This is a genomic window from Staphylococcus sp. URHA0057, assembly GCF_000620265.1.
Lineage (GTDB): Bacteria > Bacillota > Bacilli > Staphylococcales > Staphylococcaceae > Staphylococcus > Staphylococcus pasteuri.
The window spans coordinates 234652-290165 of sequence record NZ_KK211096.1 but is presented as its reverse complement, the minus strand read 5'-3'; the positions used below and the strand labels follow the sequence as shown (position 1 = coordinate 290165).

The 55514-nt window shown below is 31.4% G+C and carries 73 protein-coding genes (2 of these 73 only partly in view); 19 read left to right on the top strand and 54 right to left on the bottom strand.

Annotation, left to right across the window (positions count from 1 at the left end):
* The 15 genes in view from N524_RS0110970 to N524_RS0110900 are tightly spaced (at most 36 nt apart) and all read right to left on the bottom strand, a layout consistent with a single transcriptional unit that may run on beyond the window.
* Positions 1 to 194, bottom strand: the 5' portion of a protein-coding gene (locus N524_RS0110970) for a hypothetical protein (protein WP_017636908.1). 64 nt of this gene lie to the left of the window's left edge; the window shows 194 of its 258 coding nt (coding positions 1-194); its start codon is at positions 192 to 194; its stop codon lies off the left edge, out of view.
* A gap of 36 nt (positions 195 to 230) precedes the next feature.
* Positions 231 to 542 (bottom strand): MazG-like family protein, encoded by a 312-nt coding sequence (locus tag N524_RS0110965; RefSeq protein ID WP_029056516.1) that lies wholly within the window; start codon positions 540 to 542, stop codon positions 231 to 233.
* Between the two features lie 21 nt (positions 543 to 563).
* The gene (locus N524_RS0110960; protein ID WP_017636910.1) at positions 564 to 920 is read right to left on the bottom strand and encodes a thermonuclease family protein; all 357 of its coding nucleotides are present in this window, start codon (positions 918 to 920) and stop codon (positions 564 to 566) included.
* Positions 917 to 1117, bottom strand: a complete 201-nt coding sequence (locus N524_RS0110955; RefSeq protein ID WP_017636911.1) for a hypothetical protein — start codon at positions 1115 to 1117, stop codon at positions 917 to 919. Before N524_RS0110955 ends, N524_RS0110960 begins: the two co-directional genes overlap by 4 nt.
* Positions 1114 to 1794: a hypothetical protein gene (locus N524_RS0110950; protein WP_029056515.1), complete on the bottom strand. Its 681-nt coding sequence runs from the start codon at positions 1792 to 1794 to the stop codon at positions 1114 to 1116. Before N524_RS0110950 ends, N524_RS0110955 begins: the two co-directional genes overlap by 4 nt.
* A gap of 6 nt (positions 1795 to 1800) precedes the next feature.
* Positions 1801 to 2235 carry a DUF3310 domain-containing protein gene (locus N524_RS0110945; protein WP_017636913.1) on the bottom strand — a complete coding sequence of 145 codons (435 nt, stop codon included), beginning with the start codon at positions 2233 to 2235 and terminating at the stop codon, positions 1801 to 1803.
* Between the two features lie 4 nt (positions 2236 to 2239).
* A complete protein-coding gene (locus tag N524_RS0110940) occupies positions 2240 to 2497 on the bottom strand; it encodes a hypothetical protein (protein ID WP_029056514.1) in 258 nt (85 codons plus the stop codon).
* A 1-nt stretch (position 2498) separates the two neighbouring features.
* Entirely contained in the window at positions 2499 to 2849 is a 351-nt protein-coding gene (locus N524_RS0110935; RefSeq protein WP_029056513.1) for a helix-turn-helix domain-containing protein, read from the bottom strand.
* Positions 2850 to 2860: 11 nt separating this feature from the next.
* Positions 2861 to 3019, bottom strand: a complete 159-nt coding sequence (locus N524_RS13600) for a hypothetical protein (protein WP_183998738.1) — start codon at positions 3017 to 3019, stop codon at positions 2861 to 2863.
* Positions 3020 to 3427: a RusA family crossover junction endodeoxyribonuclease gene (locus tag N524_RS0110925; protein ID WP_017636917.1), complete on the bottom strand. Its 408-nt coding sequence runs from the start codon at positions 3425 to 3427 to the stop codon at positions 3020 to 3022. It abuts the gene before it with no gap.
* A 9-nt stretch (positions 3428 to 3436) separates the two neighbouring features.
* Positions 3437 to 3664 carry a DUF3269 family protein gene (locus tag N524_RS0110920; RefSeq protein WP_029056512.1) on the bottom strand — a complete coding sequence of 76 codons (228 nt, stop codon included), beginning with the start codon at positions 3662 to 3664 and terminating at the stop codon, positions 3437 to 3439.
* Positions 3633 to 3863, bottom strand: coding sequence for a hypothetical protein (locus N524_RS0110915; protein ID WP_029056511.1), 231 nt, complete (start codon positions 3861 to 3863; stop codon positions 3633 to 3635). Before N524_RS0110915 ends, N524_RS0110920 begins: the two co-directional genes overlap by 32 nt.
* A complete protein-coding gene (locus N524_RS0110910; RefSeq protein WP_029056510.1) occupies positions 3860 to 5107 on the bottom strand; it encodes a DnaB helicase C-terminal domain-containing protein in 1248 nt (415 codons plus the stop codon). Before N524_RS0110910 ends, N524_RS0110915 begins: the two co-directional genes overlap by 4 nt.
* The gene (locus N524_RS0110905; protein ID WP_029056509.1) at positions 5097 to 5450 is read right to left on the bottom strand and encodes a hypothetical protein; all 354 of its coding nucleotides are present in this window, start codon (positions 5448 to 5450) and stop codon (positions 5097 to 5099) included. The genes N524_RS0110910 and N524_RS0110905 overlap by 11 nt, the downstream gene beginning before the upstream one ends.
* Before the next feature lie 5 nt (positions 5451 to 5455).
* Positions 5456 to 6202 (bottom strand): DnaD domain protein, encoded by a 747-nt coding sequence (locus N524_RS0110900; protein ID WP_026083463.1) that lies wholly within the window; start codon positions 6200 to 6202, stop codon positions 5456 to 5458.
* A 44-nt stretch (positions 6203 to 6246) separates the two neighbouring features.
* On the opposite strand from N524_RS0110900, the gene N524_RS0110895 reads away from it, so the two are divergent.
* Positions 6247 to 6729: a hypothetical protein gene (locus tag N524_RS0110895; protein WP_017636923.1), complete on the top strand. Its 483-nt coding sequence runs from the start codon at positions 6247 to 6249 to the stop codon at positions 6727 to 6729.
* Positions 6730 to 6752: 23 nt separating this feature from the next.
* Here the strand turns inward: N524_RS0110895 and N524_RS0110890 are convergent, their stop codons facing one another.
* The 6 genes from N524_RS0110890 to N524_RS13595 all read right to left on the bottom strand — a co-directional run bounded on the left by N524_RS0110890 (position 6753) and on the right by N524_RS13595 (position 9127).
* On the bottom strand, positions 6753 to 7418 hold the full coding sequence (locus tag N524_RS0110890) for a putative HNHc nuclease (protein WP_029056508.1): 666 nt from the start codon (positions 7416 to 7418) through the stop codon (positions 6753 to 6755).
* Between the two features lie 13 nt (positions 7419 to 7431).
* A complete protein-coding gene (locus tag N524_RS0110885) occupies positions 7432 to 7845 on the bottom strand; it encodes a single-stranded DNA-binding protein (RefSeq protein WP_029056507.1) in 414 nt (137 codons plus the stop codon).
* Positions 7845 to 8468, bottom strand: a complete 624-nt coding sequence (locus N524_RS0110880) for a Sak single strand annealing protein (protein ID WP_017636926.1) — start codon at positions 8466 to 8468, stop codon at positions 7845 to 7847. Before N524_RS0110880 ends, N524_RS0110885 begins: the two co-directional genes overlap by 1 nt.
* A complete protein-coding gene (locus N524_RS0110875) occupies positions 8461 to 8688 on the bottom strand; it encodes a DUF2483 family protein (RefSeq protein ID WP_017636927.1) in 228 nt (75 codons plus the stop codon). Before N524_RS0110875 ends, N524_RS0110880 begins: the two co-directional genes overlap by 8 nt.
* Positions 8660 to 8878: a hypothetical protein gene (locus tag N524_RS0110870; RefSeq protein WP_017636928.1), complete on the bottom strand. Its 219-nt coding sequence runs from the start codon at positions 8876 to 8878 to the stop codon at positions 8660 to 8662. Before N524_RS0110870 ends, N524_RS0110875 begins: the two co-directional genes overlap by 29 nt.
* Positions 8879 to 8953: 75 nt before the next feature.
* Positions 8954 to 9127, bottom strand: coding sequence for a hypothetical protein (locus N524_RS13595; RefSeq protein WP_017636929.1), 174 nt, complete (start codon positions 9125 to 9127; stop codon positions 8954 to 8956).
* Between the two features lie 110 nt (positions 9128 to 9237).
* Here N524_RS13595 and N524_RS0110860 point away from each other — a divergent pair, with 110 nt between their 5' ends.
* Complete coding sequence (locus tag N524_RS0110860) at positions 9238 to 9552, top strand: hypothetical protein (RefSeq protein WP_017636930.1); 315 nt, start codon at positions 9238 to 9240, stop codon at positions 9550 to 9552.
* A gap of 126 nt (positions 9553 to 9678) precedes the next feature.
* Here the strand turns inward: N524_RS0110860 and N524_RS0110855 are convergent, their stop codons facing one another.
* Positions 9679 to 9996: a DUF771 domain-containing protein gene (locus N524_RS0110855; protein ID WP_029056506.1), complete on the bottom strand. Its 318-nt coding sequence runs from the start codon at positions 9994 to 9996 to the stop codon at positions 9679 to 9681.
* 58 nt (positions 9997 to 10054) lie between these two features.
* Between N524_RS0110855 and N524_RS13800 the strand changes: the two genes are divergently transcribed.
* Positions 10055 to 10177 carry a hypothetical protein gene (locus N524_RS13800; protein WP_017636933.1) on the top strand — a complete coding sequence of 41 codons (123 nt, stop codon included), beginning with the start codon at positions 10055 to 10057 and terminating at the stop codon, positions 10175 to 10177.
* Here N524_RS13800 and N524_RS0110845 read toward each other — a convergent pair.
* Positions 10167 to 10400 carry a hypothetical protein gene (locus N524_RS0110845; protein WP_017636934.1) on the bottom strand — a complete coding sequence of 78 codons (234 nt, stop codon included), beginning with the start codon at positions 10398 to 10400 and terminating at the stop codon, positions 10167 to 10169. The genes N524_RS13800 and N524_RS0110845 overlap by 11 nt on opposite strands.
* A gap of 297 nt (positions 10401 to 10697) precedes the next feature.
* Here N524_RS0110845 and N524_RS0110835 point away from each other — a divergent pair, with 297 nt between their 5' ends.
* A complete protein-coding gene (locus tag N524_RS0110835; RefSeq protein WP_029056505.1) occupies positions 10698 to 10877 on the top strand; it encodes a YegP family protein in 180 nt (59 codons plus the stop codon).
* Here the strand turns inward: N524_RS0110835 and N524_RS13500 are convergent.
* Both N524_RS13500 and N524_RS0110825 read right to left on the bottom strand, forming a co-directional pair.
* On the bottom strand, positions 10851 to 11018 hold the full coding sequence (locus tag N524_RS13500; protein WP_155979886.1) for a hypothetical protein: 168 nt from the start codon (positions 11016 to 11018) through the stop codon (positions 10851 to 10853). The two genes, N524_RS0110835 and N524_RS13500, sit on opposite strands and share 27 nt — an antisense overlap.
* 37 nt (positions 11019 to 11055) lie before the next feature.
* Positions 11056 to 11550, bottom strand: coding sequence for an ORF6C domain-containing protein (locus N524_RS0110825; RefSeq protein WP_029056504.1), 495 nt, complete (start codon positions 11548 to 11550; stop codon positions 11056 to 11058).
* Positions 11551 to 11609: 59 nt separating this feature from the next.
* Between N524_RS0110825 and N524_RS12905 the strand changes: the two genes are divergently transcribed.
* Positions 11610 to 11840: a hypothetical protein gene (locus tag N524_RS12905; RefSeq protein ID WP_051522842.1), complete on the top strand. Its 231-nt coding sequence runs from the start codon at positions 11610 to 11612 to the stop codon at positions 11838 to 11840.
* Here the strand turns inward: N524_RS12905 and N524_RS13590 are convergent.
* The 3 genes from N524_RS13590 to N524_RS0110805 are packed head-to-tail and all read right to left on the bottom strand — an operon-like array spanning position 11837 to position 13122.
* Positions 11837 to 11983, bottom strand: coding sequence for a hypothetical protein (locus tag N524_RS13590; RefSeq protein WP_183998736.1), 147 nt, complete (start codon positions 11981 to 11983; stop codon positions 11837 to 11839). The two genes, N524_RS12905 and N524_RS13590, sit on opposite strands and share 4 nt — an antisense overlap.
* A gap of 12 nt (positions 11984 to 11995) precedes the next feature.
* Complete coding sequence (locus N524_RS0110810) at positions 11996 to 12880, bottom strand: DUF3102 domain-containing protein (RefSeq protein WP_029056503.1); 885 nt, start codon at positions 12878 to 12880, stop codon at positions 11996 to 11998.
* A 50-nt stretch (positions 12881 to 12930) separates the two neighbouring features.
* Complete coding sequence (locus tag N524_RS0110805; protein WP_029056502.1) at positions 12931 to 13122, bottom strand: helix-turn-helix transcriptional regulator; 192 nt, start codon at positions 13120 to 13122, stop codon at positions 12931 to 12933.
* 160 nt (positions 13123 to 13282) lie between these two features.
* Between N524_RS0110805 and N524_RS0110800 the strand changes: the two genes are divergently transcribed.
* The 6 genes from N524_RS0110800 (at position 13283) to N524_RS0110765 (ending at position 17711) form a co-directional block, all read left to right on the top strand.
* A complete protein-coding gene (locus N524_RS0110800) occupies positions 13283 to 13615 on the top strand; it encodes a helix-turn-helix domain-containing protein (protein WP_029056501.1) in 333 nt (110 codons plus the stop codon).
* A gap of 12 nt (positions 13616 to 13627) precedes the next feature.
* Positions 13628 to 14092: an ImmA/IrrE family metallo-endopeptidase gene (locus N524_RS0110795; protein WP_029056500.1), complete on the top strand. Its 465-nt coding sequence runs from the start codon at positions 13628 to 13630 to the stop codon at positions 14090 to 14092.
* A gap of 223 nt (positions 14093 to 14315) precedes the next feature.
* Positions 14316 to 14717, top strand: coding sequence for a sporulation protein (locus N524_RS0110790; protein ID WP_029056499.1), 402 nt, complete (start codon positions 14316 to 14318; stop codon positions 14715 to 14717).
* Positions 14692 to 15177, top strand: a complete 486-nt coding sequence (locus tag N524_RS0110785; RefSeq protein ID WP_029056498.1) for a hypothetical protein — start codon at positions 14692 to 14694, stop codon at positions 15175 to 15177. Before N524_RS0110790 ends, N524_RS0110785 begins: the two co-directional genes overlap by 26 nt.
* 173 nt (positions 15178 to 15350) lie before the next feature.
* Positions 15351 to 15611 carry a transcriptional regulator gene (locus tag N524_RS0110780; protein WP_017636944.1) on the top strand — a complete coding sequence of 87 codons (261 nt, stop codon included), beginning with the start codon at positions 15351 to 15353 and terminating at the stop codon, positions 15609 to 15611.
* Positions 15612 to 16673: 1062 nt separating this feature from the next.
* Complete coding sequence (locus tag N524_RS0110765) at positions 16674 to 17711, top strand: tyrosine-type recombinase/integrase (RefSeq protein ID WP_029056497.1); 1038 nt, start codon at positions 16674 to 16676, stop codon at positions 17709 to 17711.
* Positions 17712 to 17845: 134 nt separating this feature from the next.
* Here N524_RS0110765 and whiA read toward each other — a convergent pair whose 3' ends face one another.
* The 19 genes from whiA to fakB1 form a co-directional block, all read right to left on the bottom strand.
* On the bottom strand, positions 17846 to 18790 hold the full coding sequence (whiA, locus tag N524_RS0110760) for a DNA-binding protein WhiA (protein WP_017636948.1): 945 nt from the start codon (positions 18788 to 18790) through the stop codon (positions 17846 to 17848).
* 152 nt (positions 18791 to 18942) lie between these two features.
* Positions 18943 to 19938 carry a YvcK family protein gene (locus N524_RS0110755; RefSeq protein WP_029056496.1) on the bottom strand — a complete coding sequence of 332 codons (996 nt, stop codon included), beginning with the start codon at positions 19936 to 19938 and terminating at the stop codon, positions 18943 to 18945.
* A complete protein-coding gene (gene rapZ, locus N524_RS0110750) occupies positions 19935 to 20846 on the bottom strand; it encodes an RNase adapter RapZ (RefSeq protein WP_029056495.1) in 912 nt (303 codons plus the stop codon). The genes N524_RS0110755 and rapZ overlap by 4 nt, the downstream gene beginning before the upstream one ends.
* 175 nt (positions 20847 to 21021) lie before the next feature.
* A complete protein-coding gene (gene trxB, locus N524_RS0110745; RefSeq protein WP_029056494.1) occupies positions 21022 to 21963 on the bottom strand; it encodes a thioredoxin-disulfide reductase in 942 nt (313 codons plus the stop codon).
* A 64-nt stretch (positions 21964 to 22027) separates the two neighbouring features.
* A complete protein-coding gene (locus tag N524_RS0110740; protein ID WP_029056493.1) occupies positions 22028 to 23467 on the bottom strand; it encodes a tetratricopeptide repeat protein in 1440 nt (479 codons plus the stop codon).
* 18 nt (positions 23468 to 23485) lie between these two features.
* Positions 23486 to 23968 (bottom strand): acyltransferase, encoded by a 483-nt coding sequence (locus N524_RS0110735; RefSeq protein ID WP_017638170.1) that lies wholly within the window; start codon positions 23966 to 23968, stop codon positions 23486 to 23488.
* A 7-nt stretch (positions 23969 to 23975) separates the two neighbouring features.
* A complete protein-coding gene (lgt, locus tag N524_RS0110730; RefSeq protein WP_029056492.1) occupies positions 23976 to 24812 on the bottom strand; it encodes a prolipoprotein diacylglyceryl transferase in 837 nt (278 codons plus the stop codon).
* Positions 24813 to 24819: 7 nt separating this feature from the next.
* Positions 24820 to 25752, bottom strand: a complete 933-nt coding sequence (hprK, locus tag N524_RS0110725) for an HPr(Ser) kinase/phosphatase (RefSeq protein ID WP_029056491.1) — start codon at positions 25750 to 25752, stop codon at positions 24820 to 24822.
* A 272-nt stretch (positions 25753 to 26024) separates the two neighbouring features.
* A complete protein-coding gene (uvrA, locus tag N524_RS0110720) occupies positions 26025 to 28865 on the bottom strand; it encodes an excinuclease ABC subunit UvrA (RefSeq protein WP_029056490.1) in 2841 nt (946 codons plus the stop codon).
* Positions 28866 to 28872: 7 nt separating this feature from the next.
* On the bottom strand, positions 28873 to 30858 hold the full coding sequence (uvrB, locus tag N524_RS0110715) for an excinuclease ABC subunit UvrB (RefSeq protein WP_029056489.1): 1986 nt from the start codon (positions 30856 to 30858) through the stop codon (positions 28873 to 28875).
* A 339-nt stretch (positions 30859 to 31197) separates the two neighbouring features.
* Positions 31198 to 31425, bottom strand: coding sequence for a CsbA family protein (locus N524_RS0110710; protein ID WP_017638175.1), 228 nt, complete (start codon positions 31423 to 31425; stop codon positions 31198 to 31200).
* 5 nt (positions 31426 to 31430) lie between these two features.
* A complete protein-coding gene (locus tag N524_RS0110705) occupies positions 31431 to 32072 on the bottom strand; it encodes a YfbR-like 5'-deoxynucleotidase (RefSeq protein ID WP_017638176.1) in 642 nt (213 codons plus the stop codon).
* 202 nt (positions 32073 to 32274) lie between these two features.
* Positions 32275 to 33072 (bottom strand): COG3942 and LysM peptidoglycan-binding domain-containing protein, encoded by a 798-nt coding sequence (locus N524_RS0110700; protein ID WP_029056488.1) that lies wholly within the window; start codon positions 33070 to 33072, stop codon positions 32275 to 32277.
* 402 nt (positions 33073 to 33474) lie between these two features.
* A protein-coding gene (gene prfB, locus N524_RS0110695; RefSeq protein ID WP_096807838.1) for a peptide chain release factor 2 occupies positions 33475 to 34582 on the bottom strand; the annotation gives its coding sequence in 2 pieces (ribosomal slippage) (positions 33475 to 34509 and positions 34511 to 34582; 1107 coding nt in all).
* A gap of 286 nt (positions 34583 to 34868) precedes the next feature.
* Positions 34869 to 37403, bottom strand: a complete 2535-nt coding sequence (gene secA / locus N524_RS0110690; RefSeq protein ID WP_029056486.1) for a preprotein translocase subunit SecA — start codon at positions 37401 to 37403, stop codon at positions 34869 to 34871.
* Positions 37404 to 37974: 571 nt separating this feature from the next.
* Positions 37975 to 38550, bottom strand: a complete 576-nt coding sequence (gene hpf, locus N524_RS0110685) for a ribosome hibernation-promoting factor, HPF/YfiA family (RefSeq protein ID WP_029056485.1) — start codon at positions 38548 to 38550, stop codon at positions 37975 to 37977.
* Between the two features lie 62 nt (positions 38551 to 38612).
* A complete protein-coding gene (locus N524_RS0110680) occupies positions 38613 to 39287 on the bottom strand; it encodes a ComF family protein (protein WP_029056484.1) in 675 nt (224 codons plus the stop codon).
* Positions 39288 to 40592, bottom strand: a complete 1305-nt coding sequence (locus N524_RS0110675; RefSeq protein WP_029056483.1) for a DEAD/DEAH box helicase family protein — start codon at positions 40590 to 40592, stop codon at positions 39288 to 39290.
* A 55-nt stretch (positions 40593 to 40647) separates the two neighbouring features.
* Positions 40648 to 41514, bottom strand: coding sequence for a fatty acid kinase binding subunit FakB1 (gene fakB1, locus N524_RS0110670; protein ID WP_017638184.1), 867 nt, complete (start codon positions 41512 to 41514; stop codon positions 40648 to 40650).
* 138 nt (positions 41515 to 41652) lie between these two features.
* On the opposite strand from fakB1, the gene N524_RS0110665 reads away from it, so the two are divergent.
* Positions 41653 to 42294, top strand: coding sequence for a YigZ family protein (locus N524_RS0110665; protein WP_017638185.1), 642 nt, complete (start codon positions 41653 to 41655; stop codon positions 42292 to 42294).
* A 77-nt stretch (positions 42295 to 42371) separates the two neighbouring features.
* Here the strand turns inward: N524_RS0110665 and N524_RS0110660 are convergent, their stop codons facing one another.
* Entirely contained in the window at positions 42372 to 43451 is a 1080-nt protein-coding gene (locus tag N524_RS0110660; protein WP_029056482.1) for a glycosyltransferase family 4 protein, read from the bottom strand.
* Positions 43452 to 43905: 454 nt separating this feature from the next.
* Here N524_RS0110660 and gdpS point away from each other — a divergent pair, with 454 nt between their 5' ends.
* The 4 genes from gdpS (at position 43906) to pepT (ending at position 47717) form a co-directional block, all read left to right on the top strand.
* Entirely contained in the window at positions 43906 to 44976 is a 1071-nt protein-coding gene (gene gdpS, locus N524_RS0110655; protein WP_029056481.1) for a GGDEF domain-containing protein GdpS, read from the top strand.
* A 226-nt stretch (positions 44977 to 45202) separates the two neighbouring features.
* A complete protein-coding gene (locus N524_RS0110650) occupies positions 45203 to 45964 on the top strand; it encodes a threonine/serine exporter family protein (RefSeq protein WP_017636809.1) in 762 nt (253 codons plus the stop codon).
* 15 nt (positions 45965 to 45979) lie between these two features.
* Positions 45980 to 46474, top strand: coding sequence for a threonine/serine exporter family protein (locus N524_RS0110645; RefSeq protein WP_017636808.1), 495 nt, complete (start codon positions 45980 to 45982; stop codon positions 46472 to 46474).
* A 13-nt stretch (positions 46475 to 46487) separates the two neighbouring features.
* Complete coding sequence (pepT, locus tag N524_RS0110640) at positions 46488 to 47717, top strand: peptidase T (RefSeq protein WP_029056480.1); 1230 nt, start codon at positions 46488 to 46490, stop codon at positions 47715 to 47717.
* Between the two features lie 68 nt (positions 47718 to 47785).
* Here pepT and N524_RS0110635 read toward each other — a convergent pair whose 3' ends face one another.
* The 3 genes from N524_RS0110635 to N524_RS0110625 form a co-directional block, all read right to left on the bottom strand.
* Positions 47786 to 48910: a glycerate kinase gene (locus N524_RS0110635; protein ID WP_029056479.1), complete on the bottom strand. Its 1125-nt coding sequence runs from the start codon at positions 48908 to 48910 to the stop codon at positions 47786 to 47788.
* Between the two features lie 368 nt (positions 48911 to 49278).
* On the bottom strand, positions 49279 to 49599 hold the full coding sequence (gene ytxJ, locus N524_RS0110630; RefSeq protein WP_017636805.1) for a bacillithiol system redox-active protein YtxJ: 321 nt from the start codon (positions 49597 to 49599) through the stop codon (positions 49279 to 49281).
* A 147-nt stretch (positions 49600 to 49746) separates the two neighbouring features.
* Entirely contained in the window at positions 49747 to 50637 is an 891-nt protein-coding gene (locus N524_RS0110625) for an EMYY motif lipoprotein (RefSeq protein ID WP_029056478.1), read from the bottom strand.
* A gap of 114 nt (positions 50638 to 50751) precedes the next feature.
* Between N524_RS0110625 and N524_RS0110620 the strand changes: the two genes are divergently transcribed.
* The 3 genes from N524_RS0110620 (at position 50752) to N524_RS0110610 (ending at position 52777) form a co-directional block, all read left to right on the top strand.
* Positions 50752 to 51279 carry a GrpB family protein gene (locus tag N524_RS0110620; protein WP_029056477.1) on the top strand — a complete coding sequence of 176 codons (528 nt, stop codon included), beginning with the start codon at positions 50752 to 50754 and terminating at the stop codon, positions 51277 to 51279.
* 233 nt (positions 51280 to 51512) lie between these two features.
* Positions 51513 to 52439, top strand: a complete 927-nt coding sequence (murB, locus tag N524_RS0110615) for a UDP-N-acetylmuramate dehydrogenase (protein ID WP_026083472.1) — start codon at positions 51513 to 51515, stop codon at positions 52437 to 52439.
* A gap of 23 nt (positions 52440 to 52462) precedes the next feature.
* Complete coding sequence (locus N524_RS0110610; protein ID WP_017637108.1) at positions 52463 to 52777, top strand: CHY zinc finger protein; 315 nt, start codon at positions 52463 to 52465, stop codon at positions 52775 to 52777.
* Positions 52778 to 52839: 62 nt separating this feature from the next.
* Here the strand turns inward: N524_RS0110610 and N524_RS0110605 are convergent, their stop codons facing one another.
* The 3 genes from N524_RS0110605 to N524_RS0110595 form a co-directional block, all read right to left on the bottom strand.
* Positions 52840 to 53874 carry a ferrated catecholamine ABC transporter substrate-binding lipoprotein SstD gene (locus tag N524_RS0110605; protein ID WP_029056476.1) on the bottom strand — a complete coding sequence of 345 codons (1035 nt, stop codon included), beginning with the start codon at positions 53872 to 53874 and terminating at the stop codon, positions 52840 to 52842.
* 114 nt (positions 53875 to 53988) lie between these two features.
* Complete coding sequence (locus N524_RS0110600) at positions 53989 to 54762, bottom strand: iron ABC transporter ATP-binding protein (protein WP_017637110.1); 774 nt, start codon at positions 54760 to 54762, stop codon at positions 53989 to 53991.
* A protein-coding gene (locus tag N524_RS0110595) for an iron chelate uptake ABC transporter family permease subunit (RefSeq protein WP_017637111.1) crosses the window boundary here: on the bottom strand, positions 54759 to 55514 show its 3' portion. It continues 204 nt past the right edge of the window; the window shows 756 of its 960 coding nt (coding positions 205-960); its start codon lies beyond the right edge, outside the window; the stop codon is at positions 54759 to 54761. The genes N524_RS0110600 and N524_RS0110595 overlap by 4 nt, the downstream gene beginning before the upstream one ends.

Here is a 55514-nt window from a genome sequence, read left to right as displayed (position 1 = left end):
TCTTTACGTTGTTCTTCCATTCTCTTATAAGCCATAGCTTCAAATTCACGGCGTTCTTTATTTACTTTATCTCTGAATTCTTCATACTCTTTTTTATTTTTGTTATATAACGCTAGAGCTACAATAATTGTTAATACATACAACACAGCGAATACACCTATCGCTAATAAACCTAATAAGAATAAGTCGTTCACTTCCCCAACACCTCCCGAATTTTAGTCAGAATATCTTTATCTTTCGATGTCTTCTGATTTGATGAAGCTCCCGTCTTTTGACATGACTCCTGTTCTGTCTTTAATCTCTCCATAAGCTTGTTCTAAACACTCCCGTAACGTCATATTATTTTGTTGGGCCAAAATCACTAAAGTAACAACAACGTCTCCTATACCGTCTCTGAGAGCGTCTGTGTTGTCTCTGCATAGTGCAGCAGCAACCTCACCCATTTCTTCGCTTGATTTAGCATACTGTGTAAAGCTATTACCTTTATCAAGTCCTTTATCGATACTCCACTCTTCTACTGCTTTTACTAATTGATTAGTCATTATCGTTGTCCTCCGAATTGATTATTTTGATTCATTCCATTTCGAATTAGGTTTAATTAATTGATTAATGTGCAGATCATCATTCAACGAACGTATCTCATCACCTGTATCATAAAAGACATTGGCTAAATATCTGCCGAAAGCATCATCTTTATACGTCTGAACATATATTTTCTTATTCTCTACACATTGCTTAGTAAAGTTAGTAGCTTTACTATAATTTTCTTGACCTCTCTCTGGCGTATCAACATTGAGTAACCTGACACGCCTTTTAGCAAATGTTTCAAACCCTAAATCTAAATCAATGTCTAACGTGTCCCCGTCAACAACATTGGTACATGTTGCTTTAAATGTGTATAGTTGTTTTTTGATGTTCATCTCATACACTCCCTATTACTTTTAATGTGTTCTTCTAATACTTTCATCGTGACTTTACTTCCAGCCACCTTAACCACAAAACCTTGTACGCCTTTTTTACGCAATTCACTTTGTATCTGAGTTGGTGTCTTGCCTGCTGTATCGTATTTATAACGTTGGTTGATCGTTGATGAGAGTTCTAATGTGTTAGTTGTCATTGTGCTGCCTCTTTGTAATCAGTTACCCACATGAACATTAATCCATCTTCAACGTGGTTTCTATTACATTTCCTTGATACATTCGTTCTATCTAAATTCATATGCTTACTAGCCTCTCTAGTGCTTGAATACTCTTCAACAATGTTGTTATTAGAATCGATTAGATATACCGCTTTAGAACAACCTTTATTTATTCTGTACAATCTATATTTCTTGAATGACGTTGCAAATAAATTATCTGCGGTGATGTCGTTGTAAATTCTATTTTTAGGATACGCGTGCATACCATTCTGAATACCTGCAATAAAAGTTTTAAATACTATGTCGCTAGCTCGATGATGTTTATTTTTGTAAATGATGTTCAATGAACCTTTGTTGTTATTAGCAAATTTAAATTGTCCGTCTAATGTCTTAAATCTACCTAGATTACTTACATACAATTGATAATGTTCATTGAACTTCCAAACTTCATCACTTACTTTTATAAGCTCATTGATTTCTTGTTTCTTTTTTATACGTGGTAGTTTGTCTGTAAAGAAACAATTTAGTTTATAGTTAAACTGACCTTTGTGTTTCTGTTGGTATATTGTCATTTCTGGAATACCAGTAATATAACTTAAATGCTTAACAGTTGTTTTAGTGATAGTATGTGCAAATGGTTCATACATATAGATCATGATTAATCACTCCATTTTTTCAAGTAATCTTCCTGCATAGTCATACGCTTTTTTGATATCTTCTTTTTCATTGTCTTTTCTGCCACTACGCACAGGGTATTTAATCATATTGCCCTTCATATAGCCTTTGAATTCTTCAAATGAAAGTTGTTGATATAAGAATTCAATCACGTCTATCCCGTCACTACCTTGATAATGTTTCGGTGTTCTATTAGATACGCCCACTACTTCATCTAGCTTTTGTGTAAACGGTAAGTCTACCACAACAAAATCATCATTATCAGTTAGTCTGTAGGTTTGTCCATTATGCATAATCAAGTCGGTAAAATCCTCACCAGTCACTAAATTTTTGCAACGTTGAGTATACTTACCATATTGCGACTGTCCATTATCTCCTATAAATTGCACCCAATCTCCAGCATTTAAATCTTTTATCCTCATCTCTCTATCCCCTTTGCACTCTGCCGTATGAATCAGTTTTGATTGTTGCGATTAAAATATTTCTTTCTAGATTTCTAAAATAACTACTATCAACTCTGTTCTTTTTCAATAATTCCAATGAACGTTTGGCTCTAGTTAATCTTTCTTCTCTACGTTTACGTTTTAATTCTTTTTCGTGTCTCATCTCTGCTCTTTGGATTTCGTACAATTGCTTTGAATTCAACCCATCGCCTTTATAGAATTCTGGAACTTGTTCAATCATCTTAATTAACCACCTTTAAATTTATTTTTTTGCCACTAATTAACAATTCTTTACTACCTGTTTCAACTAATTCAATTATTTCTTTCTTAGTTAAAATCAATTCTGGGATTTGTTTGTAACCATTAGATTTATTTATTTCGACTTGTTCGAATAAATCGTCAAACTCTACTTTCAAATAATTTTGTATATTTCGTCTTACATTATCCGAGATATATCTTTCTCCGTTTACTAATCTAGATAGATAGGTTTGATCAATGTATATTTCACTTGCGAACTGTGTATATGTCATATTTCTTTCATTTAAAATCCTATCTAATTCTTCTCGCTTTATTGCACATTTGATTACTTTCATTTACTCCACTCCTAAAATTCTTCTATAGATACCCCAGTTACTCTGTGATAGCCCTGAAATACATCTGACGGACTATCTTCAATATCTTTGATCAATTGTTCTTTGTTATTTGTTTCCTCTTGTATAATCACCTTGATTGTGACTTCCGCGTTTACTGTTTCTTCTGGCATTTAATCCACTTCCTTTATGACCATGACGATTTTCGATTCTTCGGCATACATCTTGTAACTATCTATATGCACTACTTGATTATCGTCTTGCCACACATGTTTATTTGCAGCGTCTAATACTGTCTTAATCAAGTTATCTACATCTGGCTTAGTACGTTTATATGTGCCTATTGCAATTAACTTTCGTTTCTTGGACCAACTTTTCGGTGGTTCAAAATAAAAGTACAACGACACTTTCAAATTCTTATCTGTTAATAATTTCGGCATTTGTCCCTGTATATACGTCTTGTGCTTTGTGTATGATGTTGGCATATAAGTTTGAACAAATTTACCTGCATTACGAAACCTTGGGCGAGGTGATCCAATAGGTGCTTTATATGTTTCATTAAATTTAATTTCTATTTCCATGTGCCACCTCTATAAAAATTCAAATAAGTTTGCTTGTAGTCCTAGTTCTTCTTCGTATTTAAGGTCATACACGCCCTTAAATCGTTTTAGCTCACTATCTGTCATAATTTTCTTTTCATCGCTAAAATGGGCGCCTGTGAGCGAATAAACCTCATTCACATCATCTTCATACTTGATGACCTTGATATCTTCTGTGCCGTCTTCTCTATATAGGTAGTACCTTTCGATAATTCCCATCTTTATCTCTCCATTTCGTTTCATTCATGATTAACTCCTGGACGTCTTCATATTCGTCAAACGGGGATATTGTTCCGTTTTCTAATAATCTTTTGACTGCCCAACCAGATTCAACTAAAGTTTTAGCTATAAGTGGGTCGTTTTGATAATCTTCGCGATACATAATGCCTAGTAATTTTTGATATTCGTATACTTTCATCCAATAAACCTCTGCGTTTTTTTATAAAATTCTATATGTGCCACGCCAGTTTCTCCGTCTTTATTTTTCGATATGATAAACTCAATATCAGACTTGCCAGTATCCACATCAACTTGATCTTTGTCGTAATAATCATCACGATAAAGAAAGAAAATCATGTTAGCGTCTTGTTCAATACCGCCTGCCTCTCGTAAATCAGACATCATAGGACGTTTATCATTACGAGATTCAACACCACGACTTAACTGTGATAATGCGATGATGATACAACCCGTTTCTTTAGCGATGATTTTTAAATCACGAGATATCTTTTCGACTTCTAACCTTCTATCTCTTTGAGGTACGTCTGATTGCATAAGTGTTAGGTAATCAATAAAGATGACATGAGGTTTATCTGACTTTTGCGACGCTACTTCCCTAACGTCTTGCGGTGTCATTTGTGCTTGATCTTCAATCTTTAATGACTTACATTTCTTAATTTGGTCAATAGCTTTCATAACATTTGACACTTCATTGTCATCAAGTCCGTTACCTTGTTTTATTTTGGTAAGTGGTATATTTGTAATAGACGCTACTAATCTCTCGACAATGTTGTTGCCACCTGTCTCTAAACTAAAAAATGTTGTTGGATAACCTCGTCTCGCAATATTCCACATCATCGTTAAAGCGAGTGCTGTTTTACCTAACGATGGTCTAGCACCTAAAACATTGAGTTGACCTGGTTCAAAACCAATAATTTTATTATCTATAGACGAAACGCCTGTTTTAATAAATTGTTTTGGTTCATCGGATAATATATTTTCAACAACCTCAGCTAAAAAACTGTCGGTAGCGTCTGCCTTTTTTATCGTCATTCCTTTTAATTTTTCTAATTCCTCGACCAAATAATTAAAATTGTTTTTAGTTGGCATTGATTGATACTCTGAGACCTTCTCACGAGCCTGTGACAAGACGTATTCTTGTAATAGGTTCAATTGGTCGTCCATAAAAAACACCTTGTCAGTTCCCTCTGAGTTGTATATACGACCTAGTCTCTCAGTAGATATAAATTCGTTGTCATCACGACTTTTAAAATAAATTTGATTAACGTCAACTTTGCCTTGTTCGAGTACATATTCAAGGAACCCTTTTAACTTCTCGTCAGTAAACATCTCTGGTTTTAATCTGAATTTGCCTAGTAACTCTGGGTTACGCATAAGATTAGAAATTATCGATTCTTCGGTGTTCAATACATCAATAGTCATCATCTAACCCCCAATCTTCTTTCATTTTTTGCCATTGTTGACGAAATTGTTGCCGTTTTTCTCTGAATTCTTTATCATGCTGCATTCTATATTTATCAGTTTGTTCTTCTGGTATCACTGCACTTTCCATTTCTGGTGGTTTACGATCAATAATTTGTGCAATTGTAGGTTTATAACGGCTTTCCCTAATGTATTTCTTAGTTTTGTGTAAGGTTCTGTCGTAGTCGCCATAATTCATGATTTGTTCTAACCACAAGTCAAACTTGGTATCATTAAACTTCATATCGTAGACATTATTAACTAGCTCTATGATTTCGAATGCTTCAGCCTTAGTCATTGGCATAATGTCTAACCTCCTAATATTTCTTGTTTCTTCCTAGCTAAGTAATCATCTTCTTTAGGTTGTTTAGGTGTAACCTTAGCTATTGCTTTTTCTTTAGTATCGACACCGTCTTTATTCCAGTTCTCTAATACTTTGATAAGGTAGTTAATACCTTTGTTGTTTTCTTTACAGTAATCAGTAGCTACAGTAACGATGTCTAGTTTGTTATCTTTAAAGTCATTTATAGTCTCTTCTAGTTGTTGTGCTTTTAATGGACTTTGTATAATTTCTAAATTATTACTAATGTATTGAAATACATGTGACACGACGTCCTTGTCTCTCTCTGAAGAAGTCTCTGTGTAGTCTCTGGTATTGGTCGGGTCATTTTGACCCATTCCATCGTGCCAATTTGACCTCATCGTCGGGTCATTTTGTCCCGATGGTCGTTCCACTAGTTTGTTTAACGTTTCATAATTAACTGAATACCATTTTGTACGGTCAAAGCCAGCTTTGTTATAGTTGCCAACATGTAATAAATTTTGTTTTTCTAAACTTCCAAATGTACGCTTGATAGTCCTTTCACTCCAAAACGTAAATTGCTTTTGCCATTCAGGGTAAGAATTGTAAATCCATTTTTTACCATTATGATGGTGCTTGCTGGTATTTAACCAGTAATGAATTTGTTGTAATATGATTGCCTCGTTAAGTCCTATCTCAGTTGCTAACTTAGGCAGTACGAGTATTGGATAATCGTCAATCAACAAGTTGTTCATCCACTCAACTCCTTTTTGATATAATATTTTTGAGGTGTTAAAAAATGAATTGGATTTCTTTAATTGCGTTAATAGTTTCAATAATTTCTTTATGTTTAACAGCTTATAAGTACTGGCATGACTACAAAGAAAATCAATTGAAAATTTCAGTAGATTTAAAAAATCATTTTGTCTCTTATGAAAGGAATGTATTTGAATTGAATGTAATAAATGAAACTAAAAATCCAGTTTCTATCACTAAAATAGTCTTAATAGATGAAGATAAAAGCTCAAAATTTGAATGTATTCAAAACAAAGTGTTATTAACTAAAACTAAACACATTAGAAATGAAAGCAGTTTGTTACCAATTAACCTAAATGCCTATGCTTCTCATAAGATATTTATTGTTTTTGATTTAGAAAAAATTTTGAATGCTTACAATTTTGAAATTTACACTAGTAAAGGTGTTTATATTACTAAATACAAAGAGAAACAATTGAAAGAACAATCGCTATTAAACTTAGGATCAGTATCGATAGATAAATGATATGATCACGTTTTTTCATACATTCACCTTCCTTTAAGCATTCTATTGAGTCGTTCATCTACGTCCACCCAACTGTCATGTAATTTGTATTTCTCATTAAAACTGTCCATGCCTATGTTGTGCTGTTCTCGATGATGACTTGAACACAAAGCTAATACTTTGTTGTCTATATGATTAATCTTGCGTCTGTTACGTCCTCGTCCTACTGCTTGATAATGTGCAAGTTCTGCATGTGGTTTGCCACATATGACACAGTTACGATTGACCGTCGACCAGTAAAGAAATGATCTATCATTTTTTAGTAGGTCGCTTGTTTTATAGTTAAGTGGTATATCGTTGTGGAATATCCAGTCCAACGTTACTTCTATAACTTGGCCTGCTTGTGTACGTGTACAGTCACTTAATGAAATACGGTTGTCGTAGCCGTAGTAAGTCCTTACGTATTCGATGAATAAATGCCTCATGTAATCCATTGGCGAGCCTGTATGAGCCTGTATGTCCTTTACAAGTGCAAATATCTTTCTACGTTGTTTACCAGTGATTTTGAACGGATCTACGACCTGCACATCGACCTCGACTTCTAAACCGTTATCGAGTAGTAACGTTTCTTTGTTTCCTAATTCAACACCAGAGATGACGACGGTTGTTGTGCCATCATCTTCAGTGATGTAATTTTTGATTAAAGCCATTTAATCAGTCCAATCAGAATGGTAAATCGTCATTATCTATATTTACGTTGTTGTCATTATTGAATGGATTATTACCACTTTGCTGTTGTGGTTGGTTGTTAGATTGATTGTTATTCTTTCGTTCAATAAAAGTTACGTTGTTAACTGCAACGTCTGTAGTGAACACTTTCTGACCCTGCTTATTCTCATAACTACCAGTTTGAATAGAACCAGTAACGCCGATTTTATTACCTTTTGTAAAGTTATTAGCGATAATTTCTGCAGTCTTACCAAACGCAACACAATTGATGAAGTCTGTTTCGTATTCATTCGTTTGTTTATTCTTAAATTGTCGTTGGACTGCAATTCTGAAATTAACCACATTACTGTTTTGACCTTTTAGTTCTGGATTAGCTACTATATTTCCGATTAGATTTACTTTGTTCATTATTCAGTCTCCTTTTTATCTAACTGTTTTAGTCCTGCATCTAATTTTTGATATACTTGTGCGATTTCTTTTTGATTCACTTTGTTTATGTTACTAATGCCTAGCCAACGCATTGTTTTATCTAATGTTGCGTCTCTACCTTTTTCTTGTGATAAAGTTACAAATTGATTTATTTTATCTTCTAACTCAGTAATTGCATTGTCGCTTGCACTTGGTACTTCTTCGCCGTTATAGATATAAAGACCTAATCCATGAAGTGCTGCAGCTTTCACGAAACAACGCTTTTGAGCTTTGTTTATATCAAATGTTGTTGCGTTACCTTTAGGTAGTGACTTATTTTTGAAGTCCAATACTGGTAACCACTCTGTTTCAGTCTGACCTTTAACAGTCACTGACACTTGTACAAAATAACCCTCTGGTGTAGCTAAATATGGTACAAAATAGTTTTCTAAAGGTATATCTGGGTGTGGGAATTCATGTGTTTTAACTGTGTAATTGCTATCTATTTTCTTTAGTTCTTGATGTGCATAAGACCACGCAAGATAAGTTAAACCGTTTTTCTTTTCTACATGTTCATTTACATCTTTACTGTTTAATTGATTGAATAATGTTTGTTCAGTCATACTCAACCTCCTCATATTCAGTTGTTTCTTTAACGATTTTTTTAATAGCTTTGTGTTTAGTCATGTCAATTACTGAGTTATCCATACCGTCGAAGTCTTTTGCGTCTCGTCTATTAGTTGAGTATTTGATATCTGGAAAGTTTTCACTAGGGCGATTAGTAATATATAATTCATCGTCAATGTCTTTACGTTTAATGAGATAAGTCACTGTTTCTTTCATCTGCACATTCTCCTTTTAAAATTTTGAATGCTCTTTTGTACATTTCTTTTTGTTCTTTATACATATTGATTTCTGATTGCATAATTCGTCGTTGACGCTCTAATTCTTCATCACGTTCAGCTAGTTGAGATTTAAGTCGCCATTCGTTCTGCCATGCGATTTTGAGTAATTCCAATAATTGCTCTTGCATAATACCTCTCCTAGTTTTATAATTTATTTGTGCCTTTTTTCTAAACTTTTACTTTTTTTACTGAATGCTATCCGACTAGCATTCAGTCTTTTTTTTGTTGTCGAAGTAGATGTATTCGAAGAATATAAACACTCCAATACTAATAACATTTGCAACTCCTACTGCAGTGATGAAGTTTATTCCTGCAAAAGTGAAGAACAGCGAGAACACTACCCATGCTAATAATGCGATTAAGAATGATTTGTTCATTGGTAACACTCCTTTCTGTTGTATACTTGTATATCTTTACTGCAATTAATTTTCGCTCCATATTTTCGTGCTATAATCCTTTTATCTAACGTGAAAGGATGGTGAGAAATATGGAGAACGAAGTAAAAATAGATTTAGTACGTCAATATCTATCGAATGCTTTAGATAACAATTTCAAAATGATGATTGTACTCGATGGTAATTTGGTTATTGGGAAACCTTATACTTCTGAAAATAAAGATGATAATTTTATAAGCCAACTCCAAAATTTAAGTGATGACGCACAAAATTATCATGATTTGGAAATTGGTTTTAACTTAAAAGAAGTAATGTTATATTCAGGTAATACTCAAATTAATTTGACTCATCTTTTTGTTTGTTACGAAAAGATTTCTGCGGTTAGTTTGGCACCCGAAGATCAATAACTCTTAATTTCGTTATTTCAGAATCTAAGTAATTTAATCTATTCTTAATTCTCTTAGCATTCCTAACTTCCTCTACCAAAATTGCTGTTAGGAGTGCTATTTTAATGAGTTGTAGTATCTTCATATTCATCTCCCCTTTCTGTGTATTTCTTCGAAATGTTCATCAATGAATTTATTCATCTTTCTTGCGTTGAATCTCCAACGATTTAAACTTTCATCTGGATAATGTGCGATTCCTTGTTGTTTAAGTAACTTTTCAAATTTAGGATTGAATAATAATCTGTCTTTGATAGTGTCATCAGATGACATTTTCAATTTGCGTTTTAACTCTTTTAAGTCCCAAACTGGATCAAGTGAGTAATTTAACAATTCATCGTATTCATCTTTTGCGATGAGTACATGTGTGTCGGGAATTGGGACGGTTACGCTAAGTGTTTGCATCATCTTAGGTGCTCCTTTCGTGTATAATGTTGTTATCCCTTTGTGAAGGGAGGTGTTGCCTATGGCTAAGGATCATATGACCATCGAGACATCTTGTCCTAATTGTGGTAAACGTATGAAAATTACAACCAAGAAGAAACACAATAAATGTCCAAGATGTAAACTCGATTTTGTTAGAAAGTAGTCTCGAATGGTATACCTTCATCAATTAATTCATCAATCGTGTTTTTAGATTTTTCTAATTCTCTAATAGCTTTGTTTATTTTTAATTTTTTAATTTCTAAATCTTTTCCGTTAATGTTTAATTGATGAATAAGTTTAGGTCTTTTTCTATCAAGCACCTTTTTAGTAACTATTGCAGTAGTTGCTATTAAGAGTGCTTTTTTGATTAGATTTAAATATTTCATTCCATTTCCTCCTTTAAATTGTTTGTTCGATTGTTTGGTATAATCACCGTTGGTAGAAAAGCTTTCTGGAAAACGACTTTTAAAGTCTTAATCCCTTCTATAACAGGAGTATTTGGAATGCTTCTAGCACTATTAAAATTATTAGTAAGTAATTAAAGAAATTTAGTTTCCTATTAATATCAACTATTTCCCAACCAGTAATCTTGATGTGGTCGTTGCTACATTGAGATTTTTTGTTTTGGTCATTCAATACTGCACACTCCTTTCTGCTATACTCCTTATGAGGAGGTGATAGTAATGAATTTTCTAATTTATAGGTCTTCAGACGCTCAATACTATTTCGTGGTTAAATCTCGTAATAGTGAAATTGTTGCTACTTCAGAGATGTACACTACAAAGCAATCAGCTAAAAATACTATAGAATCTATGAAAAATAATATTAATCCTAATTCAACCGTTATTGACATGGCTAAGTAATCTAGATGCATATTCCAACAAGTTATTAACGTTTGCATTGTTATAATCAGTAATTAAAGATGATGCTATTTCGATTAATTCATTTTCCTCATTCTGCTCACTGACATGAGTAGCTTGGGTTTTTTTATTTTGTTCAGTCATTTGATTTCCTCCTTTAAGTTGTTTGTTCGATTGTGGGTTATTCTTCTACTAAACCCGGAATATTCCAACTTGCCTTATCTTCTATTTCATGAGGCTTGAAATCTTTAAACGCAATCATCGTTAAAAACTGTTTTGTACGGTCGTAATCGACTTTTTGAATCGCTGTATAACGTGGCACATTGAAATATTCTTTTAAGCGTGTCCACATTGCACGAATGAATTGTCCTTTTTTCTTTTTGAATAATTCATTTTGATATTGGCTTTCAACATTGAATCCGTCTTTGTAATAATCTCTTGTGAATTGATTTGCTTTTAATTGAACGATAGATTGTAATTCTTTTTGTTGTTCATATGTGATAGGTACTTCTTTCTTGATTTCTTCAACCATTTCTTCAACATATGAAACTCTGTTTTCAACACGGTCTTCCATGTCTAACATTCTGTTAATGATTTGTTCTAACTGCTGTCCTTGTTCGTTTGTTTGCTTGATATGATTTTGTAAAAAGATTAGTTCATCTTTGCATTTTGCCATTTTTAATTCCTTCTTTCGTGTATAATGTTGTTATCCCTTTAAGAAGGGAGGTGCGTATTATGAATAGAAATTTGATTACTAGTTATTTAGATATTGAAAACATTGATTCTCTAACTCTAAAATTAGTAAACAACGAAAAAATATTAATCAGAAAATTGGCTACCGACCATACTGGAAATGATTATATTCACGTTTTAGAACCTAAGGACAGAGTTATTGATTTAAATAAAGTCATTTATTTCAATATCAATACAACTAATAACGTTGGAACTGATTTCTTTCCGAATTAATCAGTGACGTTTTTATACGCATTCACCAGATTCGCAGTTGCCTCAATCAACTGTGGGTCTGGATTTTTTTGAATTTGTTTTAATAAATAATCAATTGTTAAATACATTTCATTTGGATTAATTCTTAATAAGTTTTCTTGCATTTCCATTTCCTCCTAATTTACGATGATTCTTCCGTTTAACATTGCTTCTAAATTGCTAGTAAATTCTTTCAGCAATGCTACATTTTCTTGTAGTCTTTCTTTCGACTTTGGATTTGCTTTGATGACTGTATCTAATCTGTATGTTTCAACTGAATTCTCTTTAATGAAGTTTTGTATACTAATTGCTATCTTATGAGCGTTGATGCTCGATTCACGTTCTAACCTAGTCAATTCTTTTTCTTCATACGCTTGGTTAGGGTCGCTGAAACTGTTTCTGTATCGCTGCAATTCATCACGTAGTTCATTAGCATTATTACTTTCACGCTCAAATTTTTGTTTGAATTGTTCGAGTTGTTGTTTCACTTCATCGGGCACAACCTCTTTAACAACTTCTTTCTCAATCACTTCAGGCTCCCTATTCTCTGCGTGCTCTAGTTTCTTACGTGCAATTGACTCAGAACGTTGTGCTTGTTTCACTTGTGATTGGAGTTGGGCGTTTTGTTCGTCGCGTTGTTTGAGTTGTTTTTTTAATTCACGTAGTTCTCGAACTGTCATTTCATCAGGTGTTTTTGTTTCTTCACTTGATGTTGTGTGTTCTTTGGTGCGTTCAGGTTCAGGTAGTGTGGCAATTTCGTATAATGCTTGCATTCCTAAATTCGAGGACATCCTCGTTTTCAATTCTGGAGTATCGTAAATCTTAATCATCTGTTGTGCTACACGTTGGTTTAAATTCACTTTCTCAAGCCATTTGCCAAACTCACCATGTGCTAAGTCATTTTCTTTAACGTGTTTCAATCTACGACCAATCTCGAAAATAGATTGACCAGCGATGTTTTGATAACTTTTAATTTCTGTTTCTATTGTGGTTAAGTCATTACTAAGTTGTAATTCGTCCATATTTTCCTCCTTTTAAAAGTTATAAAAAGTTATACAAATAGCAAAATTTTTTACACTTTTATTTGGTCGACTTCTACATCATATAACTTTGCTAAAGCATAAACTGTAACATTGCTTAAATCAGTTTCTTCTTTTTCCCAATGACCGACAGTCTTAGAGTTCACCCCTAAAATATCTGCTACTTCTTGTTGTTTTAAATCTCTAATCAATCTCCATTTTCTTACAGTTAATTGTTCTGGCATGTCGTTCACCTCTCTTTCACACGTATAACTTTATATTACTTTAAATTACTTGTTAACGGATAAAGTTATATTTTTTCGGAAAAAGTTATAAAAAGTATTGTAAAGTAATGTTAGGTGTGGTAAGTTAATATTACATTAAGTAATATTAAAGGAGACAATTATGGAAAATAACAACGTTAGAAAAAAATTATCTGAAAGCCTACAAGAACTTATGAAAGAAAGAAATATAGACCAAAAAGAACTTGCTGAAGCTATTGGAGTAACTCAACCCACAGTCTCAAATTGGATTCAACAAACTAAATATCCACGTATAAAAAGAATCCAACAACTTGCAGATTACTTTAATGTACCTAAATCAAGAATTACAGAGGGAGAAAAAGAAATACAACAAGATACACTTGCCGCACATTTAGACGGTGATTTTACAGAAGAAGAATTAGCAGAAATTAGAAAATACGCTGAATTAGTAAGAAAAGCACATCGCAATAATTAAGGGGAGATTTTTGTGTCACTGTACGAAGATTTAGTTATTAAAAATAGGCATATTCCTATTGATGATGGTATTGCTTTAAAAGGAGATTTTGAAGGTTTTTATGATAACGGAGTTATACTTATTGATAAAAATCTACCCGAAACACGCAAAGCCGAAGTTCTATACGAAGAACTCGCACATCATAAACTTACATATGGAAACATATTAGATCAATCTCAGTTTAACAATCGCAAGTTTGAAAATTATGCAAGACGTCATGGGTACGAGTCAGCACTGCCTTTGCGAATTATCGTTGAGGCACATCACTACGGTGTAAGTAACTTATATGAACTAGCACAATATGTTCAATTAAGTGAAGAACACGTATTGGAAATATTAGAATACTATAAACAAAAACACGGCATTGGCACTCACTACGGCGATTACTCTATTACGTTTGAGCCGTTGAGAGTTTACAAATTACATAAGATTGATTAACAGCGTCTATAAGGAAGTGTTTTAATTGGGTTATCTTATTATTACATTATTTATAACAAGCTTCGTTTTATATATTTTCAGTTTCTTTTTATCGCAGACGGAAGGGCTTACCTATAAAAGGACTTGCAGGACTATAGCCTTAGCTTTTTTGTTATTAGGTTTCTTTTCTTTCATAGGTCACTTGGTTATTTTATTATCTGAATAGATTAAAGGAGGAAATATCATGTTCGAAAATTTATTAACTTCTATAGGTATTAATTCTCTTAAAGTAGACACTTTAGTCAAATCTGAATACATTTCACCTAACGATTCATTGTCAGGAATAATAAACTTATATGGTGGAAATACAACTCAAATTGTTAATAAAATTGAACTATCTTTAATAGAAAAGTATGACAACCCTGATGAACGCAGTCAGATACCTGTATTAGAAAACGAATTAGAAACCCTTATTTTACACAAAAACATAAATATTAATAAAGAGGAACAAAGAAGTGAAGAATTTAAATTCAATCTTCCTGAAGTTAGTTTTAAAAGAAATCAAGATTATTTAATTTTAAAAACACGAGTATACATTGCAAATTCTGTAGATGCTTACGATGAAGATAAGATATTTTTTAAATAAAGGTGATAATAAGAAGTCTGAAAGCAAATCAAACAAGAAACCTAATGATTCAAAGAAAGATAAAAAAGCAGATAGCAAAGAAAAATCAAACGACACTTTTAGCGACGATAAACAACAAGCTAGTTCAGATGATAGTTATAATGATACTGCTAACAATGAATCTGAAAGCACATCTAAAAACGACAATGGCAAAGCACAAGACAACAACGGTAATAATGAACGCACAGAAGGTAAACAAGCTCAAGTAACACAACAAAATAATCAGCAACAAAGTAACAACAATCAAAATCCACAAAACAATAAAGGTTATATGACACAAGCTGAAATTGATGAATGGAATAGAGCAAAACCTACTACGCATAACGAGTCACAAATGGAACAAGTGCCACAAAACCATTCTGGTGGTCACCCATCAGCGTTTGGTAAAAGTGATGTTCCAGTAGGTACACAAAAAAACTGATTCAAATGGAGATACTTATATAGACGCAACAGGCAAATAATTTATTGGGTACTTAGTACCCTTTTATTTTACTCTATTACGTTTGAGCCGTTAAGAGTATATGAACTACATCAAATTGATTAACAGCGTCCTAGCGGCGCTTTAATATAAATATAATAAAGGAGAAATATAAGATGAACACTTTATATAATTTACGTAAAAAGAATAATTTAGAAATCGATGAATTAACAAACAAACTCAATAAAATTTACGGTACTGATTATGAACCACATCATTTATGGGAGTGGGAAAATCATCAAAAAGACCCTAAAATGAAGGACGCACTAATTCTTGCTGATTTCTTTAATTCTTCATACGAAGAATTCTTAGATAGTAAAATGAGACAAAGATACAAAGAATTATATGATGTTGAAATAAGAGGGATTAATAAGTAAAGATAATGTAATGCTTCCAAAGGAAGTTGAGGGATGGAGAAAGAAAACTTGAAAGAGCGTTTATTACTTAAATGTCAAGAAGCATTTATCATGAGGATAGATAACATTAAAAAAGCAAATAAAAAAAGATAACCCCAGGGTCATAGGAATTCTCAGCTTACGCCTACCCCCATTCGGGGACCCAGAGCTAATCCTTCTCGATTTATCTTAAATATATTATAAGTTACATTGATTACTATTTCAAGAATAAATAACTGGGTAGTTCACCTACCCCTATTATTTATTCTGTATCTAGTGATGGTTTTATATATAAACAAAAGTAATTCAGTATAGCAGTATAGTTTCGAGGTGTAGAAATGACTCTAGTTATAAATTGGCTTTTTATTTTATGTGGTATATGTATACTATTATTTGTATACAATGCATATATGTTTATTAAAATAAAAATGGGAATTTTAAAAAGAACTTACGCTATATGGACTATATTATATGCATTGTGCATCTTTATTATTGCAATTATGCTTTATGACTTTTTGTACTAAATTAAGATTCTATTGGTAAGGAGACTAATTTTGAAAATTTTAAATTGTAAAATAAAATTAAGTGAAGTAATTTATGAAGTACAAACAAATAAAAATAAATATTTTAAATACGCTTTACCTAAAAATATTTCTAATTATAAAGTACGAAAAGTGCTTAAAAATGTCGAAAGTAAATTAGATCATAACTCAAATAATTGATACATTAAAGAGATGTAAATCACAACAACCACAAAATCAACAACAGCTAATATTTCTTATGTGAGAAAGGACTATTTCTTATTATGTTTTATTTCCTTTTTAGTACTATCATCATAATCGTTATGTTGTTTTTACATTCTTTTTATCTAATTCTACGTATTCAAGAAAAGAAAATGACAATAAAAGGGTATTTAATATACATATTAATTTATTTTGTAATTCTAATAATATTATTACTTATTTTTAAAGGTTTAATTTGAGAATATTTTAAAAGGGTAATATACTTACCCTTATTATTTTTACCTTTTTGAGGAGAGATAGTATGCAAACACGACGTTATGATGGTGAAAAGTGGCAATATGAGTTTAAATATGAAGGTAAACGATATCGCAAAAAAGGTTTTAGGACAATACGAGAGGCAAATTCTGCAGGAATGGATAAACTTAATGAGTTGCGAAATGGTTTTAATACAGACCACAATATTACATTAAAAGCATACTTTGAGAACTGGATTAAAACATATAAACAACCAGTTGTTAATGAAAACACTTATCGTCATTATCGTTTTACTTTAAAGCATATTCAGGATCATAAAATTGGTAACACGGAATTATCAAAAATTAACAAACAAGTCTATCAAAAGTTTATAAATGACTTTTCTAAAGAACACGCTAAAGAAACGATAAGAAAAACAAACGGTGCTATTCGTTCTGCTTTAGAAGACGCAGTTTATGATGGGTTAATACACAAAAATCCAACTTACAAAGTGAATTATAAAGCTGGCAATCCTACTAAGCCAGAAAAAGAAAAATATATATCTTTAAACGATTATGAAAAGTTAAAAGCATATTTAAAAACTATAAATAGTAGATCAGCATTAGCTTTATTTATCATGATTTGTACTGGTTGTCGAATCAGCGGTGTTAGATATATGAAGTTAGAATATATAAACCAGTTGAAAAATCAAATATACATTAACGAACATAAAACAGATACTTCTCCTAGATATGTAAGTGTAGCCAAATCAGATATGAAACATATTTCAGATATGATAAATAATTTAATCATCAGTTATGATGGTTACATTTTTAAAGATACTGGTAGTATTATTACTGTGAATGCAATAAACAAAACATTAAAAAAAGCATGTGAAGTAAATGAAATACCTATCATTACATCACATGCTATTAGACATACACATTGTTCATATTTATTAGCCAAAGGTATTTCTATTTACTATATTTCAAAACGGTTAGGTCATAAAAATATAGCAATTACTACATCTGTTTACTCACATTTATTAGAAGAAAAATACAGTGAAGAAGAAACAAAAACGACTAATATTTTAGAAAAGATGTAGTTTAGGGACTCTGTAGGGACTTCAAATGCTTTAATCACCATAGTTATAGCATTTATAAATCTCCTTCGAGGGGGCTAAAATAAGCAACTATTATATATTTACAAAAAAGAATCCCACGTTAATGGGGTTCTTTTTTACAATTCTATTTTCTCACCATTTCGAATTTTGTCAGCTAATTCATTTAATTTTCTTAAACGATGGTTCATACCTGATTTTGATATGGGGCCAGTTGATATCATTTCCCCTAATTCCTTTAAGGAAATTTCTTGGTGCTCAACTCTTAACTTGGCAACCTCTCTTAATCGATCTGGTAAATTATCTAAACCTATTTCTTGATCTATTAATTGAATGCTTTCAACCTGTTTCATTGCAGCGCTTACTGTTTTATTTAAATTTGCTGTTTCACAATTCACTAATCGGTTTACTGAATTTCTCATATCCCGGACGATTCTTACATCTTCAAATTTCAACAGTGCTTGGTAGCCACCAATTAAACTAAGGAAGTCGGAAATTTTTTCTGCTTCTTTTAAATAAACAATGCTACCTTTTTTACGCTCAAGATGTTTCGCATTTAATTCGTAACTATTCATCAACTTCGTTAAACCTTCAGAATGATTTTCAAATTGGGAAAATATTTCTAAATGGTATGATGATGTTTCCGGGTTATTGACTGATCCACCTGCTAAAAATGCGCCGCGTAAATAACTACGTCTCATTTCATCATCTTGAATCATGTCTGGGTCTATTTCATGTGTAAATACACCATTTTTTAAGATACCTAGCTCATCAAGAATTTCTCTTGCTCGCATTTTTGTACGACAAATATAAATATTATTTTTCTTTAATTTCATTTTTTTACGTACTAATATTTCTACTTCTACATTAAAAATACGTTTGATCAGGGAATATATCCTTCTTGCGGTAGTTGCATTCTCAGTTTGAACATTAATCACAAACTGTTGATTGGATAGACTTAATGCCCCATTCATACGAATTAATGCACTGAGCTCTGCTTTTGCATTAGCTTCATCTACATCTATACGAGTTAATTCATTTTTCATATCTGATGCAAAGCTCATAGAACATTCATTCCTTTCTAACATTACCCTTTAGATTTATAAGATAATAACTACATTTTTTAATTTTATTTCAAAATGGATTAAATATCTTCATCTCAATATTTTTTCTTTCAATAAAAAACAAGTTTCATCTGTATCCAATAACTAAAATATTATTTACGATTATCATTTGGATCAAATTGAATTGTACTAATAAGATCTAATGCTTTTTCATAAATTAATGTTGATAACACTTTTGTATTATGTCTTACAAAATGTTCATCAGATATTTCGACTAGATTTGAAGCCGTAATGACTTCTATTCCATCTTGCTTTAATTCTTCAACATTTACATCAACAGGATCAGAATTTTTCTCTTTATATTTTCTTAAAACATTCTCATTGAATTGATCGGTACAGCAAATAACATAATCTACAAATGATTGACCTGTTTGGCGATGCAATGCATTAATATGTTCTTTCACAGTATAGCCGCCTGTTTCACCAGGTTGAGTCATAACATTAGCTACATATAATTTAGGTGCAGATGAATTAATTAAGGCTTTAGAAATCCCTTTGACACAAAGATTAGAAATAACACTCGTGTATAGTGATCCAGGACCTAATACAATCAAGTCAGCTTCTTCTAACGCTTCAACCGCTTCTTCCATAGGTTCTACATCATCTGGCTCTAAAAAGACTTTTTCTATTTTTTCTTGTTTCTTCGGAATTTTTGATTCGCCATATACGATTTCACCATTTTCCATAATAGCATTTAACTGAACGCTTGTATTGGTAGATGGAATTACTTTACCTTTAATATTTAAAACTTTACTTAGTTCTCTAATAGCATGTCCAAAATCATTAGTAATATTTGTCATCCCCGCAATCAATAAATTTCCTAAAGAATGACCACTAATTTGATTTTCTTCAAATCTATATTGGAATAATTGAGTTAGTACAGACTCCGAGTCGCTCAGTGCAGCAATCACATTTCTTATATCACCAGGTGCTGGGATATCCATTTCATTACGAATTTTACCCGTACTTCCACCATCATCAGCAACAGTAACTATGGCAGTAATATCTATAGGAAACTCTCTTAGACCCCTTGCCAATACAGATAAACCAGTCCCTCCGCCAATTAAAACTACTTTCATTCTTCTCATCGTTGTTCTCCACTTTCAATATGTGCATCTCTATGATGAACATATACTTTATAATCGAAAACGTCGTTAAGATATTCTCCTAAACGTTTAGTTAATGCTACTGAGCGATGTTGACCTCCAGTACAGCCAATTGCTATGACTAACTGTGACTTGCCTTCTTTTTTATAACCAGGAATCATAAATTTCAATAAGTCAGTTAATTTATCAAAGAAGATTTCGGTTTCTTTCCATTTCATAACGTACGTATAAACTTCTTCATCCATGCCTGTTAATGGACGTAGTTCTTCAACATAGTATGGGTTTGGTAAAAATCGAACATCAAATACTAAATCTGCATCCATTTGTATACCGTGTTTAAAACCAAAGCTAGTGACGTTTATTGTAAATGTTTCAAAGTTTTCATCTTCATAGTAATTAACTACTCTAGCTTTTAATTCTTTAGGTTTAAGTTGACTTGTGTCTATGACATAATTTGCAATACTTCTAATTTGTGAAAGATGTTGACGTTCTTCATTAATAGCATCAATAAGTGAACGTTGTCCCTTTTCATTTAATGGATGTGCTCTTCTAGATTCTTTATATCTTGAAATTAATTTTTCAGTTGTTGCTTCTAAAAACATGACATCTACAATAACGTCATTTCTACTTTTAATTAAATCAATTTCCTTAACCAATGATTTAAAAAGTTCTTTACCTCTTAAGTCTATTGCAATAGCCACTTTTTGTAATGATGGATTACCTTGTTCCATCAATTCAACAAATTTAGGTAATAGTACGGGTGGTAAGTTATCTACACAAAAATAACCTATATCTTCCAGACTTTGAATCACTAAAGATTTACCTGCACCAGATAATCCAGTGACAACAAGTAATTCACTTTTCCCAATTTCTTTTTCAGAATTTACCATTTTATCGGTTCACCGCCAGTTCAGTTGATATTCATATATTAATAGGTTCATCATACCACACTCATTTTCAGAAAGGAATGTAATCAATACTTATAAAAAAGCTAGAACAACAAATGGATTATCATTGTTATAATCCTCCTATTGCTCTAGCTTTATTTCTTGTTATAAAAGATATTTAAGCTTCTAATTTATCTTTAATACTTTCAATATAATCAGCCGCACTTTGAGCAGCAATACTACCGTCACCTGTTGCTGTTACAATTTGACGTAAACCTTTATCTCTTACGTCGCCTGCAGCATAGATACCAGGTACATCTGTACTCATATCAGCTTGAGTTACAATATAACCATTTTCATTTGTAATACCTAAATCAGTGAATGGTGCAGTTAATGGTTTCATACCAATATAAATAAATACGCCATCTGCATCGTATGTTACTTCTGAACCATCTTTAGTTGACTCTAAAGTTACTGATCCTACTTTGCCATCTTTGTCATTTATTGTTTTTAATGTATGGCTCCAAATAAAATCAACTTTATCATTTTTAAATGCACGATCTTGTAAAATACTTTGTGCGCGTAATTCGTCTCTTCTGTGGACAATCGTCACTTTATCAGCAAATTTTGTTAAGAATGTACCTTCTTCAACTGCTGAGTCACCACCGCCGATAACAAATAAACGTTTATTTTTGAAGAATGCACCATCACATACTGCACAATAACTTACGCCACGTCCGCCTAATTCTTGTTCACCTGGTACGCCTATTTTTTTATATTCAGCACCAGTTGAAATAATAACTGCATGTGCAGTAATTTCTTTGTTTCCTAAATTAACTACTTTATAGTCGCCTTTATCTTCTATTGATTTAATATCACCATATTGATAAGTAGCGCCAAATTTTTTCGCATGTTCAAACATTTTTGTAGATAAATCTGGTCCAGTAATCATTTCAAATCCTGGAAAGTTTTCTACCTCTTCTGTATTTGCCATTTGGCCACCTGGCATACCACGTTCAATCATAACAGTGTTTAAATTTGCACGTGATGCATAAACTGCAGCCGTCATACCAGCAGGGCCTGCACCTATAATTGCTACATCAAAATCTACTTCAGTCATTTACTTGCCCTCCTACTTAATAATCATTAAACGCATTATATATCAAAATAAGTATTTCATAAATTTATATGCTCAGAATATAAGTTATCGTTTTATCAAGTTTATAATTACTTATATCAAACCATTCTTTTATTTGCTTTTTAGTCAATTTTTGGTTGGTATGTTGATAATACAAATATAAGAACGCACCTAAATATCTATCTAATTCTGTTAAATCAGCTTGATCTGCAATAATTGATTCAGCTTGATCTATCCATTGAACAAATAAAGATGTATCATTTCTAAATTCATCAAATTGATATAATTTGACCATGCCACGATGTATGAAATCTAATTTATTTAGTGTCAAACCTTGAACTAAATATGTTAAATATAGTTTCTCATAATCATTCATCGTTTCTAATACGGCCCAAATTTCTTCTGTAATCAATATTTCTTTACCATTCAATTGATTCAACAAGAATATACCATATAATCTATAATGACTATCGTCGTCCATTAATAAAGGTAAAATACGTTGATCAAATACATGTTTACTTTCTTCAATTACCCATGGTGGAAAACCTACATCAACTTTAGAAATTTGTAATAACTTGTTCCAAAATTGAATACTTTCATCTTTATTTCCTAGGTAATAATAATTGTAGCTTAAGGCATTAAACATTTGAATAGAAGCAAATTTCCCTTTTTTATATAAAGGAAGCAATAATTTTTGAGAAGCATGATATTGTTTCAAATAACTTAAGACAATACCTAATTTAAAACTTTCATCGTCATTCATTGGCATGACTTTGTTTAAAATATTTAAGTAACGCTTATATTTATCCATATCATTTGTATTGTAAAGTAGTAACGTATAATGACACAGTGCATGAACATCTGAATTATCTTCATTTAGTAACTCTTCAAACATGTCCTTTGCTATATCATATTCGCCTAAATATAAATAACACATCGCTAATAAATTTTTTATCACTCGATGATTTTGAATATCTTCATCTTGATTTAAAATATAAGTTCTCGCTTCTTCTAAACGTCCCTGTGAAAATAAAAATTGAAATAATAGTTGTACTGCAAATAGTTGTGCTTCGATTTCTATTTGATGTTCGTTTGAATACGACACATCGAATGTTTGTTCAAGCTCATCTCGGAAATCTTGATCATCTGTAATTAATACATAATTAATACCAAACAAGAATGCCTTGTTTGGTTCATTTAATTCAATGTTTAACTGACTCAACTCATAAAAACTATCTGCCTTACGTCTATCATTTATAATATTTTCATAAAATACCTTTTCAGCTTGGCTTCCAAAACCTAGTTTTACTAAACATTGAGCATAGTTTAATTGAATATCAAAATCCTCAGGTGACAATTCTAGCACTTTACCGTAATAATCGACTGCTTTTTTATAATCTTGTTGCTTCCACTTCTGATGAGCCATTTTACGATAAAACGGTTCATCAAAAGCCATTGAAATAATTTTATTGTTTTTATCTGCCAAAGATTGTCACCTCCATCTTTAATTTATTTTTATAGGATTACCAATCGCATATGCGCAATCTGGCACATCTTTTGAGACAACTGTTCCTGCACCAATGGTGACATGACTTCCAATAGTTACTCCAGGAAGTATTGTCACATTAGCACCTATTAATGTATTATGACCTATTTGAACTTTACCATATTTAAATTCATCCACTAAAATTTCGTGCGTTAATATTGTAGTATTATAACCAATCACACTATTGTTGCCAACAGTTATTAATTCGGGATAAAACAAATCTGGTACTACTTTATATGCGAATACAGTTTGTTTGCCAATATTCATTTTTAAATACTTACGATAGATAACATTTTTTAATTTTAAATTTGGCATTACTCGACAAATTTCAATTATTAATGTTTGTTTAAACACTTTTGGAAAACGTATTAGTCGATATATTTGCCATAATGGATTAATCGACGATTTTTGATATCTATCATGTGTTTGGAGTTTTCTCATTGAAAATCTACACCTTTTGCTTTGGCCAACTTAATGGACCAGCATTTTTATAAACAGGTGGTTGAAATTTATATCGTCTATAAATAATTAAAATAATACTAATAATGATAAGTATAACCGATACTAATTGTGCCACTCTTATATGACTTGTCAACATCAAGCTGTCTGTTCTAAGTCCTTCAACAAAGAAACGACCTATTGAATACCAAATTAGATATAAGAAGAATGTTTCTCCTAGTTTCAAATGCTTTCTAATCGAAATTAATAAGATAAATCCTAACACATCCCATACTGATTCGTATAAAAATGTTGGATGATAATAATGACCATCAATATACATATTATTAATAATAAATCGAGGTATATGAAGTTGTTCCAAGAATGTTTTAGATACTATACCGCCGTGTGCTTCATGGTTCATGAAATTGCCCCATCGTCCGATACCTTGAGCTAAAATAATACTCGGTGCGACAATGTCTCCAATTTGGAATGGGTTTAAATTTTTTAATTTACATACGATAACTCCTGTAATAAAGCCACCTATTAATCCTCCATGGATAGCTATACCGCCATGCCATATTTTAGGTATTTCTCCTGGATTTTGCATGTAATATGGCCATTGGAATATTACAAAATATATACGAGCTACAATAAAACCAAATATGGCACAATAAAAGATAACATCTACTAATGAGTCTTTATGTAGACCAATTCTCTTCAAAGCTTCTTGTGCTACAAAATACCCTATTAAGATACCACAAGCAATTATAATTCCATACCATCGTATTTGTAATGGACCTAGGTGAAATGCGACAGGATCAATATAACTCAAAGTTAAATCCATAAACTTATTACTCCTCACTTTTATGACTGTTACGAACAATTTCATCATTAAGTCGTTCGCTAAATTCTTCTGCTGTATTTATTCCCATAATATTTAAACGATAGTTCATAGCAGCAACTTCAATAATAACTGCAACGTTTCGTCCAGGTCTTACAGGAATTGTTTTTTTCGTGATTTCAGTATCTAAAATACGTAAAGTCTCTTCGTTTAAGCCGACTCTATCGTATAACTTTTCTTTATCCCAGTTTTCTAAATTAATATTTAAACGGATTTGTTTTTCAGTTAAAATTGAGCCCGCCCCAAATAATGTCATCACATTAATGATTCCTAAACCACGTATTTCTAATAAATGTTCTATTAATTTTGGTGGTTTACCTATTAATTCATCTTTAGTAATTTCTTTGATCTCAACATTGTCATCAGCAACTAATCTATGTCCTCTTTTAACTAATTCTAATGCTGTTTCACTTTTACCGATACCAGAGTCACCAGTTATGAGAACACCTACACCATAAACATCAACTAGTACGCCATGTAATGATGTTGTTTTTGCTAGTTCATGTTCTAAAAATGTTGTTAATCTACTCATTAAACTTGTCGTTGCATCTTTAGCAACAATAAGTGGTGTATTTAATTCTTTTGCTGCTTCAACTAATTCTTCAGGAGGCTCTAATCCTCTTGTTACTATAATTGCAGGTGTATCTGGTCGACATAATTTTCTCATTCTTCCTTGACGTTCATCATCTGGAAGTAAATTATAAAATGATAACTCAGTCGTACCTAATAATTGTATTCTGTCTGAAGCGTAATGTGAGAAGTAACCAGCCATTTCTAAACCAGGTCTAGAGATATCTGTGTTTTTAATAGGTTTATTTAATCCTTCTTCCCCAGCTATTAATTCTAATTTTAATAATTCAACTAATCTTTCAGTTGTTAACATGTGTTCACCTCTATTTGAAATGTTACTACAATTTCGCTTTCTTTAATCATATCAAAAATCAAACTACTTTCTATATCAAAAAGTTACGCTTATTTAATATTTAGAAAATACGCTCTATAAATTAAGCCTTATTGAATACTTTATTATGTATATTGTTTTTGAAAAATGTGTATTCTTTTTAATTTGGATGATAAATATCTACATTTAAAAAAGATGATTCCAGTATACTCTGAAATCACCTTAATATAAATTATAACATCATTCTTTTATGATTAATCTTTATTTCTATCTCTTTCTAATACAGTTTTTAAATATTGTCCTGTATAAGAGTTTTCTACATTCGCAATGTCTTCAGGCGTACCAGTAGCAACGATCGTTCCACCACCATCGCCACCTTCTGGGCCTAAATCAATAATATGATCTGCAGTTTTAATGACATCTAAGTTATGTTCAATAATCACAACAGTATCACCATTTTCAACAAGACGATTTAATACCTTTAATAATCTGCTAATATCATCTACATGTAAACCAGTTGTTGGTTCGTCTAAAATGTAAATGGAACGTCCTGTAGAGCGTTTATGCAATTCTGATGCGAGTTTAACACGTTGTGCTTCCCCACCAGATAAAGTTGTTGCTTGCTGTCCTAATGTGACATATCCTAAACCAACATCTACTAATGTCTGTAGTTTACGTTTAATCTTAGGTATATTTTCAAAGAAATGAGTTGCATCTTCAGCAGTCATTTCTAAAACATCAGCAATATTTTTACCTTTATATGTGACTTCAAGTGTTTCTCTATTATAGCGTTTACCGTCACATACCTCACAAGGAACATAAACATCTGGTAAGAAATGCATTTCTATTTTAATAATACCGTCACCTTTACAAGCTTCACAACGTCCGCCTTTAACATTAAAACTAAAACGACCTTTTTGATAGCCACGTATTTTAGCTTCATTGGTTTGAGCAAAAACATCTCTTATATCATCAAACACGCCTGTATAAGTTGCTGGATTTGAACGTGGTGTTCTACCAATCGGTGATTGATCAATATCGATAATTTTATCTAATTGATCTATGCCTTTAATAGAATCATATTCTCCAGGTTTCACCTTAGATTTATTAATTTTTTGTGCTAGTGATTTATATAACACTTCATTAACTAATGAACTTTTACCTGAGCCTGATACACCTGTCACTACAGTCATTACTGATAGAGGGAAATCAACATCTACATTTTTTAAGTTATTGCTTTTAGCACCTTTAATACTAATTTTCTTTTTCGTAACTTCCCGACGATATTCAGGTACATCAATTTTCTTCTTACCACTTAAATATTGTCCAGTTAATGAGTTTTTATCTTTCATCACTTGTTTTGGTGTACCTTGTGCAACAATTTCACCACCGTGACTACCAGCACCTGGACCTACATCCACTAAATAATCTGCAGAACGCATCGTATCATCATCATGTTCTACAACAATCAATGTATTGCCTAAATCCCGCATTTCTTTAAGTGTGTTAATTAGACGATCATTATCACGCTGATGTAAACCTATTGAAGGTTCGTCTAAAACATAAAGTACACCTGTTAAACGAGACCCAATTTGTGTTGCTAATCGAATTCGTTGTGCTTCACCACCAGATAATGTTCCAGAAGCACGGTTTAATGTAAGGTATTCAAGCCCAACATTATTTAAGAAAGCTAGACGTGAAATAATTTCCTTAAGAATTTGATTTGCTATTGCTTGGTCTTGTTCTGATAGTTCAATGTTTTGATAATATTTCAATGCTTCTTTAATCGAATCTTGAACAACTTCGCCTATATTATATCCACCAACATAAACAGACAATGCTTCTTTACTTAAACGCTTGCCATGACAAGTCTCACAAGGTAACTCGGTCATGTATCTACTCATCATTTCACGAGTATATTCTGATGGTGATTCATGATATCGACGATCAATATTATTAAGAACACCTTCAAAGACCATTTTTCTTTTACGTTTGCCGCCACCAAATCGTTGGTTAAATGTAAATTCAATTTCTTTATCGCCTGAGCCATGCATTAATATATTTTTCTGTCTATCGATAAGTTTTTTATAAGGTTTATCCATATTAATTTTATAAACTTCACAGACACGTTTTAGTAAAGTTGGATAAAAATCTGAACTTGTTGGCTCCCAAGGTTCAATGGCACCTTCGTTTAGTGTTTTGTTTGGGTCAGGTATAACTAAATCCATATCGACTGTTAATCTTTGACCTAACCCATCACAAGTAGGACAAGCACCAAATGGGCTGTTAAAACTAAACATTCGTGGTTCTAATTCGCCAATTGAGAATCCACAAATAGGACATGCATGATTTTCAGAGAACTTTAGGTCTTCTCCATCAATTACATCAACTGTTAAACTTCCTTCAGATAATTCAAGTGCTGTTTCTATAGAATCTGCTAGTCTTGTTTCAATTCCTTCTTTAATGACTAGTCTATCAACAACAACTTCTATAGTATGGTTTTTGTTTTTATCTAAATCTGGCACTTCATTAACATCAACAATTTCTCCGTCTACTCGTAAACGTACATAACCTTTTTTGCCAATATCTTCGATTAGCTTTTCATGACTTCCTTTACGATGTGAAACCACAGGAGCTAACAATTGAATTTTTGTTCGCGTTTCTAATTCTAATATTCTATCTACCATTTGTTGAACAGTCTGTGACTCTATTTCAATATTATGGTTTGGACAATAAGGTTTACCCACTCGAGCATATAATAATCTGATATAATCGTAAATTTCAGTTACGGTTGCAACTGTAGATCGTGGGTTCTTACTTGTTGTCTTTTGATCAATGGAAATAGCCGGTGATAATCCTTCAATAGTATCTACATCTGGTTTATCCATTTGACCTAAAAATTGTCGTGCGTATGCACTTAATGATTCTACATATCTTCTTTGGCCTTCTGCATAAATAGTGTCAAAGGCTAATGAAGACTTACCTGAACCTGAAATACCTGTCATTACAATTAATTTGTCTTTAGGTAATTCAATATCGACACCTTTTAAATTATGCGCTCTTGCACCTTTCACTACTATGGATGGTTCTCTCATTTAATTGTCACCCTTCTGATTTTAATTCAAATAACATATCTCTTAGTTCTGTTGCTTTTTCAAAGTCTAAATCTTTAGCTGCTTTTTTCATTTCTTTTTCTATATTTTCTATCGTTTTTTGTCGTTCTTTTTTAGTCATTTTCTTAGGTAGTTCAGTTTGTTTATTTTCATTTGTTTCGTCATTTTCAACAGTAGCACTAATAACGTCATGAATTTTCTTATTAATTGTTTTAGGCGTAATACCATATTTTTCGTTATGCGCTGTTTGTATTTCACGACGTCTTTGTGTTTCATCAATGGCGTATCTCATTGAATCTGTAATTTTATCAGCATACATGATTACTTCGCCTCGATCATTACGTGCTGCTCGTCCAATTGTTTGAATTAATGAGCGATTAGAACGTAAAAATCCTTCTTTATCCGCGTCTAAAATGACTACTAAAGAAACTTCAGGAATATCTATACCCTCTCTTAGTAAATTAATACCAACGATGGCATCATATGTACCCATTCTTAAATCTCGAATAATTTCTATTCTTTCAAGCGTTTTAATTTCTGAATGAAGATAATTTACTTTAATACCCGCTTCTTTCATATAGGTAGTTAAGTCCTCACTCATTTTTTTCGTCAACGTTGTAACAAGTACTCTTTCATTCTTATCAATTCTATCTTGAATTTCACTTAACAAATCATCAATTTGGTTTTCTGTTGGACGTACATCAATTTTCGGATCTAGTAATCCTGTAGGTCTAATAATTTGTTCGACCATTTCATCAGTATGTTCTAATTCGTATGGTCCTGGCGTTGCTGATACATATACTAATTGATTTGTTTTTTCTTCAAATTCTTCAAATTTTAGTGGTCTGTTATCTAAAGCACTTGGCAATCTGAAACCATGATCAACTAAAACTTGTTTACGCGCTCTGTCACCATTATACATCCCTCTAACCTGAGGCAATGTTACGTGAGATTCATCGATCATAATTAACCAATCATCACCAAAGTAATCTAATAATGTATAAGGTGTAGAACCTAATGGTCGTAATGTTAAATGAACTGAATAGTTTTCGATACCTGAACAGAAGCCCATTTCCCGCATCATTTCTAAATCATAATTTGTACGTTGTTCTAATCTTTGGGCTTCAAGTAGTTTATTTTCATCTCTTAATTCTTTTAATCGTTCTTCCAATTCTTTTTCAATACGTTCGATTGCTACTTTCATTTTTTCTTCACGAGTAACGAAGTGAGATGCTGGGAATATAGCAAAATGCTCACGTTCTCTAATAACTTCGCCAGTTAAATAGTTAACCTCTCTAATTCGATCTACTTCATCTCCGAAAAATTCCACTCGAATACACATTTCTTCTCTAGATGCTGGGAAAATTTCTACCACATCACCGCGGACTCTAAATGTACCCCTTTGGAAATCTATATCATTTCTAGTATATTGTACATCTACTAATTTTCTTAGTAATTCGCTGCGTTCCATTTCCATACCAACGCGGACGCTAACAACTAAATCTTTATATTCTTCTGGGTTACCTAAACCATAAATACAACTTACACTAGCAATGATGATAACATCGTCTCTCTCAAACAATGCACTTGTCGCAGAGTGTCTTAATTGATCAATTTCATCATTAATAGAAGCATCTTTTTCTATAAAGGTATCCGTAGATGGTACATATGCTTCAGGTTGATAGTAATCATAATAACTAACGAAATATTCCACTCTATTTTCAGGGAAAAATTCTTTGAATTCACTATATAATTGGCCAGCTAATGTTTTGTTATGTGCGATTATCAATGTAGGTTTACCCACTTGTTGAATCACATTACTCATTGTAAATGTTTTACCCGTACCAGTTGCACCAAGTAATGTTTGATGTCTTTTACCTTCTTCAACACCCTTTACAATTTTCTTTATAGCTTCAGGTTGGTCACCTTGTGGATCAAACTCTGAATTTAATTTGAATGGATAATGTTCGACCATTACGACATACGCCTCCTAAGTTGTTTGCATCTAAAATCTATTACTTATTATTAATTGAGTATCTTTGAAAGAGTGTTACTCCTACTATACGAATTTATTAATCTATTTCCCTTATTATTTATTAGTCATGCATCAGTCTGTTCTTATAAGTATACATGGGATTATTTATTCATAATTTATTATCTATTTTAACAAATTTTCACCACGAAATACAAACATTTGTTCGCTAAAATTTTTATATTATATGATAAACAAAAAACAAACATAGTTAACGAACTATGCTTGCTTTCTAAACTAATATTTATTTATCATGATGGTTAATTCAGTGTATTGTTTCTGTTATTCTTCTCTTTTGTGAAATTCTAATTGATCTATGATTAAATATCCGGCTAGCAATGATACAACATCTATAAAGATAATCCATTCATTGTGGAAAAAGCCTTTATAAATTGACGTAGCTATTAATATTAAAGTTACGGAAGTACCAATCCATTTATTTTTAGTAACTACACTAAAGAGAACGATTAATATACAAGGAAAAAATGCAGCACATGCATACCAAATCATTTATTTCACCTGTTTCTTTTATTAAGTATTGTCATTGTCGTTTCACGTAATTCTGTTCTTGGGATAAAGTTTTCAGTTAACATTTCAGGAATTACATTATCAATAAAATCTTGAACAGAAGCTAAATGATCGAATTGCATAATCGTTTCTAAACTCATTTCATATATTTCGAAAAATAATGGTTCGGGATTACGTTTTTGTATTTCTCCAAACGTTTCATAAAGTAAATCAATTTTATCTGCTACAGCTAGTATTTGACCTTCTATAGAGTCATCTTTACCTTCTTGTAGTCTCAATCTATAAATATCACGATATTGAGAAGGAATTTCCTCTTCGATAAAATTCTCTACCATTTCTTCTTCAACTTGAGAAAAAAGCATTTTCAACTCTCTACTAGCATATTTTACAGGGGTCTTGATATCTCCAGTAAACACTTCTGCAAAATCATGGTTCAAAGCTTTTTCATACAAACTTTTCCAGTCAATGACATTACCATTATATTCTTCTACAGTACCTAAATATTGTGCTATTTTAGTTACTTTAAATGAATGCGCAGCTACGTTATGTTCAAAATATTTAAATTTGCCAGGCAACCTAATAAGCTTTTCCAAATCAGATAATCTTTTATAATATTGATGAATGCCCATTGTGTGATGCCTCCTTTATATTTAATCATAGATGAAGACTTATTTTTTATTATACCAATCATCGTTATGATTAAAAGCAATATCCTAATATCGTTTTCAAAACCTTCACTTAGTACACAAAATATCGATAAAAAATGAGCAGCAATACAATAATTTTAAATCATTGTATTACTGCTATTTTAATCCTATTAAATGTTAAAGATTAGTGTATATAATTATAACTTCCTGGATTTGTGATTGTTCTATATGATTTAACATTAAATCCACCGTTCCAGTTCATTTCAGAAACTGTAAGTGTACCATTACTATTTACCTTTTCAACAACACCTACATGCCCATATCCTCCAGCACCATTAGTACCTGGATTAGATTGGAATACTGCTCCTGCAACTGGAGTATTGTTTACTGTGAAACCTGCATTTCTAGCGCTAGTAGCCCAGTCAGCAGCATTACCCCAAAGGCTACCAATTGGTTTGCCTAATTCAGCACGTCTATTAAATGCATAATAAGTACAATTACCAAATGCATATAAGTTCCCAGAATTACTTATTGAATGTAAACCATTTGAACCTTCATACGATGGTTCTGCTGTATATTGTACTTGAGGTGCTGATACTTGTGGCACATTATTATATTGTGTACTTGCTGATGGAATTGGTTCTTCAGCTTCGAATTGATTAGAGCTATATGATGTATTTTGAACTTGGTTTGCTAATCCTGTTGGCGATACTACAATAATATCTCCAGGGAAAATTAATGGTGTTACTCCAGGATTAAGTTTATACAATTCGTCTAAAGTAATATCATGATCTAAAGCGATTTGATACAACGTATCACCTGATTTGACGATATATTGGCTCGCACTGTCAGTTTCCACTGCTGCTACATTCTGAGATGCATTAACATTAGATATAGATGTTTGTTCTTGAGCGTCTGCAACATTACTTAATGCAATAAATGCAGCTGCTGATGATAATGATACTAAAAACGTCTTCTTCATTAATATGTCATTCCTTTGTTGTAAATTCTAATTTGATGAATTTAATATACCACAATATTATTTTAAAATGAGTAATGTTAAATTGATGTAATATAATATTTATACACAATAATATAAACTTGCCATATATATTTCATTACAAATTCATTAGTATCAGTCATCCCATTAATTTTTTAGGCTATTTTTACACCTAGCCAAAATATTACTGAGTAATATTACAAACTACTAATTGCATAGAGTTATTTAGTTATAGGCTTTTTCAAATATACGTATTTGCGTTATTAAAATGGATTTCAAAACATTTAACTACTACATACTTAAAAAATTATAAATTAAAAAGGCGCTTATCACGTAAGCACCTTTCAAAATATTATTCCAATTATTGCCTATTTAACTTATAACTTATTTATCCATTTGCCATCTTAAATACGATTCAATAAATGGACCAATATCTCCATCCATTACAGCATCTACTTTACCAGTTTCTTCATTGGTACGATGATCTTTTACCATTGAATAAGGATGGAATACATATGAACGAATTTGACTTCCCCATCCTATTTCTTTTTGTTCTCCACGAATTTCTGCCATTTCTTGTGCTTGTTCCTCTAATTTAAGTTGATATAATTTTGATTTCAACATTTTCATAGCTGCTTCACGGTTTTTAATTTGTGAACGTTCATTTTGGTTATTAACAACAATACCAGTAGGATGGTGGGTAATTCTAATTGCTGATTCTGTTTTATTAATATGTTGTCCACCTGCACCAGATGCTCTAAATGTATCAACTGTAATGTCATCAGAATTAATTTCGATTTCAATTTCATCGTTATCAAAGTCTGGAATAACGTCACAAGATGCGAATGATGTATGACGTCGACCTGACGAATCAAAAGGTGAAATTCTAACTAACCTATGCACACCTTTTTCAGCTTTTAAATAACCATAAGCGTTATGACCTTTAATTAATAATGTCACACTTTTCACTCCTGCTTCATCACCAGGTAAATAGTCAACTGTTTCTACTTTGAAACCACTCTGTTCACAATAGCGTTGGTACATTCTTAATAACATACTCACCCAATCTTGTGATTCAGTGCCACCTGCGCCAGGATGTAGCTCTAAAATAGCATTATTCGCATCATATGGACCGTCTAACAGTAATTGTAATTCGAAACGATCAATATCTTCTTTAAATGCAACGACGTCATTTTCTAATTCTTGTTTCAAGTCTTCGTCATAATCTTCTTGTAAAAGTTCAACAGTTGCTGACATATCTTCAACAGCTTCGTCTAATTTATAATAACCATTAACGATAGATTTCAAAGCGTTATTTTTATCTATAATATCTTGTGCTTTATTTTGATTGTCCCAAAAATTAGGTTCAGTCATCATTTCTTCATATTCCTGTATATTAGTCTCTTTATTTTCTAAGTCAAAGAGACCCCCTAATTTGACTTAAATTGTCTTGATACGAATCTATATTTCGTTTGATTTCTGATAATTCCATAATGTCTCTCCTATTTCACTTGTAGTTTGATTTATTGTTTTAACATAAATATTATTTTTAATTAATCTTAAATAAACAGATACATCATTTTTATACATTTATATTCTATCATATTCAAGATTAAGTGCAGTGTATGATAAATAAACGTGTCATCAAAGAGATGAATGCTTGCTAACAGCATTTAACTCTTCTTTAAACTCCGTTTTTTTAAATTCTACAAAAAGTGAAAGCCTGAGACAATTATGCCCCAGGCTATCAAATATTATTGTCATTGTTTTACACAAAATTATGCTTGACCATGGCAATTTTTATATTTCTTGCCACTTCCACAAGGACAAGGGTCATTACGACCTATTTCTTCACCTTTAACTATAGGTTTTTGTTTAACTTTTTCTTTACCATCTTCAGCTGATGCATGTTTTGCTTCACCAAAATCAGTTGTTTTATCACGTTCAATGTCATCTTCAACTTGTACTACTGATTTCAAAATAAATTTACATGTATCTTCTTCGATATTTTGCATCATTATATCGAATAATTCATGTCCTTCATTTTGATAATCACGTAATGGATTTTGTTGTGCATATGAACGTAAATGAATACCTTGACGTAATTGATCCATTGTATCAATGTGATCTGTCCAATGACTGTCAATTGAACGTAATAAAATCATTCGTTCGAATTCGTTCATTTGATCGCCAAGTGTTTCTTTTTGTTCAGCATAAGCTTTTTCAATTTTAGCCCATACCACTTCGAAAATATCTTCAGAATCTTTACCTTTAATTTCTGATTCTTTTAATTCGCCTTCTTGTAAGAAAACATCATTTATATAGTTAATAAATGGTTGATAATCTAAGTTTTCTTCTTCTTCGTTAATATGATAGTTAATGCCTCGTTGTAATGTTGAACGTAACATTGCATCTACAACTTGTGAGCTATCTTCGTTATCAATGATATCGTTTCTTTCTTTATAAATAATCTCACGTTGTTTACGTAACACTTCATCATATTCTAGGATACGTTTACGTGCATCAAAGTTATTACCTTCAACACGTTTTTGTGCGGATTCTACAGCTCTTGAAACCATTTTAGATTCAATAGGTGTAGAATCATCCATACCTAGTCGGTTCATCATTTTTTGTAAACGTTCTGAACCAAAACGTACCATTAGTTCATCTTGTAGTGAAAGATAGAATCGGCTATCACCATTATCACCTTGACGACCAGAACGACCACGTAATTGGTCATCAATACGTCGTGATTCATGACGTTCTGTACCTATAACCGCTAAACCACCGATTTCTTCAACGCCGTCACCTAGTTTAATATCTGTACCACGACCTGCCATGTTTGTGGCAATAGTTACAGCGCCTTTTTGACCTGCTCCTGCTACGATTTCTGCTTCACGTTCATGGTTTTTAGCGTTTAAAACGTCGTGTCGAACGCCTCGTTTTTTCAATAAGTTTGAAATATATTCTGACGTTTCAACAGCTACAGTACCTAATAGAACTGGTTGACCTTTTTTGTGTTTTTCAACTACATCTTCTACAACTGCATCAAATTTACCTTTTTGACTAATATAAATTAAGTCTGATTTATCGACACGTTGAACTGGTTTATTAGTAGGAATTTGAGTTACTGTCATATTATATATATTTCTGAACTCTTCTTCTTCTGTTTTAGCTGTACCAGTCATACCAGCTAATTTATTGTACATTCTGAAATAGTTTTGGAATGTGATAGATGCCATTGTCTTAGATTCATTTTGAATTTGAACGCCTTCTTTAGCTTCTATCGCTTGGTGTAAACCTTCAGAGAAACGTCTACCAGGCATTGTACGACCTGTGAATTGGTCTACGATAAGTACTTCTCCATCAACAACCATATAGTCAACGTCACGTTGTAACGTAACATGAGCTCTTAATGCTGTTGTAATGTGACTAATAATATCTACGTTTTGTACATCATATAGATTATCAATTTTGAACATACGTTCAGCTTTGTCGGCACCCTGTTCTGTTAAGTTTACAGATTTAGTTTTTTCATCATATTTATAATCTTCATCCGCTTTAAGCATTTTAGCGAATACATTTGCTTGAGTATATAAAGATGTTGATTTTTCAGCTTCTCCAGAAATAATTAATGGTGTTCTTGCTTCATCAATTAAAATAGAATCGACCTCATCGATGATAGCAAAATGAAGTGGTCGCATTACACGTTCTTCAGCATAATTTACCATGTTATCTCTTAAATAATCAAAACCTAATTCATTATTAGTACTATATGTGATGTCTTGAGCGTATGCTTCACGTTTTTCTGTCGTTGTTTTACTGTTTAAGTTTAAACCAACTGTTAAACCTAGGAACTCATACAATTCAGCCATTTCTTGACTTTGGAAACTAGATAAGTATTCATTGACAGTGATAACATGCACACCACGACCTGCTAATGCATTTAAATATGTAGGCATTGTTGCAGTTAATGTTTTACCTTCCCCAGTTCTCATTTCGGCAATATCACCATTATGAATCGCAATACCACCCATTACCTGAACCTTGTAAGGAATCATATTAAATACACGTTTTGAACCTTCTCTTACAAGCGCATATGCTTCAGGTAATATTTTATCTAAATAATCATTTTGTTTTTTTACATCTTCAATTTTAGAAAGTTCTTCTTGAAATTCTTTCGTTTTATTACGTATCTCTTCATCAGTTAAAATAGCTGTATCTTCTTCTAATGCGAGTACTTTGTCAGCTAATTTCCCTAGTTTTTTCGTTTCTTTTTTATTGCCGTCAACAATTTTTGATAAAAATCCCATTCTGTTCGCTCCTTTAGCTAAAAAACTGTTTGGCTTTCAACAATTTATCTTACCATTTATACATTTAGAATTATACTTAAATACTCATTCGGATATCTAATTATCCTTTATCAATGACGTAAATATTTTTTGTCTTTAAGGCTTACATACTTTACGCTATTTTCTTCATAAATTCAAACATCTAAATTTAAGTTAGCATGATGCTATGTTTATGTTGAATCTAATGAATTGTCAACAAGTTAATTCTAACATGTTACTATGTATTATTTCTCGTCTCAAATAAATAAACTTCGCATAAATTACGAAATTTATTATACGGTATATGAAATTCGTTATTTTCAATAATGGTTAACGTTGTATGATATGTGAGACTATATATAAATAAGCATTATTTACCCTCTATTAAACCATAAATTTTCATTCATTAATCTATCAAGTAGCTTTAAATATAAAAAGGAAGTGAGAAGGAATTCCTATATGAATCCCTAATCTCACTCCCCCATATCTATCTGTCCATTTAATTATAAAAACATATTTGCTTATTTCAATTAAGATAAGCTTTATCTAAGTTTTATTGTTCAGATGTTTCGATTAAACCGTATTTTCCATCTTTTCTACGATATACAATACTAGTGCCATCTGTTTCACGATCAGTAAAGATATAGAAATCATGACCTAGTAAGTTCATTTGTAAAACTGCTTCTTCAGAATCCATTGGTTTTAAACTAAATTGTTTAGAACGGATGATTTCAATATCATTGTCTGTACTTTCTTCTGCGCCACTAATTTCTTCAGGTGGTGCTTCTTGAACTTCAGCAACAAATACTTCTTGATCACCACGATCACGGTACTTACGATTTACACGAGTTTTATATTTTCTAACTTGACGTTCAAGTTTATTCGTAATTAAATCAACACCTGCATATAAATCATCGTGTCTTTCTTCAGCTCTTAAAGTAACATCTTTAAGAGGGATTGTTACTTCAACTTTAGTAGTTGAATTTGAATAAGTTTTAACTTTAACGTGTGCAACTGCATTTGGCACATTATTAAAGTAACGCTCTAACTTACCAATTTTTTCCTCAATATAGTTGCGAATTGCATCTGTGATAGTGAGGTTATCTCCATGAATTTCAAATCTAATCATAGTCAATCTCTCCTTTAACCTCTTATATTGGTAATGCTTAATTATATTTTACCACGTCGCACTTATCTTGCAAACGCAAACACATTGAATTTTCTGACATTTAATTCGGATAATTTACACATTGCATGGTTAATAGTTAATCCTGTTGTATAAATATCATCTATGAGTAATATTGTTTTATTAGTTAAATCAACTTCTTCATTAATATAAAATGGATTACTTTCCTTTATGCGTAATCTTTTATTTAAGTTTGCTTGTTTAGGTCTTAATTTCATTGACAATATATTATCGTAAGTCACATTTTTAGCTTTTAATACTTCTACAACTGGATTAAAAGTTCTCATTATATTACGTTCATGGGGAGATGGTATAGGAATGATATAATCATAATCCACTTTTGGTACGTTAATCATTTCAGCAATGACCTTACTTAAATATTGATCTTTCAAGAATTTATATTGATGTATCATATCTTTCATAATTCCTTCGTATTTATAATCACATATTAATTGGTAATCAATATTAAAATGTTGTTTTAAAAATAAGCAATCCTCACAATTTTGTTCATCTTTATCTAAAGCTTTTAAACAGCGGGTACACCTTTTAAATTCGTCTTTTAAACTTATTCTCTGCCACAATTCAGAACACTTTTCACATATAACACTTGGAGGTTTATAAAAATTAATAATCGTTATAGCTTCGTTGATTGGATTTAAACATTGTAAACATCGTTGCATTTATATATCTAGCCAGCCTTTCCTAATAGCTAATTTATTCATGTCTTTAATATCCTTCTTTGCTAAAATCATTGCCATTGATACACCATTATGCAAATAAATTACTTTTCCTGTTGGCGCTTGTTTCTTTCTTCCTACACGACCTGCTATTTGAATCAATGCCTCCTTTGAAAATTGATCCGCTTCTGTAACGACTACATCTAATTTTTCCATGGTGAACCCTCTTTCGAGAATGGTTGTTGTGAAAACTATTGGATGTTTACCTTCTCTTAGGGAATTAACCTTTTCAAACCGCTCATCATCTTCGCTATGAATATAGATTAAATTTTGAATATGTGATTGATAATTTTCATAGGCTTCAATCATGCTATTAATATGATTGAAAAATACTAATGTATAACGTTGGCATTGTTTTTGTTCTATCAGAATATTTAATAACTTAAATTGAATTTTTCGAGAGTTGAATTTTAAATATTGGAAAATTGGAACTGGTAAAGGTTGTCTATGAAATCTTGCAGGCAGTTTAATTACATTGTCTTTTTCTATGGAAGATAATAGTTTTCTCGGTGGTGTTGCTGTCATGAAAATTTGACATGCTGAATGTTTAGAGGCTGAATGAATCACACTAATTAGATCATCATCCATAGAAAGCGGAAAAGCATCTACTTCATCAATAATAATGGTGTCAAAATGATTTTTAAATCTATATAATTGATGCACGGTTGAAATGATAAAATGTCCATCAAATTGTTGTGGTGAATTTTGGTGTAACACATCTATGTTTTCTTGAGAAAAAGCATCTTTAATACGTTGACTTATTTCTACGACTACATCAACTCGTGGTGATATAATGGCTATGTTATCACCTTTATTTCTAGCTACTTTTATACCTTCGAAAATCATTTCTGTCTTTCCTGCTCCGGTTACTGCATAAAGCAGTATCTTTCTTTTCTCTTTTATAGCATCTACAATTTGTTTTGAAGCATAGTTTTGTTGTTCAGAAAGATTGAAGTCTAATTGATAATTACATTCTGAAACCTTTTGTTTACTCTGCAATATTCTATAATCAGTCTGACTATCCATACGACCTAATTGAATACATTTTCTACAATAAACAATTTCCTTCTCATTATAATCAGAATAGTAACTATGAAAATATATTTGTTTATTCGTTTCACATTGAACACAATGCCATCGATTATTTTTCAATATGACGCCTTTACTTATATTTGCGATCTGTTCATTAGTTAATGTCACATCTGGTTGAATGATTTTTCCATATTGTAATATTTTATTTTCCTCCAAAATAAAAAGACATACTAGATTGTTGATGTACAATCCAATATGCCCTCTATAAATATTAATCAAGTCTTACTTTACGGGCAGTGTAACCTAAACCTAATCCACCTGAACCTAAATGGGCAGCGATTACCGGTCCGAATTCTGAATAAGCAACTTGACTATGTGATGGTGCATTTTCTTTAACAGAGTCTAGTAATGCTTTACCATCTTCAGTCTTATCACCATTAATCACAAATATCGTTACTTCATCAAAGTCCTTAACTTGGTTTAACACTTTTTCTTCTAATGCTTTAAGTGCTCTTTTTTTCGTACGTACCTTCTCTTCAGGGACTATCTTACCGTCATCAAATTTAAGTACTGGTTTCATTTTTAACAATGTACCTACCCAAGCTTGTGCACCTGTGATTCGTCCGCTTTTTTGTAGATTTTTTAAATCATCTACTATTAAATAAGCGCCTGTATGTTCTCTCATATCTGTTAATTCTGCTATGATATCATTTGGCTTATAACCTTGTTCCACCATTTCAATTGCACGTAATACGTAACAACCTTCCATCATAGCCGCAAGCTTACTATCAAATGCATATACATTAATGCCTTCTACTATTTCACCAGCTTGCTTACCAGATTGATAGCTCCCACTAATTCCACTAGATAAGAATACAACTATTACATCTGTATAGCCTTTATCTCTTAAGTTTTCATATCGTTGAATCCATTCACCTACAGCAGGTTGACTTGTAGTAGGTATTGTCGCAGACGTTGCCATTTTTTCATAAAAACGATCAATATCTACATCTGTACTTTCTGTATAGCTTACACCATCATCAAACGTCACACTTAATGGTGCAACTGGAATATCATATTTATCGATTAAATTTTGAGATAGATAGCTAGTAGAATCAGTCATTACAGCAATCTTCATAGTAGTCCTCCTCAATTATACTCATAGTAATAATACAATATTTTATCAAAAAAAGAAATTGCCATTTAAACATTTTATTTTAAGTATTTACAGAGTGTATAATACTAATATGAAAATTATAGATTTGGAAGTGAAACGATGTCAAAACCAATCATCACTGTAAAAAAAGAACATACATTTGAAAATGTTATTAATAAATCACGTTTTATTGCTCATATTAAACCGGTGACTTCTGAAGAAGAAGCTAAATCATTTATCAATGAAGTTAAAACTCAACATAAAGATGCAACGCATAATTGTTCAGCCTATACAGTAGGTCCTGAAATGAATATTCAAAAAGCAAACGACGACGGTGAACCAAGTGGCACAGCAGGTGTACCGATGTTAGAAATATTAAAAAAACTAGATATTCATGATGCTTGTGTTGTTGTCACTCGTTACTTTGGTGGAATTAAACTCGGTGGTGGCGGACTTATTAGAGCATATAGTGGTGCTGTCCGAGATGTGATTTACGACATTGGCCGTGTAGAATTGAGATCAGCTATACCAGTGACAGTCACTTTAAGTTACGATCAAACTGGCAAATTTGAATACGAATTAGAATCAACTACTTTTATGCTTAGAAATCAAAGCTATACTGACAAAGTAAGTTATGAAATAGATGTAGTTCAAACAGAGTACGATAAGTTTATCGAGTTCTTAAATAAAACAACCGCTGGGAATTATGAAATCCAAACTGAAGATAGCAAAATGCTACCTTTCGATATCTCTACAGACTAAAAAAAGCTATCAAAAAAACGACATGCATTTATTAATAGTAAATGCTCATATGTCATTTTTTGATAGCTTTATCTCGTTTAGTGATCATGTTTTTCTTCGTATTGATGTTGCGGACGATTATCTCTTTTAGTAATGAGTTTTAATATTGGTTTATAATTATCATCAATTAAACCAGTAAATTCAACAATAAGTTCAATAGTTAATAGAATTAAAATAAACATCATTAAAGCACCGAGTGGTTGTGATAGATAAAGTATAATACTTGATAAACTAAATAATATCGCAATTGAATAAATTAATAGTACAGTTTGGCGATGAGTATAACCAAGTTCTAATAATTTATGATGCAAATGGGATTTATCTGCTTGCATAATATGTTGACCTTTTTTCATTCGGCGTATCATAGCAAAAATTGTGTCTATAAACGGTACCGCTAAAATAACGATTGGGAAAAATAAAGCTATAAATGTAATATTTTTAAAACCTAACAATGATACAAATCCAATTATAAATCCTATCATCAGTGCCCCACTGTCACCTAAAAATATTTTAGCTGGGTGAGAATTATAGAATAAGAAACCTAATAATGATCCGATTAATACACAACAAATCATTATAATAAAAACATTCGCCTGTAAAATTGCAATAAATGCTATTGTCATCAAAGCAATCGCTGACACGCCAGATGCTAATCCGTCTAAACCATCGATTAAATTAATCGCATTAGTTATAGCTACAATCCAAATCACTGTTATAGGAATACTTAAAATACCGAAATGAATCGTTGGTCCCATTGGTAGTGAAATAAAATCGACTGTGACTCCATAAAACGCAACAACTAAAGCTGCTATGATTTGGCCAGCTAATTTTAAGTATGGTTTTAAATCATAAATATCATCAATTAATCCAACAACGTACATTAAAATAGCGCCAATGATTAATGGTTTTACTTCTCTTTCAATTGGATGTCCGAGCCACATTCCAACTAAAAATGAAAATAAAATAACCGTACCACCCATTACTGAAATTGGCTTTGTATGTACTTTACGAAAGTTGGGTTTATCTACTAAATTTAATTTTTTAGATAACGCAATAATAATGGGGGTTATTATTAAACTGACTATCATAGTAAATGCAATAAGTAATAATGTATACATCAGTTCACCTTCATCAAATTTAAGTTAGTTTCTATCATTAAAGAAAAATATTAAGAAATCCAACCATTTTACTTCCTTTATTTATTATAAATTAAAATATCCTTCGTATTTCTACATTTTCATTAAACGTTACCTTTTATACTTAAAAGCGCTTATTTCTAATTATATATTATACACGTATTGTTGGAATCAGTATTCCATATAAACAATTCCCTTGTAAAAATAGTTATTAGACTTACAAAACATCCCATATAATAACAATATTAATACTATGTATTATCTACAATGAAACAAAAAATCTCTTACGACGAAACTCATTTTTTTCATCATATCACTTAAATTTATATTTTAACATTAATCTCTATTATGTATAGGAAAATTTTAGTCTGACTAATGACAAATTGTAAGTTTTCACTTACAATAACTATTGGTCAATAAAGGAGTCGGTAAAACTATGTTTGAAGCAATTATATATAATATTTCAGTCATGGTTGCAGGTATTTATTTATTTCATAGACTGCAATACTCTGAAAATAAAAGAATGGTCTTTTCAAAAGAATATGTCACTGTTTTAATGACGCTTGTAGCACTATTATTAGCTGCTTATCCTATACCATTCCGTTTAGAATACTTAGTACATTTAACATTTGTTCCTTTATTATTTTTAGGGCGTTATACCAATATGATTTATACACTTACTTCTGCTATTATTGTAGCACTAGTAGATGTGCTTATTTTCGATAATTCAATTATCTATGGTATTACTCTAATTGTTATTGCTGGTGTCGTTAGTGCTGTAGGTCCATTTTTGAAACAAAACGACATCGTATCTTTACTTATTTTAAATACGATTAGTATTATCATCTTATTTATTTTAGCTTTATTTAGTCCGATATATGATTTGATTGAGATTGCTATCTTAATTCCTATTTCATTTATCATTACAATTGCCTCTGCAATTACTTTCGTAGACATATGGCATTTCTTCTCATTAGTTAATCGTTATGAAAACGAAGATAAATATGATTATTTAACTGGACTTGGAAATGTTAAAGAATTTGATAGACATTTAAATCAATTATCAAAATATACTGAAGAACATAAAGAAAGTTTAGGTTTATTACTTATTGATATTGATGGTTTTAAAGATGTTAATGATACATATACTCACCAAGCAGGTGACGCTGTATTAAAACAAATGTCTCAATTACTAAAAAATTATGTTCCCAAACAATTTTCAATTTTTAGAAATGGTGGAGAAGAATTTTCAGTTGTCATTAATGATTACACATTAGATCAAAGTGTAAAACTCGCTGAAAACATTAGACAAGGTGTAGAAAAATCGTCATTCCATTTACCTAATAAGGAAGTCATCAAACTTTCAGTCTCTATCGGTGTAGGATATTTAACGAGAGATGATCGTAAATCTCAAAGACGCGTATTTAAAGATGCAGATGACATGGTCCATGTCGCGAAAAGCGAAGGTAGAAATAAGGTAATGTTTAATCCAATTATCAAATTATAATGACCTATTTTTAAACGGTAGTCATAACCTAGGAAATAAATTCCAACCTTAGAAGCAAAAAGAAGACAACTAAATTAAGTCTTCTTTTTGCTTTTATTTTTATTCTCCCCTTCTACTTTCTTCATTACATAATCTTTTCAATCTGCCTTCCTCTATTGAAAGTTGTTAGCGCAAGTTGTACACTTCAATTATTCATATCAATAAATTAACTAGGAGGTGGTTGTTCATGTCTGACTCAATCACTATCATTGATGAAAATAAAGTGATTGATGTTGTATTGATTGCTGGAAGAATATTACTTGAAGCGGGTGCTGAAACATACCGAGTTGAAGATACAATGAATAGAATTGCACATAGCTATGGCTTATATGATACATATAGTTTTGTAACTTCTACCGCTATCATTTTTTCATTAAATGATCGAACAAGTACAAGACTGATACGAATCAGAGAGAGAACGACAGATTTGGAAAAAATAGCTTTAACAAATAGCTTATCTCGTAAAATTTCTAACAATCAACTTACAATAGATGAAGCTAAGTCTGAATTAATCCACCTTAGAAGTGCTTCGTTGCAATATTCTTTTTTAATTAATTTATTTGCAGCAGCCATTGCATGCGGATTTTTCTTATTTATGTTTGGTGGTGTCGCATCAGATTGTTGGATAGCTGCGATAGCTGGAGGCGCTGCATTTTTAACCTTTAGTCTAGTTCAACGTTATATCCAAATTAAATTTTTCTCAGAATTTGTTGCTGCTTCAGTCGTTATATCAATAGCAGTTGCGAGTTCTAAAATTGGCTTAGCGACCAATCAAAATATTATTACTATTGCTAGTGTAATGCCTCTTGTGCCTGGTATTCTAATTACCAATGCGATTCGAGATTTGCTTGCAGGAGAACTATTAGCAGGTATGTCTAGAGGTGTTGAAGCAGCGTTAACTGCATTTGCTATTGGTGCCGGTGTTGCAATTGTATTACTAATTTTTTAAGAGAGGCTGTTCATATTGTTATTTTATTTATTTCACTTTACAATCAGTTTCATTTCCACAGTCCTATTCTCCATCATTTTTAATGCGCCTCGTCGACTATTGTTAGCTTGTGGGTTTGTCGGTGCGGTAGCGTGGACTATTTATCAATTCACTGTAGACATGCAATTTGGTAAAGTAGGTGCTTCCTTTTTAGGTAGCTTAATATTAGGATTATTAAGTCATACGATGAGTAGACGTTACAAAAGACCTGTTATCATTTTCATTGTTCCTGGAATTATCCCACTTGTACCTGGTGGCGCAGCTTATGAAGCTACACGTTATTTAGTTTCAAATAATTATACAAATGCAGTAAATACCTTTTTAGAAGTTACACTAATATCTGGTGCGATTTCGTTTGGTATTCTTGTTGCAGAAATTATCTATTATATCTACACACGTATCAAACAGTATTATGGTAAGATTAAAGGTAAATCTTATAAGAAATCTTATAATATGAATAACAGAGTTTAAGGGGATGTCTAACATGAAAGAACAAATAATTGATAGATTAACAAGATATGTAAAAATTGATACACAATCAGATCCAAATTCTAATGTTACGCCTTCTACAACTAAACAATGGGATTTACTAAATCTATTGGAGAAAGAATTAAAAGATTTGGGCCTTGAAACAGATATGGATGATCATGGTTATCTGTTTGCTACATTAGAAAGCAACATAGATGCGGACGTACCAACTGTTGGATTTTTAGCACATGTTGATACATCACCTGACTTTAATGCGACTGGTATTAATCCGCAAATCATTGAAAAATATGATGGAAAACCAATTCAACTAGGACAAACAAATCGAATTTTAGATACTAAAGTCTTCCCTGAACTTAAACATGTCATCGGTGATACGCTAATGATTACTGATGGTACATCATTATTAGGTGCTGACGATAAAGCCGGTGTAGTTGAAATTATGGAAGGTCTAATATACCTTATTGAACATCCCGAAATTAAACATGGTAAAATCCGTGTTGGCTTTACTCCAGATGAAGAAGTTGGTCGCGGTCCATATCAATTTGATGTTGAACGTTTTAATGCTGATTTCGCATATACAATGGATGGTAGTCAACTTGGTGAACTACAATACGAGAGCTTTAATGCTGCAGCAGCTACTATTACTTGTCATGGTGTGAACGTACATCCTGGTTCTGCCAAAAATGCTATGATTAATGCCATTTCACTTGGACAACAATTTAATAGTTTGTTACCTCCAAATGAAGTTCCTGAACGTACTGAAGGTTATCAAGGTTTCTATCATTTAATGAACTTTGAAGGTAACGTTGAAAAAGCAACATTACAATATATTATTCGAGATCATGATAAAAAGAAATTCGATTTACGTAAAAAACGACTTATGGAAATTCGTGACGATATTAACTCACATTTCGAAAATTATCCTGTTAAAGTCGATGTTGAAGATCAATACTATAATATGGCTGAAAAAATAAAACCACATCAACATATTATTGATATTCCAACTAAAGTATTCAATCAATTAGATATTAAACCAAATACCGATCCAATTCGCGGTGGTACAGATGGTTCACAACTTTCATTTATGGGCTTACCAACACCAAATATTTTTACAGGTTGTGGCAATTTCCATGGTCCTTATGAATATGCTTCTATTAATGTAATGGAAAAAGCTATCCACGTTATGGTAGGTATAGCTGAAGAAGTAGCCAATTCAAATAAATAAATACAATAATAAACACGCCTTGATTGTCTTATACAAAATGACAACCAAGGCGTGTTATTTAGTTTGTTTTATTGATTAACATCAAACTGTGTTTTTAATAGTTTTAATGCTTGAACAGTATAATGTCTAATTTGAATACCCATTTTAAAATCAGTGTAAGTTTCAGGCATGTCGATAAATGTATTAAACATTGCTGTCACACCTTTACCTTCGAATAAATCAAATTTATCGTCAGTAGCACAAATAGCAATTGATGTTTTATTATGCTTTTCGGTTAAATCTGCAATACGTAATGTCGTAGTTTCCAACAATTGGTCTCGTTCATTTAACCCTTCACCGAAAATAATTAAATCTGCTTGTTGTACCAAATCTTCTAAATGTGTAATTTGATCTACTAGCTCATGACTAGTTAAAATTTCTGCCTGATATAATCCTTTTAATACCGCAGCAATACCGCCACCAGCACCACCACGCTCGATAGGTCCAATCGTCACTTTTAACTCACTTTTAAATAATTCACTAAAATACCATACTAAATTATCTATTTCTGCTGCTTCATTTTGAGTCATTCCTAGCGTAGAATACATTTGCATAATTTCACTTTGCTTACCATATAATCTACTAGAAAAATCTGACATCACTTGAATATTAGCTTCAGCTAATTTCGGATGAATTTCTGAAAAATCTAAACGTCTAATATATTTAATGACATGGGCACCTTTTGTCACATCAACAATATTTGCTTCATCATCATAGAATTTGGCACCTAAGGCTTGTAACATCCCTGCTCCACCATCGAAACTGCCAATTCCACCTAATGAAATAATAATATGTTTAGCATCGTTGTCTAGTGCTGCGTTTAATATTTCTCCTAAACCATAACTAGTTCTTTGTTGAATTGGTTTTTGACCTTTTAAAAATAAATTACCTTCTATAATTGTCATTCCACTATCAGTTTGACCATATATTGCCTCTACTTCATTCATATCTGCATCGTGAGCGGCAACTCGATATTTACTACCAGACTGCCATAAAAAGACAGAATCCATTAATTCATGGCGGCCATTAAATAATGGCACTTGCACTATATCTGCCTTTTCAATTTGACTAGCAACCGCTTCTTCTACATATCTATTTGCTTGATAACTAGAAATAATACCATTAAATTCATCCATGGCTACTAAAACTTTCATCGCCTTAACCACCTTGTTTTATATATAGTGTTACTTATTAAAATCATTTATATGATGTTTTAAATATAATTTATAGATTCATCGTATAATTAATATTTTACACTAACATATTATACATATGAATGCTGCATATTTCACAATAAAAGCTATTACAAATTATATTAAAACAATTACATTTTGAATATTGATTTATTATATCCTATTCACTAGCAAACCATAAATGATAAACCATATTTCGTTTTAATAACTAAAAAAGCCATTTCACTACTACATCATAGTAATAAAATGACTTTTATCTTTTAAATGAACACAAAGTTAATTAAAATTTACGTTCATTACTCAATTATTTGTTCACTTATCTGAAAAAATTATTCTTCTGCTTGAGCTAATGATGAAACATTGATATCACTATGTGAAGCATTCCATTTCATTTCACCATTGACGAAGTAAAATGCTTGTGGTGATTCATGTTTTACATTTGTTTTTTCAGCAATATAGTCCGATAACTTACGCTCCTGCTGTACTATTAAATAGTAACCATCCATATCGCGTTCATATAAAAATTTATTAAACTGATCATACGCATTTGCAGAAATTGGACAAGTTTCGCTATGTTTTAAAACAAATAAATATTTATTTTCATTTAGCACTTGTTCAAACTGGTCAATTGAACTCAGCTTTATAGCCATTCTATTCACCTCTAAAAGTATTTATCACATTTTCTGAGCATATGCGTGATATTCATATCCCGAAAATAATATCAGTGGGTACAATTATACACATTTTACTTAGCAATGTTAACCATGGTTATTTAATTTATTTAATTCTAATCAAAATTAATTGTTTTTTTGTTTTACCTTTTTTAATTTCGAATTAAATTCCTTATCTTGCTTATCTATATCTTTACCCTCTTTTGGCAACTTATCGACATCTATTTTAGATATTTTTTCACCAACTTCTATAGTATCAATACGAGTATCATAATAATTCTCTAAACTGTAGTACATTTCAATCGCGTTCTTACGGGCATTATCGACATTTGTATCAGAAATATTAGTTTGATTTATATCTTTAATTTGTTTCTCAATTAAAGGAGAAATATGATTTTCAATTGCTTTTTTGGCTGTTTTTGCATCACTTGTAGACGTATCTAAATATTTTTTGGCAGTTTGTTTTAAATCTTTATTATTACTTTCTAATTTTGATGTTAATTGATTTGCATCTTCTTTATTAGAAGCATTATTTATTTTCTTTTCAACTTGAGAGCGGTTCTTCTCAAATAATTTAGTATAATCTAAAATATCTTCATTATCTTTGATTGAATCGTTACACAAGTCTACAAAATCTTTCAAATCATATATTGAACTTTTTTTATCTTTAACAGTTTTAAGATACTCAGATTTTAACTCTTTAACCTCTTTTGTTTCAGCAGGCAATTGTTTTGCAGATTTTTCGTATTCTTTGAATGCAGGTATTAATTGTTGATCAATATCATCTTGAAGTTTAATAAACTCTTTTCTGTTTTTATCAGTAGTGTCTGTTTTACTTAAGTGATCTAATTCTTTAAGATTTATTTTTTTCATAACTTTTTTTAATTTATCTTGTTTATGATTCACTTCATCTAATTTGCTTTCAAAATGATTTAAATCTGAATTAGTTTTATTACTACATGCTGTTAACGAGATAATAATGAGGAAAATCACTGGGATAAGTATTATTTTTTTCATATTTGCACCCCTTACCATAGAACATTATACAGAAACGTATTTATTAAGAAAATAAATTATGTTATAGTATCTCAGACTTTATAGCTTACCAATTTATAACAAAGGAGTAAAACCATGTACGGGCATGTTCAACCTCTCATTAAATATCAAACAGATGACCATTACAACCATTTATATCAAGAAACAAGCGCTCTATTGTATAATTTACTAGATTCACCAATTAAATATACACAGCATATTGGTGGAACGAAGCATTTTAATTATGAGACTGAACCCATACTTGATTTGCTTATCGGTGTAGATAATTTACATGATATTACATCATTAGATGAAAAGCGTCTCAATTATGCTGGATTTTATCGATTACATCACGCTTATAAAAAGAAAGTAATGATGGCAAAGTTTAATAATCTTAGAGAATTAAAGCAAGAAATTCGTTTACACATCGTTCAATTAAACACTCAATTATTTGAACAATATCAAACTGTCGATCACATATTAAATAATAATATAGATATCGCAAATGAATTCGCTCAAAAAAAGAAACAATTATTAAACAATGTTGAATCAATAAGAACGTATGAAAACCAAAAGCAATCTATATTTGAAAATATATACAAACAATATGGTCCCTTAAAATAAAGAGAAACATATAATCTACAATCATTATATAAATTTATATTTACGATATTAAAAATCTCATTATAAATGTTCAACATATCATAATTATATAGCATATAAATCAAAATAAAATAATAATGTATTATGCACATCTTAGTCGATTTACTTTGCGTATAATATCTTCTTATTTCGCAAATAGCAAATAAAATTGATATAATAATAATATTAGTATTGAATAAAGAAAGGACGTACGGATAGTGAATAAAAACGATATATTAAAAGGTTTGCAAGAAATTATTCCAAACGACATTATTGAAGTAGATGAACCTTTAAAAAAATACACTTACACTGAAACTGGCGGTAAAGCTGATTTTTATCTTTCACCTACTAAAAATGAGGAAGTACAAGCGATTGTTAAATATGCAAACCAAAATAATATTCCAGTCACTTATTTAGGAAATGGTTCGAATATTATTATCCGAGAAGGCGGCATTAGAGGTATTGTATTGAGCCTATTATCATTAAAGCATATTGATGTATCAGATGATGCAATTATCGCGGGTAGCGGTGCAGCCATTATTGATGTTTCACGTGTAGCAAGAGACTACGCACTAACTGGTTTAGAATTTGCATGCGGCATACCAGGATCAATTGGCGGTGCAGTATTTATGAATGCTGGCGCTTATGGTGGCGAAGTGAAAGATTGTATTGACTATGCACTATGTGTTAATGAAAATGGTGATTTACTTAAATTAACAACTCAAGAATTAGAACTAGACTACAGAAATAGTATCGTACAGAAAAAACATCTCGTAGTTTTAGAAGCTGCATTTACATTAGAACCTGGTAACTTAAAAGAAATTCAAGCCAAAATGGACGACTTAACTGAACGCCGTGAAACTAAACAACCACTCGAATATCCATCATGTGGAAGTGTCTTCCAAAGACCACCAGGCCATTTTGCTGGTAAATTAATTCAAGATTCTAATCTACAAGGTCATCGTATTGGTGGTGTTGAAGTTTCAACTAAACATGCTGGTTTTATGGTTAATGTAGATAAAGGTACGGCGACAGATTATGAAGATTTAATCCATCATGTTCAAAAAACAGTTAAAGATAAATTTGATGTTGAATTAAATACAGAGGTACGTATTATAGGAGAACATCCGGACGCAGATTAATTGGTTATAGGAGGTTTGTTTCTTTGCCGAAAGTTTACGGTTCAATTGTTGATAATGAAACAAGATGCATACATTATCAGTCATTTTTGGATATTATAGCAATTAAATTCAAATGCTGTAATAAATATTATCCTTGTTATCAATGTCACAACGACCATGAGACACATCCTATCAAACGCTGGAGTGAAGATGAATTTAACGAGTATGCCATTATGTGTGGTGTCTGTAAAAATGAAATGACAATCAACGAATACATGATGGTTGAATCTTGTCCGAAATGTCAATCTCACTTTAATCATAGATGTAAATTCCATTACCATCTTTATTTCGAAGTTTAATAATTTAAAATGATAAAAGCGCTAATGGCTCTCACAATGAGGCTATTAGCGCTTATTATTTATTATTTTACAACTTCTTCTAATTCATCAATTTGTTTCATAGTAGTTGTTGTTGAACCAGAAGCAAAATACCATAATTTAGGATCAAGTTCATAAATTTTATGATCTTTAACGGCTTTTACGTTTTTCAATACATCATTATTTAATGTTTTCTTAGCAGTCGCATTATTAGAAACAACTTGTCCTCTATCCATTGCTAAAATCACATCTGGATTTTCTTTATTACTATATTCGTTATTAACATTTTGACCATGTGGTCCTTTAGTTACATGTTTATCGACTGGTTTAAATCCAAGTGTATCAAATACTAAACCACCAAAACGAGATCCTGGACCGAATGTAGATAATTCACCTTCATTGACTAATAAATACATTACTTTTTTATCAAATTTAGATGTTTTATCTTTCATTGCATCAACTTTTTTATCTAGTTTCTTAGTTAATGATTTCGCTTTATCTTCTTTATCGTAAATTTTACCTAATTTTTCTGTATTTTCTTTCATAGATTTTAGATAATGTTTATCATCTGTACCCATGTAAACAATTTTAGCTTTAGGTGCTGCTTTTTTAAATTCATCTAAATTTTTCTGATTAGCTGTTCTACCTGAAATAAAAATCACTTCTGGTTTTGCTTCTGCAACTTTATCGAAATTAACTTGTTTTAGGTTACCAGTATTTAAATATTTATCAGATTTAAAATCATCTAAGAAATCTGGTAATGATTTACCGCCTTCACCTTTAGGTAAAGCTTTTACTTTACTAGAAAGACCCATTTCTTTTAAATCGTTTAAAGCACCGTAATCTAATACGACAGCATTTTTAGGATTTTTAGGTACTTCCACTGTTTCTTTTACCTTTTTAGCATCGCTACCGTCTTTTTCTTTTCCTTGTGCTTCATAATTATTTTCGATTTTAACAGTGTCTTTTGAACCACTTTTTTCAGATTTAGAATCTGAATCATCGTTGTTAGAGTTGTTACCACACGCTGCTAAAACTAATACTAAAGATAATAATAAGACTAAAATAGATTTTTTCATTATGTAATAACTCCTTTTTAATTTTATCGATTGGCTGAGAGGAACGTGTTTGAATAGATTGATTTATCCATATACTATAAGCATCACTCCTTTAAAGGTCTAATAAAACTAGTGTTAATTCAATATCAATTCATCATAATATAGACAAATACGTTGACCATTTACATTTTCAACTTTGACATCCATTTCATATAATTCTCTTAATACATTGCTTTGAATAACAGTTTGATTACTACCAGAACGAACAAGTTCACCATTTTTTAAAGCAATAATATTATCTGAATAACAGGATGCAAAATTAATATCATGTAATACAATAACGATTGTTTTATTTAATGTTTTTGCTAATGTACGCAAAGTTTGCATAATTTGTACTGAATGTTTCATATCTAGATTATTTAGTGGTTCATCTAATAAAATGTATTCAGTATTTTGTGCGATCGTCATCGCTATATAAGCGCGTTGACGTTGTCCTCCTGACAGTGTTTTGATATTTCTATCCTTTATTTCATTTAACTGTAATAAATCTAAGGCATATTGTACTTGTTCTTTATCTTCTTGTTTTAAGTGTCCTTTGCAATAAGGAAATCTTCCAAAATTAACTAATTGTTCAACAGTAATATTCATTTCAGTATGATTAGTTTGTTTTAATATTGAAATTTTTTTAGCTAATTCATCTGTTTTGTAATCATCCATACACTTATCTTCAATTTTGACAGTGCCACTATCAATCTGAATCAACTTTGTGATTGTTGATAATAAAGTACTTTTTCCTGCACCGTTTGGACCAATAAGTGATGTGATTTTTCCTTTTTCAATATCAACATTAATATCTTTTAAAATTTTCTTCTTCTGAATGGATTTATTTAAACTTTGAATTTGGATCAATTGGCATTTCTCCCTCTAACTAATAAGTATATAAAGTAACTTCCACCTATAAGGTCAATAATTATACTTACTTCAGTAGTCGCTTCAAAAAGATGTTCAACAACCCATTGCGCTATAAATAAACTTATCCAACTAAAACATAATGTAGCAGGTAGTATATATTTATGCTCATAAGTCTTGATAAATTCATGTGCTAAATTGACAGTTAATAGTCCTAAAAATGTAATTGGACCTACTAAAGCTGTTGAAACAGATACTAAAATAGCAACAACAATGAGAAATAATCTTGTTACTTTTTCATAATTGACGCCTAAATTAATTGCTTGTTCTCTACCGAGCAATAAGACATCTAAATATGGAAGCGAGATAATAGTAATGACGATTAACACGGCTAATACGATAGCTGAAAATCCAACAAGTTTTGAATTAGAAGCGTCAAAGTTAGCAAACATTGTACTTTGAACAGCTAAAAATGATTCTGGATCCATAACTAATTGGATAAAACCTGTAATACTTCTAAAAAATGTTCCAAGTACGACGCCAACTAAAAGTATGAAATAAACAGAAAAATGGCCTATTTTAAATAAAACTTGGAATAAGAAAAGCGCAAATAATACCATTGCTAATAATGTAATGACAAAATTAATATAAACATTAGTAACTAATGTGGATTGAGTTCCTAATATAAACACAGGTAAAATTTTCACAAATAAGTATACGGAATCAAGACCAATGATTGATGGTGTCAGTAA

What these genes read in the sequence shown, in the direction of transcription:
- N524_RS0110965 (WP_029056516.1), bottom strand. Translation starts at nt 542, where the DNA reads ATGACTAATCAATTAGTAAAAGCAGTAGAAGAGTGGAGTATCGATAAA.
- N524_RS0110960 (WP_017636910.1), bottom strand. Translation starts at nt 920, where the DNA reads ATGAACATCAAAAAACAACTATACACATTTAAAGCAACATGTACCAAT.
- N524_RS0110955 (WP_017636911.1), bottom strand. Translation starts at nt 1,117, where the DNA reads ATGACAACTAACACATTAGAACTCTCATCAACGATCAACCAACGTTAT.
- N524_RS0110950 (WP_029056515.1), bottom strand. Translation starts at nt 1,794, where the DNA reads ATGATCTATATGTATGAACCATTTGCACATACTATCACTAAAACAACT.
- N524_RS0110945 (WP_017636913.1), bottom strand. Translation starts at nt 2,235, where the DNA reads ATGAGGATAAAAGATTTAAATGCTGGAGATTGGGTGCAATTTATAGGA.
- N524_RS0110940 (WP_029056514.1), bottom strand. Translation starts at nt 2,497, where the DNA reads ATGATTGAACAAGTTCCAGAATTCTATAAAGGCGATGGGTTGAATTCA.
- N524_RS0110935 (WP_029056513.1), bottom strand. Translation starts at nt 2,849, where the DNA reads ATGAAAGTAATCAAATGTGCAATAAAGCGAGAAGAATTAGATAGGATT.
- N524_RS13600 (WP_183998738.1), bottom strand. Translation starts at nt 3,019, where the DNA reads ATGCCAGAAGAAACAGTAAACGCGGAAGTCACAATCAAGGTGATTATA.
- N524_RS0110925 (WP_017636917.1), bottom strand. Translation starts at nt 3,427, where the DNA reads ATGGAAATAGAAATTAAATTTAATGAAACATATAAAGCACCTATTGGA.
- N524_RS0110920 (WP_029056512.1), bottom strand. Translation starts at nt 3,664, where the DNA reads ATGGGAATTATCGAAAGGTACTACCTATATAGAGAAGACGGCACAGAA.
- N524_RS0110915 (WP_029056511.1), bottom strand. Translation starts at nt 3,863, where the DNA reads ATGAAAGTATACGAATATCAAAAATTACTAGGCATTATGTATCGCGAA.
- N524_RS0110910 (WP_029056510.1), bottom strand. Translation starts at nt 5,107, where the DNA reads ATGACTATTGATGTATTGAACACCGAAGAATCGATAATTTCTAATCTT.
- N524_RS0110905 (WP_029056509.1), bottom strand. Translation starts at nt 5,450, where the DNA reads ATGCCAATGACTAAGGCTGAAGCATTCGAAATCATAGAGCTAGTTAAT.
- N524_RS0110900 (WP_026083463.1), bottom strand. Translation starts at nt 6,202, where the DNA reads ATGAACAACTTGTTGATTGACGATTATCCAATACTCGTACTGCCTAAG.
- N524_RS0110895 (WP_017636923.1), top strand. Translation starts at nt 6,247, where the DNA reads ATGAATTGGATTTCTTTAATTGCGTTAATAGTTTCAATAATTTCTTTA.
- N524_RS0110890 (WP_029056508.1), bottom strand. Translation starts at nt 7,418, where the DNA reads ATGGCTTTAATCAAAAATTACATCACTGAAGATGATGGCACAACAACC.
- N524_RS0110885 (WP_029056507.1), bottom strand. Translation starts at nt 7,845, where the DNA reads ATGAACAAAGTAAATCTAATCGGAAATATAGTAGCTAATCCAGAACTA.
- N524_RS0110880 (WP_017636926.1), bottom strand. Translation starts at nt 8,468, where the DNA reads ATGACTGAACAAACATTATTCAATCAATTAAACAGTAAAGATGTAAAT.
- N524_RS0110875 (WP_017636927.1), bottom strand. Translation starts at nt 8,688, where the DNA reads ATGAAAGAAACAGTGACTTATCTCATTAAACGTAAAGACATTGACGAT.
- N524_RS0110870 (WP_017636928.1), bottom strand. Translation starts at nt 8,878, where the DNA reads ATGCAAGAGCAATTATTGGAATTACTCAAAATCGCATGGCAGAACGAA.
- N524_RS13595 (WP_017636929.1), bottom strand. Translation starts at nt 9,127, where the DNA reads ATGAACAAATCATTCTTAATCGCATTATTAGCATGGGTAGTGTTCTCG.
- N524_RS0110860 (WP_017636930.1), top strand. Translation starts at nt 9,238, where the DNA reads ATGGAGAACGAAGTAAAAATAGATTTAGTACGTCAATATCTATCGAAT.
- N524_RS0110855 (WP_029056506.1), bottom strand. Translation starts at nt 9,996, where the DNA reads ATGATGCAAACACTTAGCGTAACCGTCCCAATTCCCGACACACATGTA.
- N524_RS13800 (WP_017636933.1), top strand. Translation starts at nt 10,055, where the DNA reads ATGGCTAAGGATCATATGACCATCGAGACATCTTGTCCTAATTGTGGT.
- N524_RS0110845 (WP_017636934.1), bottom strand. Translation starts at nt 10,400, where the DNA reads ATGAAATATTTAAATCTAATCAAAAAAGCACTCTTAATAGCAACTACT.
- N524_RS0110835 (WP_029056505.1), top strand. Translation starts at nt 10,698, where the DNA reads ATGAATTTTCTAATTTATAGGTCTTCAGACGCTCAATACTATTTCGTG.
- N524_RS13500 (WP_155979886.1), bottom strand. Translation starts at nt 11,018, where the DNA reads ATGACTGAACAAAATAAAAAAACCCAAGCTACTCATGTCAGTGAGCAG.
- N524_RS0110825 (WP_029056504.1), bottom strand. Translation starts at nt 11,550, where the DNA reads ATGGCAAAATGCAAAGATGAACTAATCTTTTTACAAAATCATATCAAG.
- N524_RS12905 (WP_051522842.1), top strand. Translation starts at nt 11,610, where the DNA reads ATGAATAGAAATTTGATTACTAGTTATTTAGATATTGAAAACATTGAT.
- N524_RS13590 (WP_183998736.1), bottom strand. Translation starts at nt 11,983, where the DNA reads ATGCAAGAAAACTTATTAAGAATTAATCCAAATGAAATGTATTTAACA.
- N524_RS0110810 (WP_029056503.1), bottom strand. Translation starts at nt 12,880, where the DNA reads ATGGACGAATTACAACTTAGTAATGACTTAACCACAATAGAAACAGAA.
- N524_RS0110805 (WP_029056502.1), bottom strand. Translation starts at nt 13,122, where the DNA reads ATGCCAGAACAATTAACTGTAAGAAAATGGAGATTGATTAGAGATTTA.
- N524_RS0110800 (WP_029056501.1), top strand. Translation starts at nt 13,283, where the DNA reads ATGGAAAATAACAACGTTAGAAAAAAATTATCTGAAAGCCTACAAGAA.
- N524_RS0110790 (WP_029056499.1), top strand. Translation starts at nt 14,316, where the DNA reads ATGTTCGAAAATTTATTAACTTCTATAGGTATTAATTCTCTTAAAGTA.
- N524_RS0110785 (WP_029056498.1), top strand. Translation starts at nt 14,692, where the DNA reads ATGAAGATAAGATATTTTTTAAATAAAGGTGATAATAAGAAGTCTGAA.
- N524_RS0110780 (WP_017636944.1), top strand. Translation starts at nt 15,351, where the DNA reads ATGAACACTTTATATAATTTACGTAAAAAGAATAATTTAGAAATCGAT.
- N524_RS0110765 (WP_029056497.1), top strand. Translation starts at nt 16,674, where the DNA reads ATGCAAACACGACGTTATGATGGTGAAAAGTGGCAATATGAGTTTAAA.
- whiA (WP_017636948.1), bottom strand. Translation starts at nt 18,790, where the DNA reads ATGAGCTTTGCATCAGATATGAAAAATGAATTAACTCGTATAGATGTA.
- N524_RS0110755 (WP_029056496.1), bottom strand. Translation starts at nt 19,938, where the DNA reads ATGAGAAGAATGAAAGTAGTTTTAATTGGCGGAGGGACTGGTTTATCT.
- rapZ (WP_029056495.1), bottom strand. Translation starts at nt 20,846, where the DNA reads ATGGTAAATTCTGAAAAAGAAATTGGGAAAAGTGAATTACTTGTTGTC.
- trxB (WP_029056494.1), bottom strand. Translation starts at nt 21,963, where the DNA reads ATGACTGAAGTAGATTTTGATGTAGCAATTATAGGTGCAGGCCCTGCT.
- N524_RS0110735 (WP_017638170.1), bottom strand. Translation starts at nt 23,968, where the DNA reads ATGAGAAAACTCCAAACACATGATAGATATCAAAAATCGTCGATTAAT.
- lgt (WP_029056492.1), bottom strand. Translation starts at nt 24,812, where the DNA reads ATGGATTTAACTTTGAGTTATATTGATCCTGTCGCATTTCACCTAGGT.
- hprK (WP_029056491.1), bottom strand. Translation starts at nt 25,752, where the DNA reads ATGTTAACAACTGAAAGATTAGTTGAATTATTAAAATTAGAATTAATA.
- uvrA (WP_029056490.1), bottom strand. Translation starts at nt 28,865, where the DNA reads ATGAGAGAACCATCCATAGTAGTGAAAGGTGCAAGAGCGCATAATTTA.
- uvrB (WP_029056489.1), bottom strand. Translation starts at nt 30,858, where the DNA reads ATGGTCGAACATTATCCATTCAAATTAAATTCAGAGTTTGATCCACAA.
- N524_RS0110710 (WP_017638175.1), bottom strand. Translation starts at nt 31,425, where the DNA reads ATGATTTGGTATGCATGTGCTGCATTTTTTCCTTGTATATTAATCGTT.
- N524_RS0110705 (WP_017638176.1), bottom strand. Translation starts at nt 32,072, where the DNA reads ATGGGCATTCATCAATATTATAAAAGATTATCTGATTTGGAAAAGCTT.
- N524_RS0110700 (WP_029056488.1), bottom strand. Translation starts at nt 33,072, where the DNA reads ATGAAGAAGACGTTTTTAGTATCATTATCATCAGCAGCTGCATTTATT.
- secA (WP_029056486.1), bottom strand. Translation starts at nt 37,403, where the DNA reads ATGGGATTTTTATCAAAAATTGTTGACGGCAATAAAAAAGAAACGAAA.
- hpf (WP_029056485.1), bottom strand. Translation starts at nt 38,550, where the DNA reads ATGATTAGATTTGAAATTCATGGAGATAACCTCACTATCACAGATGCA.
- N524_RS0110680 (WP_029056484.1), bottom strand. Translation starts at nt 39,287, where the DNA reads ATGCAACGATGTTTACAATGTTTAAATCCAATCAACGAAGCTATAACG.
- fakB1 (WP_017638184.1), bottom strand. Translation starts at nt 41,514, where the DNA reads ATGAAGATTGCTGTAATGACTGATTCTACTAGCTATCTATCTCAAAAT.
- N524_RS0110665 (WP_017638185.1), top strand. Translation starts at nt 41,653, where the DNA reads ATGTCAAAACCAATCATCACTGTAAAAAAAGAACATACATTTGAAAAT.
- N524_RS0110660 (WP_029056482.1), bottom strand. Translation starts at nt 43,451, where the DNA reads ATGTATACATTATTACTTATTGCATTTACTATGATAGTCAGTTTAATA.
- gdpS (WP_029056481.1), top strand. Translation starts at nt 43,906, where the DNA reads ATGTTTGAAGCAATTATATATAATATTTCAGTCATGGTTGCAGGTATT.
- N524_RS0110650 (WP_017636809.1), top strand. Translation starts at nt 45,203, where the DNA reads ATGTCTGACTCAATCACTATCATTGATGAAAATAAAGTGATTGATGTT.
- pepT (WP_029056480.1), top strand. Translation starts at nt 46,488, where the DNA reads ATGAAAGAACAAATAATTGATAGATTAACAAGATATGTAAAAATTGAT.
- N524_RS0110635 (WP_029056479.1), bottom strand. Translation starts at nt 48,910, where the DNA reads ATGAAAGTTTTAGTAGCCATGGATGAATTTAATGGTATTATTTCTAGT.
- ytxJ (WP_017636805.1), bottom strand. Translation starts at nt 49,599, where the DNA reads ATGGCTATAAAGCTGAGTTCAATTGACCAGTTTGAACAAGTGCTAAAT.
- N524_RS0110625 (WP_029056478.1), bottom strand. Translation starts at nt 50,637, where the DNA reads ATGAAAAAAATAATACTTATCCCAGTGATTTTCCTCATTATTATCTCG.
- N524_RS0110620 (WP_029056477.1), top strand. Translation starts at nt 50,752, where the DNA reads ATGTACGGGCATGTTCAACCTCTCATTAAATATCAAACAGATGACCAT.
- N524_RS0110605 (WP_029056476.1), bottom strand. Translation starts at nt 53,874, where the DNA reads ATGAAAAAATCTATTTTAGTCTTATTATTATCTTTAGTATTAGTTTTA.